At 72.6% G+C, this 57,350-nt stretch carries 51 protein-coding genes, 1 tRNA gene and 1 pseudogene (1 of these 53 running past the window's edge); 21 read left to right on the top strand and 32 right to left on the bottom strand.

Translation table 11 applies throughout. The features are described 5' to 3' along the window. The 5 genes from ftsH to dacB all read right to left on the bottom strand — a co-directional run. On the bottom strand, positions 1 to 1,512 hold the 5' portion of the coding sequence (gene ftsH, locus ABD823_RS05815; RefSeq protein WP_344856672.1) for an ATP-dependent zinc metalloprotease FtsH. The gene continues 483 nt to the left of window position 1, outside the view; only the first 1,512 of its 1,995 coding nucleotides appear in the window; the start codon lies at positions 1,510 to 1,512; its stop codon lies off the left edge, out of view. A gap of 291 nt (positions 1,513 to 1,803) precedes the next feature. Next, complete coding sequence (gene hpt, locus ABD823_RS05810) at positions 1,804 to 2,361, bottom strand: hypoxanthine phosphoribosyltransferase (RefSeq protein WP_344856670.1); 558 nt, start codon at positions 2,359 to 2,361, stop codon at positions 1,804 to 1,806. Between the two features lie 11 nt (positions 2,362 to 2,372). Beyond that, complete coding sequence (gene tilS, locus ABD823_RS05805) at positions 2,373 to 3,485, bottom strand: tRNA lysidine(34) synthetase TilS (protein WP_344856840.1); 1,113 nt, start codon at positions 3,483 to 3,485, stop codon at positions 2,373 to 2,375. Between the two features lie 105 nt (positions 3,486 to 3,590). Further along, a complete protein-coding gene (locus ABD823_RS05800; RefSeq protein ID WP_344856669.1) occupies positions 3,591 to 4,682 on the bottom strand; it encodes a zinc-dependent metalloprotease in 1,092 nt (363 codons plus the stop codon). Between the two features lie 127 nt (positions 4,683 to 4,809). Then, on the bottom strand, positions 4,810 to 6,165 hold the full coding sequence (dacB, locus tag ABD823_RS05795; RefSeq protein ID WP_344856667.1) for a D-alanyl-D-alanine carboxypeptidase/D-alanyl-D-alanine endopeptidase: 1,356 nt from the start codon (positions 6,163 to 6,165) through the stop codon (positions 4,810 to 4,812). Positions 6,166 to 6,280: 115 nt separating this feature from the next. Here dacB and ABD823_RS05790 point away from each other — a divergent pair, with 115 nt between their 5' ends. Then, positions 6,281 to 6,778, top strand: coding sequence for an inorganic diphosphatase (locus ABD823_RS05790; protein ID WP_344856665.1), 498 nt, complete (start codon positions 6,281 to 6,283; stop codon positions 6,776 to 6,778). Positions 6,779 to 7,002: 224 nt separating this feature from the next. Here ABD823_RS05790 and ABD823_RS05785 read toward each other — a convergent pair whose 3' ends face one another. From ABD823_RS05785 to ABD823_RS05765, 5 genes are all read right to left on the bottom strand, one after another. Beyond that, positions 7,003 to 8,223, bottom strand: coding sequence for a C40 family peptidase (locus tag ABD823_RS05785; protein WP_344856663.1), 1,221 nt, complete (start codon positions 8,221 to 8,223; stop codon positions 7,003 to 7,005). Between the two features lie 217 nt (positions 8,224 to 8,440). Next, complete coding sequence (locus ABD823_RS05780; RefSeq protein ID WP_344856662.1) at positions 8,441 to 9,940, bottom strand: RNA polymerase sigma factor; 1,500 nt, start codon at positions 9,938 to 9,940, stop codon at positions 8,441 to 8,443. A gap of 151 nt (positions 9,941 to 10,091) precedes the next feature. Continuing rightward, positions 10,092 to 10,916 carry a hypothetical protein gene (locus ABD823_RS05775; RefSeq protein ID WP_344856660.1) on the bottom strand — a complete coding sequence of 275 codons (825 nt, stop codon included), beginning with the start codon at positions 10,914 to 10,916 and terminating at the stop codon, positions 10,092 to 10,094. Positions 10,917 to 11,028: 112 nt separating this feature from the next. Next, a complete protein-coding gene (locus ABD823_RS05770; RefSeq protein ID WP_344856838.1) occupies positions 11,029 to 12,639 on the bottom strand; it encodes an ABC-F family ATP-binding cassette domain-containing protein in 1,611 nt (536 codons plus the stop codon). Positions 12,640 to 12,794: 155 nt separating this feature from the next. Next, a complete protein-coding gene (locus ABD823_RS05765; protein WP_344856658.1) occupies positions 12,795 to 13,346 on the bottom strand; it encodes a CGNR zinc finger domain-containing protein in 552 nt (183 codons plus the stop codon). Between the two features lie 95 nt (positions 13,347 to 13,441). On the opposite strand from ABD823_RS05765, the gene ABD823_RS05760 reads away from it, so the two are divergent. Next, a complete protein-coding gene (locus ABD823_RS05760; RefSeq protein WP_344856657.1) occupies positions 13,442 to 14,689 on the top strand; it encodes an MFS transporter in 1,248 nt (415 codons plus the stop codon). 384 nt (positions 14,690 to 15,073) lie between these two features. Next, the gene (locus ABD823_RS05755; protein ID WP_344856655.1) at positions 15,074 to 15,568 is read left to right on the top strand and encodes an SRPBCC family protein; all 495 of its coding nucleotides are present in this window, start codon (positions 15,074 to 15,076) and stop codon (positions 15,566 to 15,568) included. Between the two features lie 80 nt (positions 15,569 to 15,648). On the opposite strand, the gene ABD823_RS05750 is transcribed toward ABD823_RS05755, so the two are convergent. From ABD823_RS05750 to ABD823_RS05715, 8 genes are all read right to left on the bottom strand, one after another. After that, entirely contained in the window at positions 15,649 to 17,265 is a 1,617-nt protein-coding gene (locus ABD823_RS05750) for a methyl-accepting chemotaxis protein (protein WP_344856653.1), read from the bottom strand. A 110-nt stretch (positions 17,266 to 17,375) separates the two neighbouring features. Next, a complete protein-coding gene (locus tag ABD823_RS05745) occupies positions 17,376 to 18,872 on the bottom strand; it encodes a SulP family inorganic anion transporter (RefSeq protein ID WP_425566570.1) in 1,497 nt (498 codons plus the stop codon). Positions 18,873 to 19,393: 521 nt separating this feature from the next. After that, positions 19,394 to 19,798, bottom strand: coding sequence for a hypothetical protein (locus tag ABD823_RS05740; protein WP_344856651.1), 405 nt, complete (start codon positions 19,796 to 19,798; stop codon positions 19,394 to 19,396). Between the two features lie 80 nt (positions 19,799 to 19,878). Continuing rightward, positions 19,879 to 20,391, bottom strand: a complete 513-nt coding sequence (locus tag ABD823_RS05735) for a DUF6461 domain-containing protein (RefSeq protein ID WP_344856650.1) — start codon at positions 20,389 to 20,391, stop codon at positions 19,879 to 19,881. Between the two features lie 308 nt (positions 20,392 to 20,699). Next, positions 20,700 to 20,966, bottom strand: a complete 267-nt coding sequence (locus ABD823_RS34575; protein ID WP_425566572.1) for a CPCC family cysteine-rich protein — start codon at positions 20,964 to 20,966, stop codon at positions 20,700 to 20,702. Between the two features lie 378 nt (positions 20,967 to 21,344). Beyond that, on the bottom strand, positions 21,345 to 21,725 hold the full coding sequence (locus ABD823_RS05725; protein WP_344856646.1) for a transposase: 381 nt from the start codon (positions 21,723 to 21,725) through the stop codon (positions 21,345 to 21,347). Further along, positions 21,673 to 21,957: a hypothetical protein gene (locus tag ABD823_RS05720; RefSeq protein ID WP_344856645.1), complete on the bottom strand. Its 285-nt coding sequence runs from the start codon at positions 21,955 to 21,957 to the stop codon at positions 21,673 to 21,675. Before ABD823_RS05720 ends, ABD823_RS05725 begins: the two co-directional genes overlap by 53 nt. Before the next feature lie 44 nt (positions 21,958 to 22,001). Then, entirely contained in the window at positions 22,002 to 22,844 is an 843-nt protein-coding gene (locus ABD823_RS05715; RefSeq protein WP_344856643.1) for a hypothetical protein, read from the bottom strand. A gap of 255 nt (positions 22,845 to 23,099) precedes the next feature. Here ABD823_RS05715 and ABD823_RS05710 point away from each other — a divergent pair, with 255 nt between their 5' ends. The 8 genes from ABD823_RS05710 (at position 23,100) to ABD823_RS05675 (ending at position 30,499) form a co-directional block, all read left to right on the top strand. Next, entirely contained in the window at positions 23,100 to 24,539 is a 1,440-nt protein-coding gene (locus tag ABD823_RS05710; RefSeq protein WP_344856641.1) for an ABC transporter permease family protein, read from the top strand. 231 nt (positions 24,540 to 24,770) lie between these two features. Beyond that, a complete protein-coding gene (locus ABD823_RS05705; RefSeq protein WP_344856640.1) occupies positions 24,771 to 25,760 on the top strand; it encodes an LLM class flavin-dependent oxidoreductase in 990 nt (329 codons plus the stop codon). 52 nt (positions 25,761 to 25,812) lie between these two features. Then, a complete protein-coding gene (locus ABD823_RS05700; RefSeq protein ID WP_344856638.1) occupies positions 25,813 to 26,676 on the top strand; it encodes an NUDIX hydrolase in 864 nt (287 codons plus the stop codon). Between the two features lie 164 nt (positions 26,677 to 26,840). After that, complete coding sequence (locus ABD823_RS05695; protein WP_425566569.1) at positions 26,841 to 27,878, top strand: permease; 1,038 nt, start codon at positions 26,841 to 26,843, stop codon at positions 27,876 to 27,878. Then, the gene (locus tag ABD823_RS05690; protein WP_344856634.1) at positions 27,875 to 28,681 is read left to right on the top strand and encodes a TIGR03943 family putative permease subunit; all 807 of its coding nucleotides are present in this window, start codon (positions 27,875 to 27,877) and stop codon (positions 28,679 to 28,681) included. The genes ABD823_RS05695 and ABD823_RS05690 overlap by 4 nt, the downstream gene beginning before the upstream one ends. A gap of 204 nt (positions 28,682 to 28,885) precedes the next feature. Continuing rightward, positions 28,886 to 29,494: a hypothetical protein gene (locus ABD823_RS05685; RefSeq protein WP_344856632.1), complete on the top strand. Its 609-nt coding sequence runs from the start codon at positions 28,886 to 28,888 to the stop codon at positions 29,492 to 29,494. 204 nt (positions 29,495 to 29,698) lie between these two features. Next, a complete protein-coding gene (locus ABD823_RS05680) occupies positions 29,699 to 30,109 on the top strand; it encodes a hypothetical protein (RefSeq protein ID WP_344856630.1) in 411 nt (136 codons plus the stop codon). Between the two features lie 3 nt (positions 30,110 to 30,112). Further along, entirely contained in the window at positions 30,113 to 30,499 is a 387-nt protein-coding gene (locus ABD823_RS05675) for a hypothetical protein (RefSeq protein ID WP_344856628.1), read from the top strand. A 99-nt stretch (positions 30,500 to 30,598) separates the two neighbouring features. Here the strand turns inward: ABD823_RS05675 and ABD823_RS05670 are convergent, their stop codons facing one another. Next, positions 30,599 to 31,213: a cadmium resistance transporter gene (locus tag ABD823_RS05670; protein WP_344856627.1), complete on the bottom strand. Its 615-nt coding sequence runs from the start codon at positions 31,211 to 31,213 to the stop codon at positions 30,599 to 30,601. Positions 31,214 to 31,288: 75 nt separating this feature from the next. Continuing rightward, positions 31,289 to 32,419 carry a GlxA family transcriptional regulator gene (locus tag ABD823_RS05665; protein ID WP_344856625.1) on the bottom strand — a complete coding sequence of 377 codons (1,131 nt, stop codon included), beginning with the start codon at positions 32,417 to 32,419 and terminating at the stop codon, positions 31,289 to 31,291. A gap of 70 nt (positions 32,420 to 32,489) precedes the next feature. On the opposite strand from ABD823_RS05665, the gene ABD823_RS05660 reads away from it, so the two are divergent. The 3 genes from ABD823_RS05660 to ABD823_RS05650 all read left to right on the top strand — a co-directional run bounded on the left by ABD823_RS05660 (position 32,490) and on the right by ABD823_RS05650 (position 36,473). Then, a complete protein-coding gene (locus ABD823_RS05660) occupies positions 32,490 to 33,929 on the top strand; it encodes an MFS transporter (protein WP_344856623.1) in 1,440 nt (479 codons plus the stop codon). 93 nt (positions 33,930 to 34,022) lie between these two features. Further along, positions 34,023 to 35,132 (top strand): winged helix DNA-binding domain-containing protein, encoded by a 1,110-nt coding sequence (locus ABD823_RS05655; protein ID WP_344856621.1) that lies wholly within the window; start codon positions 34,023 to 34,025, stop codon positions 35,130 to 35,132. A 300-nt stretch (positions 35,133 to 35,432) separates the two neighbouring features. Further along, positions 35,433 to 36,473, top strand: a complete 1,041-nt coding sequence (locus ABD823_RS05650) for an NBR1-Ig-like domain-containing protein (protein ID WP_344856619.1) — start codon at positions 35,433 to 35,435, stop codon at positions 36,471 to 36,473. 55 nt (positions 36,474 to 36,528) lie between these two features. Here ABD823_RS05650 and ABD823_RS05645 read toward each other — a convergent pair whose 3' ends face one another. The 3 genes from ABD823_RS05645 to ABD823_RS05635 all read right to left on the bottom strand — a co-directional run bounded on the left by ABD823_RS05645 (position 36,529) and on the right by ABD823_RS05635 (position 39,242). Beyond that, positions 36,529 to 37,485, bottom strand: a complete 957-nt coding sequence (locus tag ABD823_RS05645) for a SpoIID/LytB domain-containing protein (protein ID WP_344856617.1) — start codon at positions 37,483 to 37,485, stop codon at positions 36,529 to 36,531. Between the two features lie 34 nt (positions 37,486 to 37,519). Continuing rightward, entirely contained in the window at positions 37,520 to 38,428 is a 909-nt protein-coding gene (locus ABD823_RS05640; RefSeq protein ID WP_344856616.1) for a peptidase inhibitor family I36 protein, read from the bottom strand. A gap of 88 nt (positions 38,429 to 38,516) precedes the next feature. Continuing rightward, on the bottom strand, positions 38,517 to 39,242 hold the full coding sequence (locus ABD823_RS05635) for a peptidoglycan-binding domain-containing protein (RefSeq protein WP_344856834.1): 726 nt from the start codon (positions 39,240 to 39,242) through the stop codon (positions 38,517 to 38,519). 728 nt (positions 39,243 to 39,970) lie between these two features. Between ABD823_RS05635 and ABD823_RS05630 the strand changes: the two genes are divergently transcribed. Then, positions 39,971 to 40,561, top strand: a complete 591-nt coding sequence (locus ABD823_RS05630) for a dihydrofolate reductase family protein (protein WP_344856615.1) — start codon at positions 39,971 to 39,973, stop codon at positions 40,559 to 40,561. A gap of 540 nt (positions 40,562 to 41,101) precedes the next feature. Here ABD823_RS05630 and ABD823_RS05625 read toward each other — a convergent pair. Both ABD823_RS05625 and ABD823_RS34570 read right to left on the bottom strand, forming a co-directional pair. Further along, complete coding sequence (locus ABD823_RS05625; RefSeq protein WP_344856613.1) at positions 41,102 to 41,578, bottom strand: hypothetical protein; 477 nt, start codon at positions 41,576 to 41,578, stop codon at positions 41,102 to 41,104. Positions 41,579 to 42,089: 511 nt separating this feature from the next. Next, positions 42,090 to 42,248, bottom strand: coding sequence for a transposase (locus ABD823_RS34570; RefSeq protein ID WP_425566568.1), 159 nt, complete (start codon positions 42,246 to 42,248; stop codon positions 42,090 to 42,092). A 1,203-nt stretch (positions 42,249 to 43,451) separates the two neighbouring features. On the opposite strand from ABD823_RS34570, the gene ABD823_RS05620 reads away from it, so the two are divergent. After that, positions 43,452 to 44,300: a Scr1 family TA system antitoxin-like transcriptional regulator gene (locus ABD823_RS05620; protein ID WP_344856612.1), complete on the top strand. Its 849-nt coding sequence runs from the start codon at positions 43,452 to 43,454 to the stop codon at positions 44,298 to 44,300. A gap of 294 nt (positions 44,301 to 44,594) precedes the next feature. Here the strand turns inward: ABD823_RS05620 and ABD823_RS05615 are convergent. Then, positions 44,595 to 44,683, bottom strand: a tRNA-Ser gene (locus ABD823_RS05615). A 122-nt stretch (positions 44,684 to 44,805) separates the two neighbouring features. After that, complete coding sequence (locus tag ABD823_RS05610) at positions 44,806 to 47,205, bottom strand: MinD/ParA family ATP-binding protein (protein WP_344856610.1); 2,400 nt, start codon at positions 47,203 to 47,205, stop codon at positions 44,806 to 44,808. Positions 47,206 to 47,319: 114 nt separating this feature from the next. Here ABD823_RS05610 and ABD823_RS05605 point away from each other — a divergent pair, with 114 nt between their 5' ends. Continuing rightward, positions 47,320 to 48,276, top strand: a complete 957-nt coding sequence (locus ABD823_RS05605) for an NAD(P)H-quinone oxidoreductase (protein WP_344856608.1) — start codon at positions 47,320 to 47,322, stop codon at positions 48,274 to 48,276. Between the two features lie 5 nt (positions 48,277 to 48,281). After that, the gene (locus tag ABD823_RS05600) at positions 48,282 to 48,803 is read left to right on the top strand and encodes a bacterial proteasome activator family protein (protein WP_344856606.1); all 522 of its coding nucleotides are present in this window, start codon (positions 48,282 to 48,284) and stop codon (positions 48,801 to 48,803) included. A gap of 169 nt (positions 48,804 to 48,972) precedes the next feature. On the opposite strand, the gene ABD823_RS05595 is transcribed toward ABD823_RS05600, so the two are convergent. Then, positions 48,973 to 49,767, bottom strand: a complete 795-nt coding sequence (locus ABD823_RS05595; protein WP_344856605.1) for an HAD family hydrolase — start codon at positions 49,765 to 49,767, stop codon at positions 48,973 to 48,975. A 415-nt stretch (positions 49,768 to 50,182) separates the two neighbouring features. Between ABD823_RS05595 and ABD823_RS05590 the strand changes: the two genes are divergently transcribed. Further along, positions 50,183 to 50,386 carry a cold-shock protein gene (locus ABD823_RS05590; protein WP_184937277.1) on the top strand — a complete coding sequence of 68 codons (204 nt, stop codon included), beginning with the start codon at positions 50,183 to 50,185 and terminating at the stop codon, positions 50,384 to 50,386. A gap of 313 nt (positions 50,387 to 50,699) precedes the next feature. Then, complete coding sequence (locus ABD823_RS05585; protein WP_344856600.1) at positions 50,700 to 50,978, top strand: hypothetical protein; 279 nt, start codon at positions 50,700 to 50,702, stop codon at positions 50,976 to 50,978. Here ABD823_RS05585 and serS read toward each other — a convergent pair. The 3 genes from serS to ABD823_RS05570 all read right to left on the bottom strand — a co-directional run bounded on the left by serS (position 50,942) and on the right by ABD823_RS05570 (position 54,615). Continuing rightward, entirely contained in the window at positions 50,942 to 52,204 is a 1,263-nt protein-coding gene (serS, locus tag ABD823_RS05580) for a serine--tRNA ligase (RefSeq protein ID WP_344856598.1), read from the bottom strand. The two genes, ABD823_RS05585 and serS, sit on opposite strands and share 37 nt — an antisense overlap. Positions 52,205 to 52,323: 119 nt before the next feature. Then, positions 52,324 to 53,244: a prephenate dehydratase gene (gene pheA, locus ABD823_RS05575; RefSeq protein ID WP_344856597.1), complete on the bottom strand. Its 921-nt coding sequence runs from the start codon at positions 53,242 to 53,244 to the stop codon at positions 52,324 to 52,326. A 9-nt stretch (positions 53,245 to 53,253) separates the two neighbouring features. Further along, the gene (locus ABD823_RS05570) at positions 53,254 to 54,615 is read right to left on the bottom strand and encodes a glycosyltransferase 87 family protein (RefSeq protein WP_344856595.1); all 1,362 of its coding nucleotides are present in this window, start codon (positions 54,613 to 54,615) and stop codon (positions 53,254 to 53,256) included. Between the two features lie 153 nt (positions 54,616 to 54,768). Between ABD823_RS05570 and ABD823_RS05565 the strand changes: the two genes are divergently transcribed. Continuing rightward, positions 54,769 to 57,063, top strand: coding sequence for a hypothetical protein (locus tag ABD823_RS05565; protein ID WP_344856593.1), 2,295 nt, complete (start codon positions 54,769 to 54,771; stop codon positions 57,061 to 57,063). Here ABD823_RS05565 and ABD823_RS05560 read toward each other — a convergent pair. After that, a pseudogene (locus tag ABD823_RS05560) lies at positions 56,945 to 57,350 on the bottom strand (hypothetical protein); the annotation flags it as partial. The gene ABD823_RS05565 and the pseudogene ABD823_RS05560 overlap by 119 nt on opposite strands.

The following is a 57,350-nucleotide window of genomic DNA, read 5'->3' as shown; positions in this document are numbered from 1 at the left end:
GGTGGGCTCGTGGAAGACGAGCTCCTCCGCGGTCCGGCCGCCCAGCAGCATCGCGAGCTGGTCCATCATCTGCGAGCGGGTGGCGAGGAACTTGTCCTCCATCGGCAGCGTCATCGTGTAACCGAGGGCGCGGCCGCGGGACAGGATCGTGATCTTGTGGACCGGGTCGGAGTTGGGCAGCGCGTGCGCGACCAGGGCGTGGCCGCCCTCGTGGTACGCGATGATCTTCTTCTCCTGGTCCGACATGACGCGGGTCTTGCGCTCGGGGCCGGCCATCACGCGGTCGATGGCCTCCTCCAGGACGTCCATCGTGATCAGCTTCTGGTCCGCGCGCGCGGTGAGCAGCGCGGCCTCGTTGATCACGTTGGCCAGGTCGGCGCCGGTGAAGCCGGGCGTCCGGCGGGCGATGACGTCCAGGTCGACGCCCTCGGCGAACGGCTTGCCGCGGCCGTGGACCTGCAGGATGCCCTTGCGGCCCTCCAGGTCGGGCCGGTCGACGGTGACCTGGCGGTCGAAGCGGCCGGGGCGCAGCAGCGCCGGGTCGAGGATGTCGGGCCGGTTGGTCGCGGCGATGAGGATCACGCCGCCCTTGACGTCGAAGCCGTCCATCTCGACGAGCAGCTGGTTCAGCGTCTGCTCGCGCTCGTCGTGACCGCCGCCGAGGCCGGCGCCGCGGTGGCGGCCCACCGCGTCGATCTCGTCGATGAAGATGATCGCCGGGGCGTTCGCCTTCGCCTGCTCGAACAGGTCGCGGACACGCGAGGCGCCGACGCCGACGAACATCTCGACGAAGTCGGAACCGGAGATCGAGTAGAACGGCACGCCCGCCTCGCCGGCGACGGCCCGGGCGAGCAGCGTCTTGCCGGTTCCGGGCGGGCCGTACAGCAGGACGCCCTTGGGGATCTTCGCGCCGATCGCCTGGAACTTGGCCGGGGCCTGGAGGAACTCCTTGATCTCCTGGAGCTCCTCGATGGCCTCGTCGGCGCCCGCGACGTCGGCGAAGGTGGTCTTGGGGGTGTCCTTCGTGATGAGCTTGGCCTTCGACTTGCCGAAGTTCATCACCCGCGAGCCGCCGCCCTGCATCTGGTTCATGATGAACAGGAAGACCAGCACGATGAAGACGATCGGCAGGAAGCTCACCAGGAGGCTGAGCAGGAAGTTCTCCGACGGAACCTCCGCGGTGTAGCCCTCCTTGACGCTCCCGGCCTTCTTCTGGGCGGCCAGCTCGTTCATGATCTGGGTGCCCTGGCCGTCGACCCAGGGCGACTGGATCCGGTTCGTCTGCTTGCCCGCGACGGTCACCGGCTTGACGAGCGTCAGCTCCGCCCGCTGCTCCTTGTCGATGACCTTGGCGCTCTTGACGTTCCCCGACTGGATCTGCTCGATCAGCAGGGACGTGTCGGCCTTCGTGTAGTTGCCTTCACCGCTCCACATCGTGCTGACGAGCACGAGCAGCACGACGATGCCCAGGATCCACAGCAGTGGCCCACGTGTAAATCGCTTGAGATCCATCCGATGCGGAACCCCGGCGGGCCCGTCCCTTCCTGACCAAGGCCTGGCAACCCCGGGCGGCGCCCGGGGCTCGCGGTCTCCCTAACCGCTCCCCCTGACTACCCGGAGGCGGTGAGAAACCACCTCCCGGTCGTCCGAAGGTACACCGGCGCGCCGCGCAGGGTAACCGCCCGGCGACTCCGGCTCTGCCTTACCAACGTACGTCAGGTGGCTCCATGTTCCCCGACGCAATGGGTAATGTCGCTTTCGTGACGATTGCCTGACAGCCTTCTTCGCCCAGGGCGTACTTTTTCAGCTCGCCCCGTAGACGTGCGGGGCGAGGGTCCCGATGAAGGGGAGGTTGCGGTACTTCTCCGCGTAGTCGAGGCCGTAGCCGATCACGAACTCGTTGGGGATGTCGAAGCCGACGTACTTCACGTCGATCGGGACCTTGATGGCGTCCGGCTTGCGCAGCACGGTGCAGATCTCGACCGAGGCGGGGTTGCGCGACCTGAGGTTCTGCATCAGCCACGACAGGGTCAGCCCGGAGTCGATGATGTCCTCGACGACCAGCACGTGGCGGCCGGCGATGTCGGTGTCCAGGTCCTTCAGGACCCGCACCACGCCCGAGGACTTCGTGCCCGCGCCGTACGACGAGACCGCCATCCAGTCCATCTGGACCGGCAGGTGCAGCGCCCTGGCCAGGTCGGCCATGGCCATGACCGCGCCCTTGAGCACCCCCACGATCAGCAGGTCCCTGCCGGCGTAGTCCTCGTCGATCCGGCTCGCGAGCTCTCTGATCTTCGCCTGGAGCTCGTCCTCCGGGATGAGGACCTTCGCCAGGTCCTTGCCCATGTCGGCTGCGTCCACCTGGATCTTCCTTACGGGAGGGGGCTGCTTTCCGGGACGCCGCCACCCCCTCGTGAGGGGCCGGCGACGAATATCAGGGTGCCACACCGCCGGACCGCTCCAACCCCCCCGGGTACCTCCACCGCCCGCTGCCCCCGCCAGTGCGTGACCAGACGGTCCACCTGCAGGATGTGCCCGGCCGAGAGCGTGCCGGGCGGCGCCCCGGCGGCGATCGCGGCCCGCCGCAGCACCCGTCGCCGCACCGCCGCGGGCAGGCCCTCCAGCTCCGGTACGGCCAGCGCCACGCGCTCCGCCCCGCGGGGTCCGCCGCCGGCCGCGCGTTCCGCCGTACCCGCCGCCTCGCGCTCGGCCCCGACCGCGGCGGCCGTGCCGCGGTCGCCGGGCTCGCGCACCACCGCCCGCGCGCAGGCCCGGCCCGCCCACTCGTCCAGGGCGTCGGCGTCGTCCCGGCAGAGCAGCGCGGTGAGGGCGAGCGCCTCGGCGACCCCCGGCCCCAGCTCCTCCTCCAGCGCCGGGAGCAGCCGCCTGCGGACCCGGACGCGGGTGTAGCGGTCGTCGCGGTTGTGCGGGTCCTCCCACGGCACCAGGCCCAGCGCCGCGCAGGCCGCCACGGTCGTGGCGCGCCCCAGCCCCAGCAGCGGCCTGCGGTAGACCCCCGACCGCGCGGGCATCCCCGCCAGCGAGCGCGTCCCGCTGCCCCGCGCGAGCCGCAGCAGCACGGTCTCCGCCTGGTCGTCCCTGGTGTGCCCGAGCAGCACGGCCGCCGCCCCGAGCCGCGCGGCCGCCTCCGACAGCGCCGCGTACCGCGCGTCCCGCGCCGCGTTCTCCGGTCCTCCTGCGGTGCCCACCCGCACGGTCAGGACCTCCGCCGGATCGAGGCCGAGCGGGAGCCGCGCCACCTCGGCCGCCCGCCGGTCCGAGCCGCTCTGCAGCCCGTGGTCGACGGTCAGCAAGCCGCCCCGCAGGCCCGCCCGGGGCGCGACGAACGCCAGGGCGGCGGCCAGCGCCAGGGAGTCGGCGCCGCCGCTGCACGCGGCCAGCACGAGGTCGCCCGGCTCCAGGTCGTCCAGCGCGAGCCGTACGGCGCGGCGGACGTCGGCGACCGCGGGGTGCGGGCCCATCAGGCGCCGGGCCGGTGCCGCGCGCCGCGGTCCGGGGGCCGGTGACCGGAGCCCGCCCCCGCGCGGGCGCCCCCCGGGGAGCGGGGGAACGGGTCCCTCATCGCGGGATCAGTCGGTGATCTCGGCAGCGGGCAGGGCCGGGGCCTCCAGGACGCGGGCGATCCAGCGCTCGGGGTGGGCGATCTCGTCCTGGGTCGGGAGGGTCTCCGGGGAGGTCCAGACCTTGTTGAACCCGTCCATGCCGGCGCGGTCGACGACGGTGCGGACGAACGCGGAGCCCTCGGCGTACTGCTTCATCTTCAGCTCGATGCCGAGCAGCTTGCGGACCGTGCGGTCGAGGCGGGAGCCGCCCTCTCGGCGGTGGTGGAACTTCGCGCGGATCTCGGCGACCGAGGGGACCACGGCGGGGCCGACGGCGTCCATCACGTAGTCGCCGTGCCCCTCGACCAGGGTCATCACCGCGGTGATGCGGTCGAGGACCTCCTTCTGCCCGGGCGTCTGGATCGCGTCGATCAGGTTGCCCTCGCCGCCCCGGACGGCGTCGGCGACCGCGTCGGCGGCCGAGCGGAGCCGGTCCAGGAGGGCGGGCAGGTCGAGGTCCGAGGCGAGCAGGAACTCCGTCATCTGGTCGCGGACGTACGACCGCAGCCAGGGCACCCCGGTGAACTGGACCCGGTGGGTCTCCTCGTGGAGGCAGACCCAGAGCCGGAAGTCCTGCGGGTCGACGCCGAGCTCGCGCTCGGCGTGCACGATGTTGGGCGCCACCAGGGTGAGGCGGCCCACCGGCGCCCTGCCGGAGGGGTCGGGCGGGAGGAACAGCTCGTACTGGCCCAGGACCCGGGAGGCGAGGAAGGCCAGCACCGCGCCGACCTCCACGCCGGTGATGCGGGAGCCCACCGCGGTCACGACCGCGGGGGTCTGCCCCTTGCGGTCGGCCATCCGCTCGGTCAGCGGCTCCAGCACCACGCGGAAGCCCTCGACGTTGGCCCTGATCCAGCCCGGCCGGTCGACGATCGTGGCGGGCTGGGGGGCGGTCTCGGTGGCGATCCGGGTGAACTCGCGCACGTGCCCCTCGGCCACACGGGAGAGTCTGCGCAGCTCGGTGACCGCGTGCCGAGCCTCCTCTCGGCTCACCTGCGGCCCGGGGCGCACCAGGCGCGTTCCGGTCGCTACGGCCAGGTCCCAGTCGATCACCTGCATACCGTCCACCGTACGTGCTCCGTCCGCCCGCCGCGCGCCTTACCCCCGCCGCCGCCCCGCACCGCCCTGCGTCACCCCGCACCGCGCCCTACGCCGCCCCCGTGCCGCGGCGCGCGGCGCGGGCCGCTCACCCGGTGACGATGGCGGCCAGCCGGTCCAGGGCCGCCTCGGCCCCCCATCCCGGCACGTCGTCGGCCATGAAGGCGAAGGCCACCAGCCGCCCGTCCTTCGTGGTGGTCAGCCCGGCCAGCGTGCTGACCCCGTTGAGGGTGCCCGTCTTCGCGCGGACCAGCCCGTGGGCGGAGTCGCTGGCGCCGAAGCGGTGGCCCAGGGTGCCGGTGAACCCGGCGACGGGCATGCCGCTGAGGGCCGAGTGCAGGTGGGGGCCGGCCGGGGAGGCCGCGACCGAGACCAGGCGGGCCAGGGCCGCGGGCGTGATGCGGTTCTTCGGCGACAGGCCGCTGCCGTCGAAGACCTGGACGCCGTCGGCCGCGTTCAGGCGGGTCAGCACCTTCCGCACGGCCGCCGCGCCGCCGTCGAACGAGGCGGGCTCGCCCTCCTTGAGCGCCACGTGCCGGGCCAGCGCCTCCGACAGGTCGTTGTCGCTGAGCGTCAGCGCCCGCTCGACCAGGGCGTAGACGGGCGCGGACTCGACCCGGGCGATCTCCTCGGCGCCCGCGGGGGCCCCGGCCCGCCGGGCCGTCTTGTTCGCGGCCTTGACGCCGTACTTGGCCAGCAGCGCGACGAACTTCGCGTACGCGGCCTTCGAGGGGTCGGAGACCCGCTGCCTGCTGCCGGAGGAGACCTTGCCCTCGTCGACCATGAGCGCCGTCACCGGGGCGACGCTGCCCTCGGGCACGTAGCCGGGCTTCCAGCTGGCCGCGGTGCGGGGCCCGGTGTAGAGGCCGTCGTCGTAGGCCACGGTCACCTTGGTGGTCCCGGCGGCCTTGAGCGTCTTGGCCGTCTGCGAGGCGAGCGAGGCCAGCGACGCCGGCCGGGGGTAGACCGAGCCGTCCGCCCTGCCCGCGGTCAGCGTCGGGTCGCCCCCGCCGACCAGGATGATCGAGTCCGGGGAGGGGCCGCGGACCACGCGGGTGCTCAGCCGGGTGTCCGGGCCCAGCGAGGCGAGCGCGGCGACGGCGGTCACGACCTTGGTCGTGGAGGCGGGGGTGATGCCCCGGTCGGCGTTGCTGCCGAACAGCCTCTCGCCGCTGCTCGCGTCGACGACCACGGCGCCCACCCGCCGGCCCAGCGCGGGGTCGCCCAGTGCCTTGGTGAGGCGTTCTGTCAAAGTAGTCTTGGCCGGGAGAGGTCCGCCTCCGCCCGCGGCCAGCACCGGACCCGCGGTGACGACGGGGACGGGGACCGGCTCGGGCGAAGCGACCGGGCGCGCCTCCTTCTCGACCAGCGCGTCGCTGGCGAGCAGGTGTGCGCCGGCCGCGACGACGAACAGCTGCAGCATGACGAGAGTGGCCAAGGCCACCCACCGATCACGCCGCATCATGTCGACGACCTCTCATCGATCCTGTACCAACTACGCCTACGAGACATTAACGCCCGACCGGGACTGCCCGGAGGGCTTGAGCGGAGGAACCGCGGTGGAGTTCGACGTTCTCGTTGAGATTCCCAAGGGACAACGGAACAAGTACGAGGTGGACCACGAGACCGGCCGGATCAGGCTCGACCGGATGCTGTTCACCTCCACGCAGTACCCCGCTGACTACGGCTTCATCGAAGACACCCTCGGTGAGGACGGCGACCCCCTCGACGCCCTGGTGCTCCTGCAGGAGCCGACCTTCCCCGGCTGCCTGATCCGCTGCCGCGCGGTCGGCATGTTCCGCATGACCGACGAGAAGGGCGGCGACGACAAGGTCCTGTGCGTCCCGGCCAGCGACCCCCGCATGAGGCACATCCGCGACATCCACCACGTGGCCGAGTTCGACCGGCTGGAGATCCAGCACTTCTTCGAGGTCTACAAGGACCTGGAGCCCGGCAAGTCCGTCGAGGGCGCCAACTGGGTCGGCCGCGCGGAGGCCGAGGAGGAGATCCGCCGCTCCCTGGAGCGCGCCAAGGACCAGGCGCACGGCGCGCACTGAGCGCACCGAGCGGGGCCGCGGACACGGCCCGCGGACACCGGCCCGCCACCGGGCGGGCCGGTCCCCGCGGGCCGTGCCGGCCGCCCGGACCCGGCCGGGCGCGTGAGCCGGGCCGGTCCCCCCTCCCCGGACGCCCACGCGGGCCCGGACGCTCGCACGGCCCGGGACGCCCACGCGGGCCGGGTCGCTCGCACGGCCCGGGTCGCTCGCACGGCCCGGAACGCTCATGTGGGCCGGGTCGCGCCGACGAGGTCCCTGCGCCAGATCGGGGCGATCCGCACCACGTCGCCCGTCCGCGGGGCGTGGACCATCATGCCGTCGCCGATGTAGATGCCGACGTGGTGGATGTCGCCGGGATTGCGGGTGATCCGGCCGAAGAAGACCAGATCGCCGCGGCGGAGGGCGTTGAGCGGCACGTGCGGGCCGGAGGTCCACTGCGTGCCCGTCCAGTGGTCCAGCCTGACCCCGACCCGCTCCCACGCCCGCATGGTCAGCCCTGAGCAGTCGTAGCTGTCGGGTCCGTCCGCCGCCCAGACGTACGGCTTGCCGAGCTGGGTGAGCGCCCAGTCGGCGGCGACGTCGCCTCGGGCGGAGGAGCCGGTGGGCCAGCCGGAGCCGCCGGAGCCGCGGCCCCCGTTCCGCGCCCGGTCACGCCGGGCCGCCGCCCGCCGCGCCCGTTCCCGCGCCGCCCGCTCCAGGGCCTCCTGCCGCTGCCGGACCAGCCGGTCGGCGGCGCTGCGGGCCGCGTCCGCCCGCCGCTCTGCCACCGCCCGCTCCGCCGCCAGCCTGCGGGTCTCGGCGACCTGCTCGGCCACCGCCCGCTCGGCCGCCGCCTTCGCCTCGGCCGCGCTCTCCGCCGCCGCCCGCCGCTCCGCGTAGGCGTCCTCCGCCTGCCCCTGGAAGACGACGAGCACCTCGCGGGCGTCGCGCAGCTGCCTGAGCAGCTCGGCCTGGCTGCTGCCCATGTGGGTCAGCAGGCTCATCCGCCGCAGGTAGCCGCCGTCCGGAGCGCCGCCACCGCCCACCTGGGCCATCATCGCCATCGCCGGGTCCATGCCGCCGTAGCTCTGCGCGGCGAGTGCGGCCACCGCCCGGCGGGCGTCCTCGACCTGCACCTCGGCCGCGCGCACCTGCTCGACGGATCTGCGGTGGCGCTCCTCCGCCCGGGCCAGCCGGACCATCTCGCCGTTGTAGGCCTCGATCAGCTTCTCCGCCCGGGCGGTGAGATCCTCCAGTTCGGCCTCGGCCTCGGCGAGCCGGGAGGTGGCCGCCCCGAGCCGCCTGCTCTGCTCCCGGGCCTCGGCCCCCGCCCGGGCGACCTCGTCGGCGGACGGCCCGGGACTGCCCGGTGCGGCGCCGGCCGGTACGGCGGCCGCCACGAGCAGGCCGCAGACCAGTCCCGCCAGCATCGCGGCGCGGCGGCGTCGGTTCTCGACGGACTGCATGCGTCACCTTCCTGGAACGCCGCATGCCCCCCGCGACATACGGCGCCAGCAAGGATTACGCCGCGTCACCGTGCGAACAAGCGTGACGGGCGCACTGTAATCAACGCAGGCAATCAGTAAACGCAGAAGAGACGTTGCATTCCCGCACCGGAGGCCGGGTTTCCCTTCTCTCCGCCGGATCAGGCGTTCCGGTACGGGCCACGCGGTGGACCCGCAGTCAGTTCCCCGCGTCCGGGTCCGTGCCGGAGGCGGCGGTGGCGGAATGCGTCGCCGTCGCCGTGCTCGACGCGCTCGGGCTCGCCGGCGGTGCGGACGTGGCCGGTGCCGAGGTGGCGGGCGCGGAGGTGGCGGGCGCGGAGGTCGCGGGCGCGGAGGTCGCGGGAGTGCTCGGCTTCGGGGTGGCGGGGGCGGAGGTCGCGGGCGCGGGCCGGGACGGGCTCGGGCAGGGCTTGGGGCCCGGCCGGCCGCCCTGGTGGTCGCGGGGCGGCCGCTTGGGGCCCGGCCGGCCGACCGGGCCGTCACCCGGAGCGGGCCCGGTGGTCGGGGCGGGCCGCGGGTCCGCTCCGGGGTCGAGCCGGTCGGGCCGCCTGGTGGGGAACGTCCCGTCCGGCACCGTCTCCTGCCCGGTCATGCCGGGTCCGCCCCGCGTCACCGTGGGGCCGAGGCCGTGGGCGACCAGCTCCGGCGGGGCCGAGCCCAGGGCCATCGGGCGCTCACCGGTCTCGGCGCGCCAGGGCAGGCGCACGCCCGGGGCCTCCTCCACCGGGGGGAGGGCCTCGGCGGTGGCGCCGGAGACCCGCCCGGCGGGCTCGTCTCCGAACCGCACGAAGATCACTCCGACGGTGGCCGCCGCCGCGACCGCAGCCACCGCACCGGCCACCGCACGAGCCCCCCGAAGGTTCCGGCGAGCCCGGTCGGCGGGAAACCCCGCGGCGTCGAGCACGCCGATCCGGTCGGCGGCGTAGCGCCGGTAGAGGACGAGCTCGGGGTCGGTGAAGCAGCTCATCACCCGCACGCGCAGCGCCTGCGAGATCTCGGGCCGGGGCATCAGGTCGAAGACCTTGACCGGGGAGATCTGCCGGGAGCGGTGCGGCGCGCAGGTGTCGCACCGGTTGACGTGGCCGATCATCCGCTCGCGGGTGGCGGGGGTCAGCTCCCCGGAGAACCCGCCGAGGATCTCCGCCCGCTCCACGCAGTCGTAGGGGCCCTTGCGGGCGAGGAACTCGGCCGTCACCGCGGCGCGCAGCCGGTCCTTGGCCGCGTCGAGCAACCGGTCGGCGTCCCTGGCCGGGATGCGCATCACCGCGGCGGCGTCGGCGGCGGTCAGGCCGTGCCGGGTGACGAGATCGAGGACCTCCCGCTCGTCCGGGGGCAGGCTCCGCACGGCGTTCCAGGCCACCACCCGCAGGTCGGCGTCCTCGCCGGAGACGGCCGGGGGCTCGTCGGCCGTCTCCTCCTCCGGCGCCAAGCAGCGCCGTACGCACTCCTCCCGGGCGAGGGCGTACAGCCAGACCTTCAACCGGGTGGCGTCGGCGAGCGCGTGCACGCGGGCCTCGGCCGTGATCAGGGTGTCGCGGAGGGCCACATGGGCGCTGTCCGAATCGCCGAGCATGGACCAGCAGTAGAGGTAGACGTCTTCGGCGTAGGAGTCGTAGAGCGCGGTGAGGGCGCCGGGGTCACGGGCGCGCAGGGCTTCGACCAGGACGCTGTCGTTCATGTAGCAGACGGTAATAGTGCTGTAACTGCAAGTTCCACCGATTCCCGGAGGACACGGCAACCGTATTCAGAATGTTAACAACCGCTGCAAAAAATGCCGCATACCGCACATTCATAAATCTTAGTTAATAGTCATTTGCCGGAATTAACGGTCAGGGTCGACCTTCCGTCCCGGGCAGCGGCCGGCGCCCCCGGTCGTGGACGAACGGCGAGGTGGTCGGCTTGACCGTGTGCACCGGGACCGTGCCCCCCAGGGCCAGCTCCTCGTAGGGGCGGCTGCTCGACCCCCACGTCCGCGCGACCACCTCGGTCTTGGCCACCTTCGCGGCGGGCGCGACGCTCTCCACGTCGAGCAGGAACCTGCGCCTGCCGCTCTCCCGCACGTCGTCCACGAACGCCGTCCCCCCGCCGAGCAGCCTGCCGGCGGCGTCGCGCAGCAGCGCGGTGACGGCCAGGGTCCCGGCCGGGAGCCGGTACGGCGTGCCCACGTACCCGGTGACCAGGTAGTCGCCGTCCTGCTGCCGCGCGGTCGTCACCCCGGAGACGGGGAACGGCTTGAAGGCCGAGACGATCCGGCCCGCCTTGCGCCACTCGGCCGGGCGGTAGTCGATGGTGACCTTCGCGGGCTTCTTCACCGACAGCGCCTGCCCGGTGAAGGAGAGCGAACCCGCCGGCGGCACCGCGTCCAGCGGCTGCTCCATCCGGACGACCTCCTTGCCCCTGGCGTCCAGCCCCACCACGGTGACCACCACGTGCTCGCCGAAGTGCCACGGGTTGGGGTTGGCGAGCACTCCGGCCCAGTTCACCACGTATCCGTCGTGCCGCTCCTCGCTCCTGACGACCGAGGAGACCTCCTCCTTGACCGTGAGCGGCCGGAGCTCGGGCGCGTCGTCCCGCCGGTCCTCGCTCGCGCAGCCGGTCAGGAGGATCAGGGTGAGGGCGCCGAGGACGCCGGCGGTGCGGGTGCTGTACGTCACCCAGCCGTCATAGCCTCCGCGCCCAGGCCCTCTCCCCGGACACGCGGAGATCAAGCGAACTCTTTAGCCGCCGCTCCCGCAGACCTTGCCGCCGCCCGGCGCGGCGGGCGGGTCAGCGCTGCCGGACGACCCGGCTCTCGTCCCAGACCGGCTCCGGCGCCTCGTAGACCCGCCCGTCGGAGCCGAAGACCAGGTAGCGGTCGAAGTCGTCGGCGAACCAGCGGTCGTGGGTGACCGCGACCACGGTCCCGTCGAAGGCGTCCAGCCCCTCCTGCAGCGCCTCGGCGCTGGCCAGGTCGAGGTTGTCGGTCGGCTCGTCCAGCAGCAGCAGCGTGGTGCCCGACAGCTCCAGCAGCAGGATCTGCAGCCGCGCCTGCTGCCCGCCCGAGAGCGTCTCGAACCGCTGCTCGGCGATGGTCCCGGCCAGCTCGTAGCGGGCCAGCGCCTTCATCGCCTCGTTCTTCAGCTTCGCGTGCTCGGTCATGACGATCTCGCACGGCGTGCGGCCGAGCAGCTCCGGGCGGGCGTGGGTCTGCGCGAAGTGCCCGGGCACGACCCGCGCGCCGAGCCGGGCCACGCCGGTGTGCCGGACGTCCTCACCGGCGAGCAGCCGCAGGAAGTGCGACTTGCCGGAGCCGTTGGAGCCCAGCACCGCGACCCGCTCGCCGTACCAGATCTCCAGGTCGAACGGCTTCATCAGGCCGGTGAGCTCCAGCTGCTCGCAGACCACCGCCCGCTTGGCCGTCCGGCCGCCGCGCAGCCGCATGCTGATGAGCTGGTCCCTCGGCGCCTGCTCGGGCGGCCCGGCCTCCTCGAACTTGCGCAGCCGGGTCTGCGCCGCGTGGTAGGCGGCGGCCAGGCCGTCGTTGTAGGTGGCCTTCTGCTTGAGCATGGTGACCAGGCGCTTGAGCTTGGCGTGCTCCTCGTCCCAGCGTCTGCGCAGCTCCTCCAGGCGCTCGTTGCGCTCCTTGCGGGCCTGGGCGTAGGTGCGGAAGCCGCCGCCGTGCACCCAGACGTTGCCGGACTCGACGGTGACGATCCGGTCGGCCGCGTTGGCCAGCAGCTCCCGGTCGTGGCTGACCAGCAGCACCGTCTTGGGCGTCTCGCGCAGCGCCTGCTCCAGCCAGACCTTGCCCGGCACGTCCAGGTAGTTGTCCGGCTCGTCCAGCAGCAGCGTCTGGTCCGGCCCGCGCAGCAGCGCCTCCAGCACCAGCCGCTTCTGCTCGCCGCCGGAGAGCGTGTCGACCTCGCGGTACTTGCACCGGTCGTACGGCACGCCGAGCGCGGCCATGGTGCAGGCGTCCCAGAGCACCTCGATGTCGTAGCCGCCGGCGTCGGTGTAGTCGGTGATGGCCTGCGCGTAGCGCATCTGCGCCTTGGTGTCGTCGCGCTCCATCATCACCAGCTCGGCTGCCTCCAGCGCCTCGGCCGCCCGCCGTACGCGCTCGGGGGCGACGCCGAGCAGCAGGTCGTGCACGCTCCGGCCGTCGCGGATGCCGCCGATGAACTGCCGCATGACGCCCAGCCCGCCGGAGGAGGCGACGCTGCCCTCGACCGGCTGCAGGTCCCCGGCGATGAGCCTCATCAGCGTCGTCTTGCCCGCGCCGTTCGGCCCGACGAGCGCCGCCTTGACCCCCTCGCCGACCCGGAAGGACACGTCGTCCAGGAGCGGCCGGCCGTCCGGCAGAACGTATGTCAGATGCGCGACCTCGACGTGCCCCACGGTGAATCCCTCTCTCAAGTCCTCGCGCAGGGTACATGCCGGTTTCGAACATCGGCATCCGGTTTTCCGCTGGTACCGCCCCGCTCTGTGATCGGCACGACCGCACGGAGGCGATCCCGCCAGGCGGACGGGCGCATCCCAGCCGGCCGACGCCCTCAGGAGGAGCGCCCCGCGTAGTAGCGCCGCGACTTGTCGCGGCTGCCGCAGGTGGCCATGCTGCACCACCGGCGGCGACGGTTCTTGCTGACGTCCAGGAACAACCAGCAGCACGACGGGCACTCACCGAGCCGATCCAGTGGCCCGTGCGTGAGCAGTTCGACCGCCGAGGCCGCGACCTCCCAGAGCAGGATGCGCATCGTCCGCGGCGCCCCCCACGAGAACCGGAAGCTCCCGCCGGCCTCCTCCAGCCGGCCGTGAGCGATGCCCTCACCGTGCAGCGCGACGACGGCATCGAGATCCGGCCGCGGCGCCCGCGCTCCCTGCGCAAGCGGCTGGAACACCCGGAACACCGCCTCGCGCAGCTCACGGGCATCCGGCAGGGCCGCCGCGAGCCCGTCCGGTTCCTCGATCGCACGCCCCGTCGCCGCGGCCCAGGTCACAGCCTCCTCCGGGGTGGCGAGCCAGTCTCGCCGAGCCACCGGACGGTCGTTGACCGTGTTGGCGAAGTCCAGGCACAGCGCGTTCCCAACCAGCTCGATGGCAGTCACGGTACCGATTATCTCACTGATCAAACCTTGTTGACAGGTAAGACGGTGCGGGCCACGCTATGACCGATCAAATTCATTTGAGAGGTAAGAAACGGATGCGCCTCCTCCCCCTGTCGCTGGGCCGGTCGTTCAACGCGCTGTGGTTCGGCACCGGTGCCGCGAACCTCGGCGACGGCATGGCGCTGTTCGCCCTGCCGCTGCTCGCCATCACCGCCGACGCCTCGCCCGGCGGAGTGGCAGCCGTGACGGCGGCGCTCACCCTGGCATGGCCGGTCTTCGGCCTGCACGCCGGCTGGATCGTCGACCGGGTCGACCGCCGGACACTGCTGAGCGGCGTCAACCTGCTCCGCGCGCTGATCCTGGCCGGTCTCACCTTCGGTCACTGCACCGGCACCCTGTCGTTGCCGCTGCTCCTCGCCGGGGCGCTGCTGCTCGGTGTGGCCGAGACGCTGATCGACACCGCGCTGACCTCGACCATCCCCATGGTCGTCGAGCCCGCCGGTCGCAACAGGGCCAACGCACGCATCGAGGCGACCATCAACGTCGCCAACCAACTCGCCGGCCCACCGCTCGCGGGCCTGCTGGCGAGCCTCACCCTCGCCCTGGCCACCGGTGCGAGCGCGGCCCTCTACGTCCTGGCCGTCGCAGGTACCGCCATGACGGCCTTGCGCCGGGCACCCGCCGAGGCCCGCACCTCAGGGGGTGGCGGCGTGGTCGCCGGCTTCCGGTACATGTGGCGGCAACCGGTGGTCCGAACGCTCACCCTCTTCACCGCCGCGATGAACATCCCCTGGACGGTCGCGACGGCCCTGCTCGTCGTGTACGCCGTCAGCCCCGGCCCGCTCGGTCTCACCCCGGCCCAGTACGGCCTGGTGCTGACGGCGATGGCCGTGGGCGGGCTGCTCGCGGCGGCGGCGGTGGAGCCGTTACGGCGCCGGTTCGGAGCGACCAGGCTGCTGATCGCCGATGCCGCCGGGACCGTTCTGCTGGTGGCGCCTGTGGCGCTGGGCGGGCCGGCGTGGACCGTGGTCGCAGGGGCAGTGGTCGCCGGGGCCGGGTCGAGCATCTGGCGCATCCTGGTGGCCACGGTCCGGCAGAACCTGTCGCCGCCGGAGCTGCTGGGGCGCGTCTACGCAGCCTCCCGGGTGCTCAGCTGGGGCGTGATCCCCGCCGGTGCGGCACTGGCCGGGGCCGCGGCGGAGCTGTGGGGTGTACGGGCGGTGTTCGTCCTGGCCACGGGTCTCGCCATCGTCGTGCTGGGCGTCTTCGTGCCGTACGCGCTCCGTACGGATCTGTCCGCGGCCGTCGATCCGGAAGCGGAGCATCAGCCCGTCCGCGCATGATCCTCTGCGGGCGCGGTCGGCTCGCCGTGAGCACCCCTGCGCCGTCGGCCCACGGCTGACACGCACCTGACGGCCCGGCCCCGACCGGGGGCGGGTCCACCGTCCAGGGGGATGACTTATGGGTGAGCGTGCGACCTCGACATGCCCCACGGCGGTTTCCTCCCTCGGGCGTCGCCTCGCCAGGATCGGCGTGTCCAGTGAGGACTTCCGCACGACCGCCGGCATGCCACCCGGCGCCGCCCCGCCCCGCTCCCGGGGCCCGCCGGGATCCCGGCACCGTCTCTACGAGAACGGTGGACTCGGAAAAGAGCATCGCTCTTTACGGGGGCCGGCGTGTGCGAGAACATCGATCTCGGACGAGGACACCGATCCGAAGGAGCCCGCATGGCGCTGTTCTACTCGGGGCCGTCCCTCGCCGTCCTGCACGACGAGTACGCCGCACGGGGCCGAATCGACCCGCGCGCTCAGCTGGTCTCCTCCTCCAGCACCGTCGTCGACGCCCCACCCGAGCGGGTCTGGGAGGTGATGGCCGACCTCGCCTCCTGGCCCTCCTGGGCATCCGGCATCGAGATCCTTCGACTGGGCGAGGTCCGCCCGGGCGCTCCGTTCCGCTGGAAGCTCGGCGGGATCACGCTCCGCTCACGCTTCGCCGTGGTCGACGCCGGGCGCGAACTCACCTGGAGCGGGGTGTTCCTGCTGTTCAAGGCGGTGGACCGGCACCTGCTCGAACCCATGGCGGGCGGGCGGACGAAGGTCACGGTCGAGGAGTCGCTGGCCGGGCCGCTCCTGCCGCTCCTCTACAGCCGGGCCCGGCTCCACGCCGGCCACGAACGCTGGCTGTCCGACCTCGCCGCCGCCTGCGCGCGAAGCGGCGGCTGAGGGGAGGCCTCGGCAGGCGCGGAGGGCGACGCACCCGGCCGCCGGGTGACCCGGCCACGGAGCGGGCGGCCGCTTCACGGTCAGACCGTGAAGCGGCCGACCAGATCACGCAGCGCGCGGCTCATCTCCGCCAGCTCCGCCGCCGCCCGGTGCGACTGCGCCACCTCCTCGGTGGTGGCGGCGGCCGCCCGCGCGACCCCGGCGATGTTGGCCGCGATCTCGTCGCTGGAGGTGGCGGCCTCGGCGACGTTGCGGTTCATCTCGTTGGTGGTGGCGGTCTGCTGCTCCACCGCGGCCGCGATGGCCGTCTGGTGGCCGTCGATCCGGCCGGTGATCGCGCCGATCCGGCTGATCGACTCGGTCACCGCCGCCGTGTCGGACTGGATGGCCTCCACCCGCCGGCCGATGTCCTCGGTCGCCTTGGCCGTCTCCTGCGCCAGGTCCTTGACCTCGCCCGCCACGACCGCGAAGCCCTTGCCGGCGTCCCCGGCGCGCGCGGCCTCGATGGTGGCGTTGAGCGCCAGCAGATTCGTCTGCTCGGCGATCGAGGTGATCGTCTTGACCACGTCGCCGATCTCCGCCGACGACGCGCCCAGCTTGGCGACGGTCTCGTTGGTCGACTCCGCCACCGCCACCGCCTCGGCCGCGACCTCGGCCGCCTCGGACGTGCTGCGGGAGATCTCCGCGATCGCCGCGCCCATCTCCTCGCTGCCCGCGGCCACGACCTCCACGTTGCGGGAGACCTCCGCGGCCGCGGAGGCCACCACACCGGACTGGGCGCCGGTCTCCTCCGCGGAGGAGGCGATGCGCTCCGACACCTGCGACAGCCGCTCCGAGGACGTCGCCAGCGCGTCGCTGTGCTCCGTCAGCGCCGCCATCGTGGTCCGCAGGGACTCGGTGGTGGCGTCCAGGGCGTCACCGAGCCGGCCCAGCTCGTCACGGCGCGCCATGCCCACCCGCACGGTCAGGTCCCCCTGGGCCAGCCGGCCCAGCGCGGCCACCACGGTGTTCAGCGGGCGCACCACCGAGCGCGTCACCCCGACGCTGAGCACGACGGCCAGCAGCAGCGCCACGGCCAGCGTGCTCCACAGCACCCACCGGCCCGTGCTCTCGACCTGCTCGACGTCCTTCTCCAGGGCCGCGATGCGCTCGCCGATGGACTGCTGCAGGGCCTCGCTGGTCGTGACGCCCACGTCCCACGCCTCTCCGGCCGCGCCCTCGTTGATGCTGGTCATCGCCTCGGCCCGGGCCGCCCGCGTGTCCTGGCGGAGCAGTTCGACGATCTTGTCGTCCTCGGCGAAGAACCGCTCCCAGGCGGGTCGCAACTCGTCGAACCGCTCCCGCTCGGCAGCCGTCATGTACTCGACGTGGGTGTCGTCCAGGGTGGCGAAGAGCGCTTTCTTCGTCTCCAGCAGACCGGCGCGGTTGTAGGAGTCGGCCGAGGTGGCCTCCGCGCCGCCGAAGGCGCCGGCGTCGGCCACCACCAGTCCCTGCCAGCTCGTCGCGTCGGCGACGTGGTAGGCGAACGTCTGGATGTCGTCCTCGAGCAGCTCCAGGCCGTCCATCCGCGCGTTGATCTCCTCCTGGCGGTTCATCCCCCACTGCCCCGCGCCCACCGCCACCGCGATCAGCAGGGACACCAGCGTGAAGGCCAGTCCCAGTCGTCTGCCCACTCTGAGGTCACCGAAGCGGGGCATGCGCGTTCTCCTTGGATTCACGACAAACTGCATGTACTTACCTGCAATCGGCCGGAATCCTCTGGAACTGAGGGACGAGGACGTGCCCGCCGGACCCGGAGCCGCGGAGGTCAGTGGCCTCCGGCGAGCTCGCCGCTCAGCGCACCGTGGATCTTCGCGCTGGGCCGGTTCAGGCCCACGATCTCCACGGTCTTGCCGCGGGCGGCGTACTTGGTCTCCACCGCGTCCAGCGCGGCCACCGAGGAGGCGTCCCAGATGTGCGCCTCGGACAGGTCGATGACCACGTGGTCGGGGTCGCCCGCGTAGTCGAACCGGTAGACCAGGTCGTTGCTGGAGGCGAAGAACAGCTCACCGGTGACGGCGTAGATGACGTGGCCGCCCTCGGGATCGACGACCGAGGTGACCTCGGCCAGGTGCGCGACCCGCCGCGCGAAGACGACCATGGCGGCGAGGGAGCCCACCACGACCCCGATGGCCAGATTGTGGGTGGCCACCACGACCGCGACGGTCGTCGCCATCACGATGGTCTCGCCGTACGGCATGCGCCGGAGCGTCGCCGGGGCGATCGAGTGCCAGTCGAAGGTGCCGACGGAGACCATGACCATCACCGCGACCAGCGCGGCCATCGGGATCTGCGAGACCCAGGGGCCGAACACCACGCACAGGACCATCAGGAAGGCACCGGCCAGGAAGGTCGACAGGCGGGTCCGGGCGCCGTTCTTCACATTGATCATCGTCTGGCCGATCATCGCGCAGCCGCCCATGCCGCCGAAGAACCCGGTGACGATGTTGGCCACGCCCTGGCCGATGGACTCGCGGGTCTTGTCGGAGTGCGTGTCGGTGATGTCGTCGACGAGCTTGGCCGTCATCAGCGACTCCATCAGCCCGACGAGGGCGAACGCCAGCGCGTAGGGCGCGATGAGCGCCAGCGTGGCCGTGGTGAACGGCACGTCCGGCAGGCCGAGGGACGGCAGCGAGGACGGCAGGACGCCCCGGTCGCCCACGGTCGGCACGGCGAGCGCGGCGCCGACCGTGATCGCGGTCAGTGCCGCGATCGAGACCAGCGGCGCCGGGACGGCCCTCGTCAGGCGGGGGAAGAGCACCAGCAGCGCCAGGCCGCCCGCCACCAGCGGGTACACCGCCCAGGGCACGTCCCGCAGCTCGGGCACCTGAGCCATGAAGATCAGGATGGCGAGGGAGTTGACGAAGCCCACCATGACGCTGCGCGGCACGAACCGCATCAGCCGGGCCACGCCCAGGGCGCCGAGCACGATCTGGATGACACCGCCGAGGATGACGGTGGCGATCAGGTAGCCGAAGCCGTGCTCGCGGGCGAGCGGCGCCACCACGAGGGCGATCGCACCGGTGGCGGCGGAGATCATCGCGGGCCGGCCGCCGACGACGGAGATCACCACGGCCATGGTGAAGGAGGCGAAGAGCCCGACGCTCGGGTCCACCCCGGCGATGATCGAGAACGAGATCGCCTCGGGGATCAGCGCGAGCGCGACCACCAGGCCGGAGAGGATCTCCGTACGGGCGACCCGCGGCGAGAGCCAGGCGGGACGGGGGAGACGCGGCCGGACGGCCGGCGTCGATGGAGTCGGCAACGGTCAACCTCAGGGGTTCCGGGCGCCTTCCGGAGGCCGGAACGCGCGGTGAAGCAGACCGGCGGGGCCGGGTGGCCGCGCCGGAGCCGCCCGCGGACGCAGCGCGGGCGAAGGTCGGTGACGGGAGTCGGCCGGTGCCGGGCGGAGAGGCCCGGGCCACCGGCTCAGGGGATCACGGCGGACAGGAGGCGGCAGGCGTGGTGGGCATGCGCGCGTCCTTCTCCCTCGGATCGTGGTCGGTGCGGGCGCACCGTCGCGCCCCGCTCGAAAGGGTCCGGGCACCGCCCGTAGCTGCAACGGGGGAATCCGCGGGGATCTTCCCGGCCGCCGGCAACTTTACCCGGTCGTTCCCGGCGGCCCGCCGCGCCCCTGTCCGGAGCCGGTGACCGTGAGCGTCTGCACCCAGGTCCCTCACCCGAGACCCGCGAGGCGCCGGACCGGTCCGACCGGAGCTTCGAGGACGGCCGGCCTTCCCCGAACGGCTTCCGTGTCAGGCCCTCCCGGATCGACCGGGAGGGCCTTCAACGGTTGAACCAAGATCTCGTAGTGGGCAGAACCAGCAGGAGGAACGCAGCGGCCGGCATGAGGATGGAGAGCCCGTCCCCGATGCCGAGGCGGAACTCAGGGTCAGTGACGACCGTCGCGACGAAGCTGCTCAGCAGGAGTCCCTCAAGCAGGACCGCGACAGTCCACATCCGCGCTCTCCGAGAGCTCCACTTCACCGCCGCCCAGCAGATCAACAAGGCGAGGACGATGCTGACGAGCGGCAGTCCGATCCCCGCCAGCCCAGGATCACCCTGCGTACCGAGCACGAAGAAGAGCAGAGACACCCCTCCGAGGAGCGTCAGCATCCCTTGGACCATCATGACGGCCTGAGCACTCCTCGCCGTGAACGGCATGCGATCGGCTTCGGGTGTTTCGACCATGGGGACTTCTCCTGCCAGAAAGCGGTCACTCATCCTGGAGCCGCAGCGCATCGCTGGTCAAGGCAGGGAACAGAGCACTGTCAGTACTCGAGAACACCGTGGGCGACCACGATGCGGCTGGAAGCGTCCGGCCGTACCCCGGTGATGCGCTCGGCCAGCCGCCGCGCCGCGGCGAGCCCGCCCTCCGAGTTGCCGCGGACCAGGCCGAGCTCGATCCGGTCGGACAGGTAGTCCGGCTGGGCGTCGTCCGCGGGATCAGGGATCAACGGGTCGAACGACAGGACCTTACGGCCGTCCGCGTAGTGGACGAAGTCCGCGACCCTGTTGACGTTGACGAAGACGCTCGCCGTGACCGTTCCGACCGACAAGGGCCGCAGAACCTCGTCCAGCGTGCCGGCGAAGCCGTTGAGCTCGCTCAGAATGGTGCCGCCTTCGGCCGGGTGGGCGCAGATGAGGCCCTCATCGATCTCGCCTTCCTCGTCGTCGCCGTCGAACACCTCGATGCCGAGACGTGCCAACGCCTCGTGCGGGGTGAGGCCACGAATGTGCGTTGCGCAGAACGCATCGTCATCAAGCCAGCTGTAGACGCTCACGGGAATCCTGCTCTCTCCGGGGCTAGATCACGTGAATCCTTGCATTCGGGCACACGCACTCGCCGCGATCCCCGCGGACTACGGAGCGCTCATTTTCCACAGGTCCCAGGCATGGCTCTCTTCGACTCACGTGAAGATCCGTACTCCGTACAGACCTGGAGTCATGCAGAAGGCCCCCGCGATGTTCGCGGGGGCCTTCTGACCTGGAGCCGCCTAAGGGAATCGAACCCTTGACCCCTTCATTACGAGTTAGATCACGACCGTCCAGGACCGTCCACGGCTGTCATCCGGGCCTGGTCGGGCGGGCTTCACGGGGTCCCTCGATCCACGGTTGTCCAGATCCGTCCGGAGCTGTTGTTAGCATCCGCGTGAGCAAGATCATTGATTGGGTGCTCGTGCGGGAGAGGCTCACGCACCTTGCCGATATCCCGCCTGCGACTCGCACCGAACGCGGCGAAGTTGCGCCGTCCCTGGGTGAGGCTCGACCCACGGTTGGCACCGCCGCGGACCTCGTCGGCGTCGTGCTCGTCCTGTCCGTCGTCCTCCCAGAAGCACACCGGGCAGATTTCGTGCATGCCCCGCTCTTCCAGCGTGAGGAAGCCACAGCATGGACACGGGTACGGCTCATCGCCCTCCGGCCGGACAACGTTTACGAACGTCACCCGCACACGGTAACGCCCATCCGCTAACGCGTAGATCCGCGCTGAACGGCTCCCTTACCCAATGCCGTTTAGATAGATCATTCGGGTCTGGTGGTGCGGAGGTCGAGCAGGAACTGGACGGTGGGTGGCCCGGCGTGACGAGTGCCCCTGTCGCTGGGGCGTCGTTCGCGGTAGCTGCTGCGCCGGGTGCGCTTGACGGAGCGGGGGTAGGTCCGGTGGCGGCGTTCGGGATTGCGGTTGCGGGGTCGCCCGACCTGGTGGACGGTGCGGGCCCAGAGATCATGTGAGGGTTCAGGGGGAAAAGGCCGCTCGGTCGGTGACCGAGCGGCGCACGATCCGGATCGTGGCCAGGAACGTGATCCGGTCCGGATCGACCCCGGCCGCGGTGGCTGCGGTGCAGATCAGGGTGGCCAGCGCCCAGTGGGTGAGGAGGTAGGCCCAGATCTCCTGGCGGACCAGATCCGGGGTCCGCGACCGCAGGACCCTGCCGGGACCGCGCAGGTGGATCTTCAGTTGAGCGAATCCGGTTTCCGCCTCCCAGCGCTCCTGGTAGCAGGCGGCGAGCTGCTGCGCGCTCGCCTCCGCAGGATCGAGGATGGTGGTGATGAGCCGGATGTGCTCACCCTTGCGGTCGGGCACCGTGTAGTCGACCACCTCCCGCGATCGCCGCAAGGTCCGGATCCGGTTCACGGCCACGGCGGGCATCGTCTCGCAGCCGATCCTTCTGCGATCGGCGCAGCTTGGCAGGCTTGGTGATGACGGCGAGCCAGGACCCGTCGTCCAGGTCTTCCAGCCAGTGCGGGTGCAGGCCGGCCTGGACACGCCACAGGAGCTGCGCGCCGGTCGAAGCGGCGTATTGCCAGGCGCGGAAGCTGTAGAAGCCGCGGTCGGCGGTCAGCGGCATCTCGGGCGCGTATCCGCCCGTACAACGAGTAGGCGAGGGTCTGCTCACCGCCGGCAGCCCGAGGTGTCCGCCGCGACGATCGCGTGCGAGGCACACTCGCTGATCGTCACCACTCTGGCCTGCGGGTACACCGTCTCGTACCCGCCCGCGCTGTCGTTGGGGAACTCCGCCAGGTTCGCCGCCGTGTCCGGCAGATCGAGGATGAACCCGTCGATCGCCATCAACCGCCACCGCCCCAGCCACGCCCCTGAGGTCGCCTCCGTCGCGGCCGGACGGGCGAGGCGCTCGAACACCTCCCGAACGACCCCGGCCCCCAACCGCTGCCGGGCCTGGGTGACCGCGCCACGCGTCGGCGGCTCCCACCGCACTCCCGGCACCGCCGCGAACCGCCGGAACGCCTCCGGCGACGGATCGGTGAGCCGTCCGAACAGGTACGACGCTCCATCGGGGTCGCTTGCGCCGTCCGGGTAGTCGATCTCTCCCACCCGCCAGCGGTCGTCGCCGGTCTCGCGCCACAGGCAGGCGGTCACGACCGGCATGCCGTCCTCGTCGCAGAACGCGGGCTCGGTCACGCAGTGGCGGAAGACCTCGGGGACCGAGTCGAGCATCCCCGGCCACGGCCCGTCGTTGCCGTACGGGCTCATCACCGGCTCGTGGGCGAAGCCGCGGATGTAGGCACCCGCCGCCGAGAAGACGATGGAGTACTCGTCTCCGGAGCCGTTGCGCATGGAGGCCATCTCCTCCCCGGGACCCCAGGCCGCGTCGAAGGAGTGGTAGCGGCTCTCCCAGTCCGGGGTGAGGATGGCCTCCAGCACCGCCATGGACCGGCACAGGTCGCGGAGCACCGGGACATCGGGCAGCAGTCGGGCCACGTCGTGAGCGGTCATGCGCCTCATCCAACCGGATGCCGGTGACATCCTCCCGGCGCGTCCTCTTCTGGGCATAGGGGATTACCAGCACTTCAGCAAGGGCGGCGGCTGAGACCCGGGCCGGCGTCCGGCGGATCCGGTACCGGCCCGCCGCGTGGAAGGCGGCCGGAGACCGCGGCGGAGCCGTTCCCCGGGCGGCCCCTTCCCGCCGGCGGCGGCGTATCCCGGTGCTCCGCACCGTCCTGGCCGTGCACCCCTGCGTACCATCCCTCCATGATCGAGGCGATCGCGGTTCTTGCGGTGGTACTGAGCGTCCCCGTGGCACTCGCGTGCGGCGCGGTGCCCTTCGCGAGGCACTCGGCCCCCCGCAGCCGGTACGGCCTCGTGCGCGGACGCCACCTGGTCACAGGGGCGACCCTGGCCGTGACCGGCATCGCGGTGCTGGCGTTCATCGCGTGGTACACGCACGAAGACCAGCACTACGACGACTTCGGATCGGCGATGCTCGTCCTGCTGGGCATGCTCTGCGGAGCGCTGCTGGTCTTCGGGCTGGGGCCCTTCGTCCCCTGGACGCTGGGAGTCCTCGGCCGGAACGCCGCACGACTGCCGCCGGCGTTCCGGCCGGCGGCCCGCCACCTGGCCGGCGGATCCGCCTGGACCTCCCCCGCGGTGGCGCTGACGATGACCGCGACCGCCGCCGCGGTCGCGGTGACGACCGTCATGTTCGCCGAGACCGCGCAGGGCAGGGCGCACTATCAGCCTCGGGCCTGGCCCGGCGCGCTCATCGTCGAGGGATTCTCCGCGGAGCAGGCGGCCGCCGTGCGGGCGGCCCTCCGGCACGAACTGCCCGACGTGCCCGTCGCGCAGGACAGCGGCGGGGCCGGCTCCCCCAGCGTGGAGTCCTCCGAGGGCCTCGTCTGGACGAACCCCTGCATCGGCGACCGGGCACTGCTCCACTACCTCACCGGGGATCCGTCGGTCCCCTACGACGAGGGGACGGCCGTGGTGGTCAGCGCGGACGAAGAGGAGACCGGCTCGGTCCTGCTCCGGTACCACCTCCCCGGCGACTCGCCGCCCGTCGAGAAGACCATCCCGGCGATCACCGTCAGGCCCGCCGACCCTCGCATGGAGGCGGTCTTCGTCCCGGCGAAGGTCGTGCAGGACTCCGGCCGCCGCCTGGAACCGGAGCGGCTGATCACCGACCCCTCCCTCCACCGGACCACGGCGGACGAGCAGGAACGGCTCGACCGCCGGTTGGGGGAGACCGCCACCACCTACGTCGAGCGGGGATTCCAGGCTCCGACCGACTGGTGGTACGTCGTCGCGGGCCTGCTCCTCATCGCCCTCACCGGCGCGCTGGCCGCGACCCGCGCCGCCGGATCGGAGCGCGTCCTGCTGCGGGTCAGCGGCCGCTCGGCCGCGCCCTCGCGGACCCTGCGCTTCCTGGTCGCCTGCCGGGCGGCCGCCGGCACGGCCTGCGGAACGGTTCTGGGCGCGGTCGCCGGATGCGTCATCGGCCTGCTCCTGGCGTGGCCCCTGACCGCCCCGATCGACTGGGATCCGCCCCCTCGGGTGCCCTTCGACACCCCGTGGGAGCTGATCGCCGCCCTGGTCGTCGGGCTCCCCGTGCTCGCCGCGGCGATCGCGGCCCTCACCTCCCCCGGGCAGGTCGTCCGGAAAGCGCGGAAGACCGCGCGGATCACCCCTGGGTGATCCCGGCTCCGCCCGCCGGACCCGGCGATGACCGGTTGCCGCAGGACGGCGAGGTCTCCCCGGAGAGCCGGCCCGGGGCCGCGCCGCACAGGGGACACCGGGCCATTTCGATCACCTCCGAAATAACGCGGGCTCCGCCGTGGTTGTCGCACAGCGTGCACCGACGTACGGCGGGGCGAGCGGTCCCGCGGCCGGTGCGCGTCCCGTCCTCCCAGTGAAAGGCCGCCTCCCATGGCTCTTCCCCTCTCCATCCTCGACCTGGCGCACATCGGCGACGGAGAGACGGCGGGCGACAGCTTCCGTGCGAGCGTGGCCCTGGCCCGGCGCGCCGAAGAGCTCGGCTACCTGCGGGTCTGGTACGCCGAGCACCACAACATGAGCACCATCGCCTCCTCTGCGACCAGCGTGCTCATCGCGCACGTCGCCGCCCACACCCGCACGATCCGCCTGGGCGCCGGCGGCGTCATGCTCCCCAACCACTCCCCGCTGACCATCGCCGAGCAGTTCGGGACCCTCGAGACGCTGCACCCGGGCCGCATCGACCTGGGCCTCGGCCGGGCGCCGGGCAGCGACCAGCAGACCATGCGGGCCCTGCGGCGCACGCCCGCCTCCGCGGACTCCTTCCCCGAGGACGTGCTGGAGCTGCAGGGCTACCTGACCGGGCAGTCCCGCATCCCGGGCGTCGACGCGACGCCGGGCAAGGGCACGGACGTGCCGCTGTACATCCTCGGCTCCTCCCTGTTCGGCGCCAAGCTCGCCGCCGCGCTCGGGCTCCCGTACGCCTTCGCCTCCCACTTCGCGCCGGACGCGCTGGAGGAGGCCGTCTCCCTCTACCGCCGGGAGTTCAGGCCCTCCGCGCAGCTCGACCGGCCGTACGTCATCGCCGGCGTCAACGTCATCGCGGCGGACACCGTGGACGAGGCGCAGGAGCAGTTCCTGGACGCCAAGCGCAAGCGGGTGAGCCTGCTGCTCGGCAGGGGGCGGACGTTCACGCCGGAGGAGGCCGACATGATCCTCGAGTCCCCGGCCGGGCGGCAGCTGCTGAACATGGCCCGCTACTCCGCCGTCGGCACCCCGGCCGAGGTGGAGGACTACCTGAAGCGGTTCGCCGAGCACGCCCAGGCCGACGAGCTGATCGTCGTCTCCATGGCCCCCGGCCGACAGGCATGGATGCGCTCGATCGAACTGCTGGCGGACGCCCACGGGCTGGTCGCCGCCTGACACGCGAGGCCGTCCCCGGGGATGCGGCCGGAGGTGATGCATCATGGACGCTATGACGGTCGGTGACGGGGACGGCTGGGCCCGGTGCGACCGCGGGCACCGGCACTGGGGCGTCCACGGCGCGTCCGGCCTGCTCGCCGTGCACCACGACTCCGCGGGCACGCCCCACGTCCTGATGCAGAAGCGTTCCCTGTGGAGCCACCACGGCGGCACCTGGGGCCTGCCCGGCGGCGCCCGTGACAGCCACGAGGACGCCGTCGCCGGCGCGCTCCGCGAGGCCCGCGAGGAGGCCTCCCTGCACGGTGACGGCCTGCGCGTCCAGGGCGTCTACCTCGACGACCACGGCGGCTGGACCTTCGAGACGGTGATCGCCGAGGCCGAGGGGCTGCTGCCCGCGGTCCCCGGCAACAGCGAGAGCGCGGACCTGCGCTGGCTGCCCGCCGAGGAGGTCGCCTCCCGCGACCTGCATCCCGGCTTCGCCGAGACCTGGCCCGCGCTCCGGCCTGCGCTCGCCCCCCTGGTGCTCGTCCTCGACGCCGCCAACATCGTCGGGGCCCGGGCCGAGCACGGCTGGTGGAAGGACCGGGCCGGGGCCGCCGCCAAACTCCTGGCCGAGGTCTCCGCCCTCGCCGGGCACGGCCTGCGCACCGTTCCCGAGCAGCTGCCCGCCCTCGCCCGCTGGTTCCCCCGCGTCGTCGCGGTCGTCGAGGGCGCCGCCCGCGAGGCGGCCGCACCGCCCGGTGTCACCGTCCTGGCCGCCCCGGGCAGCGGGGACGACGCCATCGTGCGGGCCGTGCGGGAGACGGCGCCCTGGGAGCGCGTCCTCGTCGTCACCGCCGACCGCGCCCTGCGGGAGCGCGTCACCGCCCTCGGCGCCGCCGTCACCGGGCCGAGGTGGCTGCTCTCCCAGCTCTGACCGCCCTCCGGGCATCGGCCCCGGGGTCCTGAGCTTCCGGCCCCCGGGACCCCTGAGCTCCCAGGCTCCGGCAGACCCCGGCAGACCCCGGGGGTTCCCGGGGTTCGGAGCCCGGGAGTCCCGGCAGGAATGTTCCACGTGGAACATCGGCGGAATCTGGCACGATGGGGATCATGTCCCGTATCCACACCGGCCCGCGGCAGTGGACCGACGAGGACGACTCCCTCCCCCCGGACTCCTGGGGCCGCGCCCCCTCCGTCCGGCGCGCCCTCCCCTGGGGGTTCGTGCTCGTCGTCGCCCTGCTCGTCGTGGGGCGGTTCGCACTCGCGCCGCACCTGGCCTCTCCGGCGCTGCAGACCTGGGCCACGATCTTCGTGGCGATCTGCGTGCAGGCGCTGCCGTTCCTGGTCTTCGGGGTCGCCCTGTCCGCCGCGATCACCGCGTTCGTCCCGGCCTCGTTCTGGACCAGGGCGCTGCCCCGGCGCCCGGCGGCGGCCGTACCCGTCGCGGGCATGGCGGGCGCGGTGCTGCCCGGGTGCGAGTGCGCGTCCGTCCCGGTCGCCTCGGGGCTGATGGCCCGGGGCGTGACCCCGGCGGCGGCGCTGGCCTTCCTGCTCGCCTCGCCCGCGATCAACCCGATCGTGCTGGTCGCGACCGCCGTCGCCTTCCCCGGCCAGCCGCTGATGGTCGCGGCCAGGTTCGGCGCGTCGCTGGTGGTGGCGGTGCTGGTCGGCTGGCTGTGGCTCCGGTTCGGCCGGAGCGACTGGCTGCGGATCCCGTCCCGCCCGCACGGCGAGGGGTCGAAGCTCGCCGTCTTCGGCGACGCCATGCGGCACGACCTGCTGCACGCCGGCGGGTTCCTCATCGTCGGCGGCCTGGCCGCCGCCACGCTCAACGTGCTGGTCCCCCGCGAGTGGCTGACCGCGGTGGCGCAGGTCCCGTGGCTGGCCGTGCTGGTCATGGCCCTGCTGGCCGTGCTGCTGTCGATCTGCTCGGAGGCCGACGCGTTCGTGGCCGCCTCGATGACCGCGTTCTCGCCGACCGCGAAGCTCGCGTTCCTGGTGGTCGGGCCGATGGTCGACCTCAAGCTGATCGCGTTGCAGGTCGGCACGTTCGGCCGCGCGTTCGCGGCCAGGTTCGTCCCCCTGACCTTCGTGCTCGCCGTGGCGGTGAGCGCCCTGTCCGGATGGCTGCTGCTGTGAACCGTCTGAGCCAGAACCTGATCCTGGTCCTGCTGGGTGGCGCCGTGCTGCGGATCTCGGCGTTCTCCACGACCTACCTGAACTACGTCAAACCCGGTTTCCGGCCGTTCCTGATCGGTGCCGGGGCGGTGCTGCTGGTCCTCGGCCTCACCGGCCTGGTGCAGGCGTGGCGGGCGAAGGAGGGAGCCGGGGACGGGCACGCGCCCGCAGGCGGCCCTCCCGCGGGCGGGAACGGGCACGACGACCCCGCTGGGGACGGCGGCGGTCGCGGGCAGGGCCACGGGCACGGGCACGGGCACGGCGGCCCGCGGATCGCCTGGCTGATGTGCCTGCCGGTGTTCGCTATCTTCCTGATCGCGCCGCCCGCCCTGGGCTCGTTCGCCGCGGCCCGCTCCGACGACCCGCCCCCGCGCCGCTCCCAGGCGCTGACCGCCTTCACGCCGCTGGACGGCAAGGGCCCGGTGGACATGAAGATCAGTGAGTTCATCGCGCGGGCCTGGGACGACGAGAAGAAGTCGCTGACCGGCCGCACGGTGCGGCTGACCGGCTTCGCCGTCCCGTCCAGGAAGCCGGGCCGGTGGTACCTGACGCGCATGCAGCTGGCCTGCTGCGCCGCCGACGCCTTCCCGCTGAAGGTCCTGGTCAAGGGGGTCGAAGCGCCTCCCGCGGACACCTGGGTCGAGGTGACCGGCACCTGGATCCCGCCGACGTTCGAGAAGATGCCCAACGGTGCCGTCCACCCGGAGCTGTCCGCCACGGGGCTGGTGGAGATCGACGCGCCCGCCGAGCCGTACGAGGACTGAGGGCGCGCGTGGATCCCGGACCGGCACGGGCCGCCCGCCTCCCCCGGCGGCGCGGCGGTGGTCGCCCGGGACGGCCGCAGGAACCGGACCGCCGCGGCCCCCGGGACGAGGACCGGCCTCCGGCGCGCCCGTCCTCCGTGGCCGCGGGGAGGGGGCCGGCGTTACGATCACCTGAATCCGTTCCCACCGGCTCCGGAGACCGAAGTGGGCTACCCGCCGCAGTACGGCCCGCCGCCCAGGGGCGAGACGGGCCGCGGCCTGGCCGTGATCGCCCTCATGGTCGCCGGCCTGCTCATCGGGACGGTCGTCGCCGTGTCCATGGTCCTGGACCCGCCGGCGCAGAGCTCCCCGCCCTCCGCGACGGCCACCGCGGACGCCCCGGACCCCGCGGAGTCGGAGGAGGCGGTACGGCAGGCCGCCCAGGCCGCGTTCGACGCCTACGCGAACGGGAGGTCCGGCGAGTTCTGGGACCGGTGGAGCAGCGGGGCCCGGGCGGTGATCGACCGCGAGGAGTACGTGCGCCTGTTCCGGCTCTGCCCGCAACTCGTCCCCGGCGCGCTGTTCGACATCGGTGACATCGTGATCACCGGGGACACCGCCCTGGTGACCGCGGGCCGGACCACCGACCCGACCCCCTACGACTACGACTTCGTCCGGGAGGACGGTTCGTGGCGGTACGTCCCGCCCCCGGAGGAGCAGGAGGAGTACCGGTCCAAAGGCGTCGACCAGATCGCCGCGGAGCGCCAGGCCGCAGGCACCTGCGGCGCGGCCGCGCCCGTCCCCGCCCCGACCGGCCCACTCCCGCCCGGCTGACCCCGCCCCACCGGATCCCTGCCCGCCGGGCTCATCCCGCCGGATCCGCTTCCGCCCGGCCTGTCCGGCCCGCCTCTTCCCCGTGGGCCCCTCTCGCCCCACCCGGATCGCCCGCCCCGCCGCCGTGCTCCGATCCCCGCGCGGAGGCGGGGCCGCGCCGCAAAGGGCTGCCGCACCGGGGCGTTCACGGCTACTGTCGGGTGCATGGCCTTCCCCCTGCCGTCACGGCGTGATGACGACAAGCCGGGCACGGCGCGGCCCGGCGGGAGCAACGGCGCGGAGGAGCCCGGGGTCCCGGTCTGGCTGGCCCACCGCCAGCCCCGCAGGGACGACCCGGAGCACGACGGCTCGGCGACCTCCGTCACCATCGAGCTGGACCGGGCCGACTACGAGGCGCTGACCCGCAAGGCCCGGGCGGACGGCAAGCGCGTCGCCGACGTCGTCCGCGCGGCCGTGCAGCGGGAGATCGGCAACAAGCCGCACGTCATCGCCCTGATCCACCGCTGGGACCTGAACCGCGAGGACCTCGACTCCGCGGCCGACGCGCTCGGCGTCGCCCGCCTGTCCGACGAGGAGTGGGGCCAGATCAGTGCGCACCGCAACCGTAGGATCTGAGACATGCTTCCCGGCCGGGTCCTCGACGTCAGCGCGCTGATCGACATCGCCGTCGCCAAGACCAAGTACGCGCGGGCCGTCACGGCGACCTGCCTCAGCAGCGGCGGCGGCATCTGCGTCCCGGCCACCGCCCTGGCCGCCGTCTACTCCATCGCCCCGCTCTCCACCCAGGTGGAGCTGTTCGAGCTGATCTCGACCCCCGGGGTGACGGTCGACGACTTCACCGCCGGCAAGGTCGGCGACATCGCGGAGATCCTCGACGGCTCGCGGGACGTCACCGCGGGCCACGTCATCTGGTGCGCCCGGCACACCCGGTGGCCGGTCCTGACCGACCGGGGCGAGCAGCTCGCGGCCTACGACCCGCACATCACGATCGACGCCCTGCCGTAGAGCCGGGACCGTGCCCGGGCCGGGGCGGACGGGATCGGCGGCGGGTCGCCCCCTGCGCCCGGTACGCCCGGGGAGTCCGGCGGGCGGGCGGAAGGCCCGTCATCCCATCCCGGTCAGCCGGCCGAGTACGCCGGATTCGAGGACGATGAGCGCGCCGATCACGATGAAGACGGCGGGCACGAACCAGTGCCCGGACCGCTCGACGGCGGCGACGACCTTCCGGTGCGAGCCGAGCCACGATCCGGCGGCGCACCACAGTCCGGTCAGGACGGCGAAGACCGCGACGGTGACGAGGCCGGAGGCGAGGCCGATGGTCCGGAACACCGGCGTGTAGACGGAGATGTTGTCCGCGCCGTTGGCGACGGTGACCCCCGCCACCGAGAGCACGCCGGTGGCGACCACCGGGGAGGAGTCCTCCCCTGCCCGGGTGGCGCGGACGGCTCCGGCCAGGCTCCACAACCCGAGCCCGAGCGGGAGCAGGCCGAGCAGGCCGACCCACGCGTCGGGGACGATCGTGAGGCCGAGCGCCGCGACCGCAGAGACAGCGGCCAGTGCGGCGATGCCCGCGTACTGGCCGGCGACGATCTGCCAGGGCCGGGGCCGCCCGGCGGCGCGGGAGGTCAGGAACAGCACGGTCAGGACGACGATGTCGTCGACGTTGGTCCCGGCGAAGACGGCGGCGGCCGTACCGATCGTCCCGAGGATGCCGTCCATGGCCGACCAGCGTAGGCCACCGCTCCCCGGACCCGTCCGGTCCGGAGCCGGTGGCCTTCTACCGGGCGTCCGGCTTCACTCCGATGCGGCGCCTGCTCGACCAGCCGCTGTGAGCGCGCGCTCCCTCCCGTTCCGCCCGAAGGTGCGCCGGTAGGCGAGGGGGGCGAGGCCGACGGCGGCGTGCAGGTGCTGGCGGAGCGAGACGGCCGTGCCGAAGCTCGCCCGCCGGGCCACCTGGTCCACCGGCAGGTCGGTGGACTCCAGCAGGTGCCTGGCGTGCTCGACCCGCTGGCCGGTGAGCCAGCGGGCGGGGCTGAGGCCGGTCTCCTCGCGGAAGCGCCGGGTGAAGGTGCGCACGCTCATCCGCGCGTGCGCGGCCAGGTCGGCCAGGTCGAGCGGCTCGTCCAGATGCTCCAGCATCCACGCCCGCGTCCGCGCGGTGGTCGTGTCGGCGGGGTCGGGCAGCGGCCGCTCGACGAACTGCGCCTGCCCGCCGTCCCGCCAGGGGGCGACGACGCAGCGCCGGGCCGTCCGGTTGGCCGCCTCGCTGCCGTGGTCGCGGCGGACCACGTGCAGGCACAGGTCGATCCCGGCGGCGACCCCGGCCGAGGTGAGCAGGTCGCCGTCGTCGATGAACAGCACGTCGGGGTCGAGCCGCACCCGGGGGAAGAGCGTGCGGAAGAGCGCGGCCTGACGCCAGTGGGTGGTGGCGGGCCGGCCGTCGAGCAGCCCGGCGGCGGCCAGCACGAACGCGCCCGTGCAGATCGACATGACGCGGGCGTGCCGGGCCGCCGCGCGCAGCGCGTCGCGCAGCGGGCCGGGGACGGTCCCGTCGGTCAGCGCCGGGCCGCCGTGGATCCCGGGGACCAGGACGGTGTCGGCCGTCTCCAGCACGTCCAGGTCGTGGTCGGGCAGCACGGCGTATCCGGCCCGGGACCGTACGGCGGCGCCGCCCGGCGAGCAGGTGACCACCTCGTACAGGGGCCGGTCGGCGGGGTCCCGGGCGACCCAGAACACCTGCCCCGGCACACCGAGGTCCAGCGCGGCGAAGTCGTCGAGCACGACCACGGCCACCCGGTGGGGGCTCCCCGGCCCCTTCTCCGGTCCGGGTGCGGACGGGCGCCGCACGGACGGCTCGCCGGACGCGGCCGTGCCCGCGTGCCCGCGGCCGGACGGGTCCGGTGCGGACGGGACTCCACGCTCCATGGCCGGATTCTTTCAGATGTTGGCTTTCCGGCCAATCGTACGGCGGCGGCGCCGCCGCCATCATTGCCCCATGACCCTGACCTCCGAGCCGGTCCCCGAGCCGAGCCCCGCGCCGGCCTCCGGGACCGCCCCGGGACCCGTCCCCGCTTCAGGTCCCCCTCCCGGTTCGGGAGCCGTCGACGGGCCGCGGGCACCCCGGCTGCACCGGGCCTGGATCGTGGCGGCCGTCGCCTTCGTCGCCATCGTGGGAGCAGCCGGGTTCCGCGCCACACCGGGCGTGCTCATCACCCCGCTCCAGGAGGAGTTCGGCTGGCCCCGGGGGACGATCTCGTTCGCCGTCTCGGTCAACCTCATGCTGTACGGCCTGACCGCCCCGTTCGCCGCCGCCCTCATGGACCGGTTCGGCATGCGGCGCGTGGTGACCCTCGCGCTGCTGCTGGTCGCGGCGGGCAGCGGGGTCACCGTCCTGATGACCGCGAGCTGGCACCTGGTGCTCTGCTGGGGCGTGCTGGTCGGGCTCGGCACCGGTTCGATGGCGCTGGTGTTCGGCGCCACGGTCGCGGACCGGTGGTTCGTCCGGCACCGCGGGCTGGTCGTCGGCGTGCTGACCGCGGGCGGCGCCACCGGTCAGCTGGTCTTCCTGCCGGTGCTGGCGCACCTGGCCCAGGGGCCGGGCTGGCGGGTCGCCTCGCTGACCGTGGCCGGGGCCGCCCTCGCCGTGGCGCCCCTGGTCTGGTTCCTGCTCCGCGACCGCCCCGAGGAGGTCGGTCTCGCCCCGCTCGGCGCCCCCGTCCCCGCCGCGGGCCGTACGGTCACCCGCCCGGGCGGCGGGCCGGGACCGGACGCCACCGGATCGGCGAAGACCCCCGCACCCGGCCCGGACGGTGCGGGCCGGCCGGCGGGCGGCGCGGCGGCACGGGCGCTGCTGGTGCTGCGGGACGCCCTGCGGACCAGGCCGTTCTGGCTGCTCGCGGGCGGGTTCGCCATCTGCGGCATGAGCACCAACGGGCTGGTCGGCACCCACTTCGTGCCCGCCGCCCACGACCACGGCATGCCGCAGACGACCGCCGCCGGTCTGCTCGCCCTGGTCGGGATCTTCGACATCGCCGGGACCGTGGCCTCCGGCTGGCTCAGCGACCGGGCCGACTCGCGGATCCTGCTCTGCGTCTACTACGCGCTGCGCGGCCTGTCGCTGCTGGTGCTGCCGCACCTGTTCGCCGCGACCGCCGAGCCCAGCATGCTGGTCTTCATCATCTTCTACGGGCTGGACTGGGTGGCGACCGTACCGCCCACCGTGGCGCTCTGCCGCCAGATCTACGGCCCCGACGGAGGGGTGGTGTTCGGCTGGGTGTTCGCCTCCCACCAGGTCGGCGCGGCCGTCGCCGCCCTCGGCGCCGGTCTCGTCCGCGACCACGCCGGCGACTACGACCTCGCCTGGTACGGCGCCGGGGCGCTCTGCCTGATCGCGGCGGTGATGTCGATCGCCATCACCCGGCGCCCGCCCCGCTGACGACCGGCCCCGGAGGGGGCCGTACGGCCGGCGGGCGCGCAAGTGCCCGGGAGACCCCGCCGCACACGTGATCCACCGCCTAGACTGCCGATCATGATGTCGAATGCCGGGAGGGTCCTGAGCCGTCGCGAGCTCAACCGGGCGTTCCTGGAGCGGCAGCTCCTGAGCGAGCGGGTGGAGTCCGGCGTGGAGGACGTCCTGCGCCACCTGGTCGGCCTGCAGGCGCAGCAGCCGGCGCCGCCGTACTTCGGGCTCTGGTCGCGGGTGAAGGGCTTCGAGCCGGACGACCTGGCCCGGCTGGTCCTGGACCGCCGGGTGGTCCGGGCCAACCTCATGAGGTGCACCGTCCACCTCGTGACCGCCGACGACTGCCTGGCCCTGCGGCGGGTGACGGCGCCGGTGATCGAGCGCGGGCTCCGCGCGAACCCGGACCGCGTCGCGGAGCTGGAGAAGATCCCCGATCTGGCGGAGTTCGCGGAGGCGGCCCGGGAGCTGCTCGCCGAGCCGCGCGGCATCAAGGAGCTGGGCGAGCTGCTCGCTCCGCGGTGGCCGCGGTGCGAGCCCGCGGAGCTCGCCCGCATCGCCCAGTACGTCGTGCCCTCGCTGCAGACGCCGCCCCGGGGCCTGTGGGGCAGGAGCAGCCGGCCCGCCTGGGCCGCCATCGAGAGCTGGCTCGGCCGTCCGATCCCCGCCGAGGCGGACCCCGGCCCGCTGCTGCTCCGCTACCTGGCGGCCTTCGGGCCCGCGACCGTCGCCGACATGCAGCAGTGGTCGGGCCTGAACGGTCTGGCCGAGGTCTGCGCCCGGCTGGAGCTGCGCACGTTCCGCGACGAGCGGGGCCGTACGCTCCTCGACCTGCCGGACGCCCCGCTGCCCGGCCCGGACGCACCCGCCCCGGTCCGGTTCCTGGCGGAGTACGACAACGCGATCCTGTCGCACGCCGACCGCTCCCGGATCATCGACAGGAGCCTGCTGGGCGGGGTCGTCACGAAGAACGGCATCGTCCGGGGCACGGTCCTGGTCGACGGTTTCGTCCGGGCGACATGGAAGATCGAACGGCCGGGCACGGTGGCCGTCACCCCGTTCGCGAAGCTGTCCGGCGCCGATGCCGCGGCCGTGGAGGAGGAGGGCCTGCGCCTGCTCGCCTTCGCCGCGCCCGCGGCGCAGGCCCATGACGTCCGCATCGGCCCGGTGGCGGACTGAGCCGGGAGGCGGCCGGGGGCTGTTGGACATGATCCTGTTTCCGGCGGCCCAGGCCTCACCGGGGAGACCGCGCGGACGTCGTTCGGGATCAGGGCATCGCCCTCGCCGCTCAGCGGCCGTGCCGTCCGGGCCGTGCCGCTCCCGTGCGGGTGACGCCGTCTGCACACCGCGCGACGGCGCCGGGGCCACCCGGGCCGCTGGGCTCGCGCCCGCAGAACGGGTGCCGGCCGGGCCGTCCGCTGTCATGCGTGACATTGCTGTGAGTTGAGTGAAGAGTGTGAGTGCTGTTAGCTTCGTCCGGTGGACGACAGGCGTGCACGGGCGGAGGCGATCGAGGACTTCGCGGAGGTCCTGCGCGAACTGCGCCGGTCGGCCGGCAATCCACCTTTCCGGGAGATGTCCGGCCGCTCGGGGGCGATCTCCCACACGACGCTGCACGAAGCCACGAAAGGCAACCGGCTCCCGAGCTGGGAGACCACCGTCGAGTTCGCCAGGGCGTGCGGCGCGGACCCGGCCGCCTACCGCGAACGCTGGGAGAAGGCCAACCAGACGGTCAAGGGCGCCGGCATCGGAGATCCTCCGGCCCCCGCGGACGCCTCCGTGGATCATCCGCCCGGTGCGGTCGCGGCCTCCCCCGCAGGCGCCGCGGAACCCCGCGCCACGCACACCGCCGTGACGCCGCAGGCGTCCGGACCGGCTGCCGAGGCCCCGGCCCCCGTGGCCGTGCCGCGCACCGGCGGGAGCACGGGCGGCATCCGGCCGGTCCTGCCCGCGCCGGAAGGACGAGGGCGGTTCCGGCGGACTCTCCCGACCGTGCTCACCGCGGTCGCGGTCGGCGTGGGCGCGGCGGTCCTCATCGTGACCGTCGCCGACCGCGTATCCGGGCCCGCCGAACCCGGCCCGAGCCTGTCCGGCGGGTCACCGCCGCCCCCGGCCGACTGCCCGGTGCGGCAGGCCAACCCGGCGTGGGCCCCGCCCGCGCACGAGGGCGACGCGGCCGAGTTCGTCGCGGACGTCACGCTGCCCGACTGCACGCGCGTCGGCGCGGGCGGGACCGTGCCGAAGGTGTGGCGGCTCAAGAACGCCGGGACCGTGCCCTGGAAGGGATACTCACTGCGCCGCCTCGACCCCCCGCAGCAAACCGGCCGGTGCCGGACCGCCTCCGCCGTACCGATCGAGGAGACGCGCCCCGGCGAGACGGTCGACATCCGGGTCGACGTCACCACACCGCGGGAACCGGGCCTGTGCTACGTGCGGTTCAAGATGATGGACGCCGCGGGAAGGATCGCGTTCCCCGGAAACCGGCCGATCAACTTCCAGATCATCGTCGGCGAACCCTGATCCCCCGCCGTGCCGTGCACGGCGGGGGAACCAGGGCCGGGCGCTGCGCGGGGGCTCAGGACTTGATGGCGATCCCCCTGTAGTAGGCCCTGAGGATCCTGGAGTGGCTCCAGCCGGCCTTCGCCTTGTCGCGGGAGCCCGTCTGCGACATCCAGTCCCCGTTGACCCACATGCCGCACGCCGTCGTCGTCGCGCAGTACTGGGCCTGGAAGATCTTCCCGTTGCGGGTCAGCCGGGTGCGCCACGTCGCGTCCACCGCGGCGTTCGTCGCCGCCGTCGCGGAGCCGGGCTTGTACACCTGGCTGAACGTGTGGTCGTAGACGTCGAAGCACCGGCCGTCCGACGTCTTGCGCGTCGAGTGCAGCGCCCAGTACCAGCCGTAGTTCTTGACGGCGACCGCCCCCGCCCGGAGGGACTCCCTCGGCCAGTGCGACCGCCACTCGTTGGGCAGGACGTTCTTGACGTAGGTCTTGAAGTCCACCCGCTCCACCTGGTCGATGGACTTTCTGTACACGAGGATCGTCGTGGGCGGCCTGCTGTGCGTGCCGTCGGTCTTGCACGCGGTCGGCGACGGCGACGTCGAGCTCAGGAACCGGTGCGAGGCGTTCTGGTTCTTGAGGGCCGGCTTGAGGTTGCCCCTGGCGCCGGGCTTGAAGTCCTGGTAGACGCTGCCGCCGAAGTTGCTGTTGAAGTAGACCCGGACGGTCTTGCCGCTGCGGTTCCAGACGGAGGCGGCGGAGTTCTTGATGCACTTGCCCTTGCCGTTGCCGGGACCCTTGAAGTCGTAGCAGGTGGGCTGCTGGGTCGCGTAGTTGGCGACGGACCCGGTGAAGTCGGAGACCGACCCCTTGTTGTTGCTGTTGAAGTAGTAGCAGAACTCACCGCTCTGGCACACGCCGTCCCGGCCGGCCGCCGAGGCCGGCGGAGCGGTGGTGAGCACCGCTCCGCCGAGCGCCAGCGCGGCGGCCGCCGCGGCGAGTCGCGAGATCGGCCGTGTGATTCGGGGAGACACGATCACCTTCATCTTCGTCGGAGGCCGCGGTGCGCTATCGGAGGTTGTAGCCCTGGGAGGCCCAGAACGAGGCCGGGTTCGGGTTGCTCAGGACCGGGTCGCCGACGCTCTTGGAGGCGAACTTCTGCCGTCCGGGCCGCACCTCCACGTGGGTGTGCGCGGCCCCGCTGGACCCCACCCCGCGCCACGCCTCGTCGGCGATGACCTGGCCGCGCTTGACCATCTGCCCCACGCGCAGGGAGGACCGCGGAGCGGTGTGCAGGTAGATCACCGTCTTGTTCGACGCGGCGTTGTACACGGAGATCGTGGAGAGCCCTCCGCTGCCGTTGCGCCCGCGCGCGACGTGGATGACCTCACCGCTCACCAGGTTGTGGACGTCCGCGCCCACACCGCGGACGAAGTCGATGCCCTCGTGCCGGCCGGGGGTGTTGGTGTAGCCGTCGAAGCCGCAGCTGATCTGGCCGCTCGCCCTGTACAGCCCGTACGTGATGTTGACGCGCGACGGCGACGACGGCGGCGCCGACGACGGGCTGAACTGGTGCGAGGCGTTCTGGTTCTTGAGGGCCGGCTTGAGGTTGCCCCTGGCGCCGGGCTTGAAGTCCTGGTAGACGCTGCCGCCGAAGTTGCTGTTGAAGTAGACCCGGACGGTCTTGCCGCTGCGGTTCCAGACGGAGGCGGCGGAGTTCTTGATGCACTTGCCCTTGCCGTTGCCGGGACCCTTGAAGTCGTAGCAGGTGGGCTGCTGGGTCGCGTAGTTGGCGACGGACCCGGTGAAGTCGGAGACCGACCCCTTGTTGTTGCTGTTGAAGTAGTAGCAGAACTCACCGGCCTCGCACACGCCGTTGCGGCCGGCCGCCGAGGCGGGCGAGGCCGGGGCGAGCACCGCTCCGCCGAGCGCCAGCGCGGCGGCCGCCGCGGCGAAGATCCTGTCAAACGTTCCCATGGTGTTCTCCTTCTAATCGGTACGGCTTATCGGCACGGCCTGGGATCCGGATGGTCGGTATCACCTGGCATGGCCGGGTTTCGAATGGTCAGCGGCGCCGGTACTCCTCCCAGGTGCGGATGGGCACCTTCGGGCCGTCGTCCGGGCCGCGGCCGGCGAGCCCGTTCAGACCGAGGTAGTAGTCGCCGACCTGGTGCTGGGACTGGCTGGAGAGGTCGGTGTCGCTGATGGCGACGGCGTGGATGTGCCACGGCCAGTCGGCTTGCTCGGGGGTGCGCACCCATGCCGCGAAGCCGACACGTCGCAACGCGCGGACGGCCGCGCTGCGGGCGGCGGAACTCATCTTCTCGACCGAGATGTCGAGGGCGCCGCCGCCGTCGTGGGTGCCCGCGGACGTGGGGTCGCCCCCGGGGTTGTACGACCCCTGCAGCACCACGAGGTCGCGGCCGAGCAGCCGCTCCGCCTCGGCCAGCATGCTCCGCGTGCGGGTGTTGACGGTGACGCCGTCGATGGACACCCGGGCCCCCGGGGCGATGGCGCGGGTGACCCTGAAACGGCCGGCGCCGAGCTTGGTGAGCGATGTCTTGCCCGGCAGGCCGTTGGCGGCGAGCCTGGTGTAGCCGAGCGACTTCTGGAACTTCGCATAGGCGGTGACGGTCGTGCTGCCGAAGTAACCGTCGACCCATTTCGCGTCGAGAAGCCTCCGGTCACGCAGCGCCCGTTCGACGAGGAGCACGCTGGCCTTGGCACCAGGGGTCAGCGTCTTGTCAGACCTCCGCGGATCGATCTGGGCCGCCTTGACGACGGCTTCCATGTTCACAGCCGGAAGGGTCCCGGTGCCGGCCGCCCGCGCCACCGGCATCCCGGACGCTCCGGTCACACAAGCGACCAGGGCGGCCGTCAGAAGGCCTGTGGCGCATGAGGTCGGCTTCATCGTTTCTCCCGGTTTCGGACACTGTGGGGATGTCTGCGGTGCGGACTACGTTTCCGGGTCCGTCCATGAGTCCGCAAGGAGATCCTGTTGTCAGCCTGTCCAGCGGGCTCCCCGTACAGGTGCGCTACAGGTGGACGGGCCGCTTACAGGTGCGCTGCAGGCGGACGGGCCGCCTTACAGGTCTCCGACGGCGGACGGGACGCACGGTCCGCGGCCGCGCGGGCGGTGTCCGGTCATCCGGCCCTGGCCGCGCTCATCGGTCCGGACGCCGGCCAGGCCGTCCCGGTCCCGATCGCATCGATCGTCCGCGCCTGGCTGGTCGGTCCCCTGAGCGGGCACCCCCGGCCCGCGCCTGCGGGCTTCGTCCTGGCAGGAGTCGCCCTCGCTTCCGGAGCCTCGGTCCCGGCGCGGGGCCGGTCGTCATGCGACGGCCGTTCTCGTCCGGAGGAGACCGTCCGCTCAGATACGGGGTGTCCCGGTTGAGACATCCGCCAGACCGGAGATTGTCCGGAGGCGTCGTTAACATCCGCGGTGACCGGATCGCCTCAGCGGATCTCCGAGGCCGCCCCTCGGAGCCCGGGCACGATCGATCGAAGTGGAAGGGGGCCATGTCCAAGGTCATCTTCGACATCAGCATGTCTCTTGACGGGTTCGTGACCGCATCGGACATCCGTCCGGACGAACCGATGGGCGTCGGCGGCCAGCGACTCCACGCGTGGGCGATGGGCGGCGACGAGCGCGGCCGCGAGATCCTTGCCCGCGGCGCGGCGGGCATCGGCGCAGTGATCGCCGGCCGGCGGACCTACGACACCTCTCTGCCCTGGTGGGGAGCCGACGGCCCGACCGGACCGGCGCGCCTCCCGTTGCTCGTCGTCACCCACCGGGTGCCCGAGAAGGTGCCGGACGGCGGGGTCTACCGGTTCGTCACGGACGGGATCGACAGCGCGCTCCGGCAGGCCAGGCAGGCGGCCGGAGGCAAGGACGTCACAGTGATGGGCGGTGCCGACGTCGCGCGGCAGTTCATCCGGGCGGACCTGATCGACGAGATCCAGATCCACCTCGTGCCCGTCCTGTTCGGAGGCGGCACCCGCCTGTTCGAGCACCTGGGTGACGGGCACATCCGGCTCGAACCCGCCGAAGTGGTCGAGTCGTCGGAGGCGACGCACCTGCGGTACCGCGTCATCAAGCGGTCGCCGTGAGCCCCGGCGGAGCATAGGCGGCCGATCCGTGCCGAGGGGAGCCCGGACCACCGCCGGGTTCCCCTCGGCGTCCGGCATCCCACACACTCCTCCTGCCGGACGAACGACCTCGGTGCCCCGGTCCCGGCCTCTCGGCTTGCCCGGAGCCGCGGCGACGGGAGGATCCGGTCCTCAGCGCCCTGCGAAGCCGGCCCCTGCTCTTCGTGACCGTCCTGGAGCCGGAGTGCCCCGGTCGTATCGGGAGACGTGACGGGTCTCCACCCCGCCCCGGACAGCGGGCCTCTCCGCAGGCCGCCCGGCCGTACGGCCTGCGGCGCGAGGTCGTCTCATCCTGGCTCGGCTCGGGATGGCGGCCCCCGACGTGGCGGAGCGGGCGGGCCGTGGGACGGAGGTGCTGCTCACGGCCGACGCCACGTGCCTCGACGAGCGCGCGGGGATCGCCACGGCGGGGACTCTGACGGTCACACCCGGCAGTTCAGCCGACACGGGGCGGAGCCGTACCACCTGACCCGCTTCGATCCCTGCCCCGTCTCCCCTGTGTCAGCCGGCCGCCTGGCTCCAGCCTTCATCGAGCCTGGCCAGCAGCAGTTTCGCACCCGGACGATGCCCACCGCCTCCGGACGGGTCATCCGCGACACGACGGAGCATGTCCGCGGCGTCCCGGACACGGCCCATGAGCCCTTCCGCCAGGCCGACGGATCCGGTCAGCGGGTCCTCATAGGTCTCGGAACCCTCCTCGGGGGACCATCCCCACCAGTCCAGCAGCGCGTCCAGCGCCTCCTGCCGGGGCGGCCCCGGCCGCTCGCCGATCGCCTGCAGGAACACATCCGTCGCGGGAACGGCGGCCGGGTAGAGAGTCCCGGCGTGGTCGTTCGTGACGGCGCACCGGAGATCGGCCAACGCGCGAGCGGCCTGTTGATCGGCTACAGACCGCGCCAGCCGCTCCATCGCCGCTCGGGCGGCCTCCGGGAGGTACCAAGGCGGCCCGGTCATCCGTGCCCAGTCCACCTGCTCCACCGCTGTCCTCCCGCCACTTCCGGAGCGGACTTCTCATGCACGACCTGGGGAAACGCGGCCGACATCATTCCGCGCATACACGGCGAGTACGCCATGCCAGCACTCGCCGAACTCTCGGGAGTGGCGACCTGCTCGTCGGCATAGCGGTCGTCGGCGGCCAGTGAAGACGCGGCTCACGGCACTCATCACACTCCTGGCGAATCCATACCGCTCCCCCTTCTCCTCCGTCCCACCAGGCACGTGACGGGCAGGGTGCAAAGCCTCCGACGGCCTCACAGGGCGTGACCGTTCCCACTGGTTCATCGCTTCCGATCCGCAGCGATCCCTCCTTCCAGATCGACGGTGACCTTGATCATTATCCGCGTACTGCGCGGCCCCCTCGCCCGTCCCGATGACCTGATGCCCCGAACGGAGCTGGGAGGTCATCGGGTCCGCCGGACCGCTGATCATCGCGAAGAGGTACGGTGCCGCCTCTTCAAGTGAGGAGAAACAGACGTCTGCCTTACTCAGATCATCGGACGTGTGGGTGGTGGTGACAGCGACCACAGTGCATCCTGCCAATCCCCAGATCCCGGGTGACGTGCGCGACGGGTTTGCCGGTCTCCTTGACGATCCGCACCGCTCCGGCTCGGAACTCCGGATCAAAGCGGCGCCGCGTGGTACCTGCCACGACCAAACCTCTCTCGGTTCGATCTCCACGCTACGAGGGGAAGCTCAGCCTCCACAAGACCAGGGGCACACCAGGGCCTCCACGAAACTCGGCGCGATTCAAAATGGGTAAAGCAAGCCCTCCTCTCAGAAGGCGGGCCGACCACTCCCTGCCCGGCTATGCGGTCCTGGCGAGGATGCGGACGCCTAGTTCAAGAGCTGACGCACCCTCTGCCGGCTCCACTGCAGCCACAGCAAGACCGGACATCCATGAAGGCCATCACCCGTCCCGTAGAACTACGAGATTGCACGAGGATGGAGAATTTTCAGCGCGGCCCCGGCTGTTCACATCGATATCAGGCCCCTACATCTTCGGCAACCCCTAACCCCCTCTAGCAGCGCGGAATCTCCCATGCCCTGGCCAGCGGCCGAGCGAGGGCCTTCTTGCGGCTGTAGCAATAGAAGCCCCCCTCGGACTGAGTTATCCGCCAGATCCCTCGCTTTCCGACCTTCTTGAATATCGTTCCACAATCGGTTGACCCGACCGGGCTATCTCTATAGTAGATACAGAGAATAGCATAATATCTATTTTCCACCCGCCCATAGAGAAGATCTGATTTGCGCACCGCTCGATCCCTGTACCGCGGGCCGCTATAGCTAGCTTCCCAAAGCTTTGCAAGATATTTGCGGAGCTTCACGGACATGTTCAAGTCCGCGTTGACCCGGGGCTTCGCATCGGCCGGAACGGCTGGCAATGCAGATCCACCGATCACAAGAACAGCAGTGACAGCCAGACTGAGCGCACGATGCATCGCTTCGTTTCTCCTTTCCATAGCCGCCCGTATCTAGCTTTTCCGTATACCTTCATCGGCAAACAATCGCACTCTCGGCATCGGATCACCGCTGCGGAAGACCCTGACGTCGGCGTCATCCAGAGGCGGGCACCCGATGAGGTCGCCTGGCTATATAGACAAGGCAGGTCGGCGGGGATGATCCGGCCAGCGATGACCGAGGCTGTGCGGAGGCCGTCATCGCTGTAGCGGATGAGTCGGATGCCCTCCGTGTTGTACTTTTCGGATCGCGAACAGGTCTCGCACCCGACGGAGCGGGTCGAAGTGGCGCAGACCCATGGCTCTTGCCTCACATGGCTCTACAGAGGGTGGTTCGGCAGTGATGTCGGGAGAGCCCGCGTCGATGCATCGGAGCCGGCGGTAGAACGCTCGGTGTGGAGGATCGACAGGATCGGTTGCGAGAGCTGGGTGAGCTGCTTCGGCGGCTGCGCAAGGGTGCAGGGCTGACGGGTAAAGACCTGGCGCAGCGGGCCGGGGTGGCACAGCCGACGATCTCGCGGATGGAGACCGGGCGACTCCTGCCAACTCCCGAGACCGTCGATCGGGTCGCGGCCGCTCTGGAACTGGACGAAGCGGGCCGGGGGGAGCTGGATGCGCTGCTTGCCCGCCTTCGAGATGAGGTCTCCCGGCTGAAGGACGGGTTGGCCGGCAGGGAGGCGGCGAACGCCGCGCGGGTGCGCTCGTCCGGGTGGATGGCGGTGTTCTCTTCGGCGATGGTGCCGCCGCTGTTGCAGACGGCCGAGTATGCCCGGCTGGCGCTGGCGCTGGCGGTCGGCCGGGACGTGGACGAGGAGGATGCGGCTCGGGCGGCGGCCGTACGGGTCGAGGCGCAAGCCGTGTTGTTCGAGGCGGGGCGCAAGTTCGCCTTCGTGCTGACCGAGGGAGCGGTGCGCACCTGGCCGGGGTCGCCATCGTTGATGCCCGCCCAGCTCGACCGGCTCGCCCAGGTGGCAACACTGCCGCATGTCAGGTTGGGCATCGTGCCGTGGCGGGCGGAGACGCCGGCCTTCCCGCTGCACGGGTTCACCATCTACGACGGTGCGGTGAGCGTGGTGGAGAGCCTGACCGGTGATCTGACGTTGACCGAGCCTGGTGACCTGGACGCGCATGAGGAGGCGTTCGAGGCGTTCGCCGGGGCTGCGGTGTACGGCGATGAGCTGCGTGTGCTGCTGGAGCAGATCGGGACGGACTACCGGGAGTTGGCGGGCCGTCTGGAGAAGTGACGCATTTATGCGTCGAATACCTTGAGCCGTTTCCAGTCTTGGTCATGCGCTGCCGACGTGGACGTATAGCCCTCTATACAACGGGTACGCCCATGTCGCCTTGGCGCCTGCCCCGTCACTTCCTCGGCTCCACCGCCTCCGTCCGCGAAGCCCGCCGCTCCGTCACCACGTTGGATATCCCACGAGCAGCGACATGCGGCGGCTCGGAGCGGCACACGGCCGCACACCCCGGAAACGGTCAACGGCGCCCGATCCAGATAGAATCCCTGGTCAGACGCCGTTTCTCAAGGTCAGCGGAGAGCGTGGGATTCGAACCCACGAGGACCGTCACCGGCCCTAGCGGTTTTCAAGACCGCCGCCATCGTCCACTAGGCGAGCTCTCCCGGTCGGCACGCCGCAGCGGACGTACCAGATTGCACCTTAGTCTCTCATGACCCGATCCGCTGGTGTCCCGCGTGATCATCCCGTGAGACACCGGCGCGGACGGGCTTTCAGAACGTCGGTTTCAGGACTTCGGTGCGGCGAAACCGTCCCCCACCGAGGCCGCCAGGCGGAGATAGGCGTCACGGGTGGCGGGCTGGAGCCTGTCGAGGTCGATCTCCGCGCCCTCCTCCAGATGAGGGTCGTAGGGGACGCGGACGACCGCCCGGCAGCGCGCGGCGAAGTGCGCCTCCAGGCGGTCGAGGTCGACGGTGGACTTCGACCGGGGGCGGACGTTGCACAGCACCACCGTGGCGGCGCGGACCAGGCCCTCGTAGTGGTGGGCCTCCAGCCAGTCGAGGGTGGCCGAGGCCGCCCGGGCACCGTCCACGGAGGGGGAGCTGACCAGGACCAGCTGGTCCGCCAGGCCGAGCACGCCGGACATCGCCGAGTGGAGCAGGCCGGTGCCGCAGTCGGTGATGCAGATCGAGTAGAAGTTCTCCAGGACCTGGGCCACCGCCTGGTAGTCGGCCGCGCTGAAGGCCTCCGACACCGACGGGTCGCGGTCGGAGGCGAGGATCTCCAGCCGGGACGGCGCCTGCGAGGTGAAGGCCCGGATGTCGACGTAGCGCCTGATCTGGGCGCGTTCGTTCAGCAGGTCACGGACGGTGGCGGCCGTCTCCAGCTCCAGCTTGTCCGACAGGGTGCCGCGGTCCGGGTTGGCGTCCACCGCGATCACCCGGTCACCGCGGGCCTGCGCGAGGGTGGCACCGAGCCCGACCGTGGTGGTGGTCTTGCCGACACCGCCCTTCAGGCTGAGTACGGCGACGCGGTGGTGGCCGGTGGCGACGGGGGTCCGGGCTCGGGCGAGCAGTTCGCGACGCCGCCGGACCTCGGGGGACTCGCCCGGCTTGATGAGGCCCGCCGACGCCTTGAAGACCAGCTTGCGCCAGCCGCCGGAGGGCCCCTTGCGGCGGCCCCGGAGCAGGGAGTCGGGGTCGAGGCTGTCAGCCGACGGCCGGGTGGTGCCCGAGGTCTGCTGCCGGGCCGGGGAGCCGAAGGCGGGCGGCGGCGGTGACTGCCGGCGGCGCGGCTGGTACGGCTCGCGCACCGGCTCGTCCCACTCCCGCTCCGGGGCGTTTCCCCGGTCGGCGGCGAAGGGCGCCGACTCCCGGTCCGCGGTGAATCCTCTGTCCGCGCCCGCGTGGACCGGTGTGTCCTGGGTGGACTCGGATGTCCTGTCCCGTTCGGGGGTGAAGGCCGGTCCCCGGTCGGCGGCGGGCACCGCACCGGAGGCGGACGCCTGGTCACTCCCGGCCCCGAAGGCCGGTTCGCGGTCCCGGATGAAGAGCGTGGGCCCTCCGGAGGCGTCCTGTCCGGGAGGGGCGGGGGGGAACGCGCCCGGGGCGCGCTCCGCGGGCGCGGCGGGGTCCGGGCGGTCGGCGCCGAAGGACTCGGGCGCCTGGAACGCACCCGGGGCCTCGGGCCGGAACGGCTCCATCGGGGTGAGCCGCTGCTCGGCCGGTACGGCGAAGCGGCCGTGACCGGGGTCGGTGTCCCCCCCGGAGAACCGGTCGGCGTCCGGATCGGTGCCGCCGAAGGAGAATCGGCCGGAGTCGGACTCGGAGGTGCCGAAGCCGAACCGGCCGGAGCCGGAGGAGCCCCCGAAGGAGAAGCGATCGGAGTCGGACTCGGAGGTGCCCGGGCCGAAGCCGCGGGTGCCGGACTCGGACTCGGAACCGCCGGGGGCGGGCCTCTTGGCCTCCTGGTCCGTGCCGCCGACGCCGAAGCGGCCGGAGTCGGACTCCGGACCGCCCGGACCGAACCCTCCGGAGTCGGAGGAGCCCCCGAAGGAGAATCGGCCGGAGTCGGAGGAGTCGCCGAAGCCGAACCGGCCGGTGTCCGGGGTGGGTGCCTCGGCGGGCGCCTCCGCGGAGGGACCGACCGGCTCCTCCGGACGCGCGGGCTCCTCGAACAGCCCCCGGGACGGCTCCCTCTCCTGCCCTCCGAAGCCGCCCAGGGCGTATGTGGGGGTGCCCGGGGCGAGGTCCCCGGAGTCGGACTCCTGGCGGGGGAGCGGCTTGAGCGGGGTCAGGAAGCCGTCGTTGTCCTTGGGGGCGCGTGCGGAGGGGAGCGTGAAGGAGTTCACCGCCTCGACGGCCTCGGCCCAGTCGGCGGCGTCCGCCTCCTCGACCGGCCTGTCCGCCGTCTCGCCCTCCACCGGCCCGTCGGTGGACGACGGGGGCGCGGCCGGCGAGCCGTGGTCGGGGTCGGCGGCGGCGCGGAACAGCGGCGAGGAGGCCGCGTCGGGCTCCGAGGGGACCAGGCTCCACGGGTCCTGCGGGTACGGTGAGACGACGGCGTCGTCCACCGCGGCCGGGACCGGGGCGGACACCACCGCGGGCGGTGCCTCCTCCTGCTCCTTGATGGCGTCGAGCCAGGCAAGCTGTTCCTCGAGAGATTCCTCACGATCGTGTCTTGCCACCGTGTTTCCCCCTCGGGATAGCTAAAAGGGCAGCAAACACATTGAAGGTTAACGCCCTGTGTTCTCTCCAATGCAGGCAACCACGGAGTTGGCTACCCCGGTAGCGTTGGTTGCATGCACGCGATCGTGATCGACGAACCCGGCGGGCCGGAGTCCCTCACCTGGCGGGAGGTCCCCGATCCCCGGCCGGAACCCGGCGAGGTCATCATCGACGTGGCCGCCTCGGCGGTCAACCGGGCCGATCTGCTGCAGCGGCAGGGCTTCTACCCTCCGCCGCCCGGCGCTCCGCCGTACCCGGGGCTGGAGTGCTCCGGGGTGGTCAGCGAGGTCGGCGCGGACGTGGAGGGGTTCAGGCCGGGCGACCGGGTCTGCGCGCTGCTGGCCGGCGGCGGGTACGCCCAGCGGGTGGCCGTCCCCTGGCAGCAGGTCATGCGCGTCCCGGACCGGGTGGACCTCGTCGAGGCCGCCGCGCTGCCCGAGGTGGCGTGCACGGTCTGGTCCAACGTGTTCATGACCGCGCGGCTGCGCAAGGGCGAGACGCTGCTCGTCCACGGCGGCGCCAGCGGGATCGGCACGTTCGCCGTGCAGCTGGCGAAGGCGTTCGGCTCGCGCGTCGTCGTCACCGCGGGATCGGCGGAGAAGATCGCCCGCTGCCTGGAGCTCGGCGCGGACGAGGGGATCAACTACCGCGAGGAGGACTTCGCGGAGAAGGTCCGGGCCGACGTGATCCTCGACATCATCGGCGGCGGATACCTCGCGCGGAACGTGAAGGCCCTCAAGACCGGCGGCCGACTGGTGGTGATCGGGATGCAGGGCGGCACGCGGGGCGAGCTCGACCTGGGGGCGCTGCTCGCCAAGCGGGCCTCGGTGCACGGCACCACGCTGCGGTCCCGGCCGGTCGACGAGAAGGGCGCCATCGTCCGCGGTGTCGTGGACGACGTGTGGCCCCTGTTCGACGCGGGCGCGCTCCGGCCGGTGGTGCACGCGCGGGTGCCGCTGAGCGAGGCCGCAGAGGCTCACCGGATCGTCGAGTCCGGAGAGCACGTCGGGAAAGTCCTGCTAGTAGGTTGAAAGATATGAACGCTGAGGAAAGCACTCCCCACATCGTGGTCGTGGGTTCCCAGGGTGGCATCCATCCCAAGGACGACGGCAACGAGGAGCGGTCGGTCACCGACCTGGTCGAGCAGCCCGCCAAGGTCATGCGCATCGGCAGCATGATCCGGCAGCTCCTCGAGGAGGTCCGCGCGGCGCCTCTGGACGAGGCGAGCCGCAAGCGGCTCAAGGACATCCACCGCAGTTCCATCAAGGAGCTCGAGGACGGTCTCGCGCCCGAGCTGGTCGAGGAACTGGAGCGCCTGTCGCTCCCGTTCACCGACGACGAGCACGGCACCCCGCCGAGCGACGCGGAGCTGCGGGTGGCCCACGCCCAGCTGGTCGGGTGGCTGGAAGGGCTGTTCCACGGGATCCAGACCACCCTGTTCGCGCAGCAGATGGCCGCCCGCGCCCAGCTGGAGAACATGCGCAGGGCGCTGCCCGGCGGCATGGCCGTGCACCAGGAGGGGCAGCAGCACCCCTCCAGCTCCGGTCCCTACCTCTGACCACCGCATCGGCACGCCCGGCGGCCGGAGCGTCGCGGACGCGCCGCCGGGCGGTGGGGAAGTGCACCTGCCGGAGGTCCCGCCTCCGGCAGGGGCGGGGCCCGGCGGAGCGGGCCGATCCGGCGGTGCCGGATCAGGCCGGGCCGCAAGGATCAAGACAGGCCACAGGTCAGAACAGCTCCTCGATGATCCGCGCCACCCCGTCCTCGTCGTTGGCGGCGGTGACGTGGTCCACCGCGGCCAGCACCTGCGGGTGCGCGTTGGCCACGGCGTAGGACGTGCCGGCCCAGCGCAGCATCGGCAGGTCGTTCGGCATGTCGCCGAAGGCGACCACCTCGTCCGGCTCGATCCCCCGCTCCGCGGCGAGTTCGGCGAGCGCCGAGGCCTTGGTCACGCCGTACGCGCTCATCTCGATCAGCGCCCGGCCGCTGGAGTGCGTGGGGGTGACGCGGTCCCCCACCAGCTCGCAGACCGCCTCGTGGAGGATGTCGGGCTCCATCCCGGGGTGCAGGGCCAGGAGTTTGGCGCACGGCCGCGAGGTGAGGCCGGCCGTGCCGACGCGGAGCCCGCCGACCGCCTTGCTGTCCCAGCCACCGAGACGGAAGTCCGACTCGTGGGCGAACCCGCCCTCGTATTCCACGGAGAACGACAGGTCAGGCACCTTTTCCCGGAGACGGGCGACGACCTCTTCGAGCACGTCCGGCTGGATCAGGTGAGATTTTACGATTTCCTCGGTGTGAAGGTCGTACACGAGGGCACCGTTGGCGCATATGGCGAGACCTCGATGGCGTACGGCGCCCGCCACGGTGTGCATCCACCGTGGCGGGCGGCCGGTCACGAAGACCAGTGCTGCTCCGGCCTCCTCCACACGGGCGAATGCCGCGGCCGTGCGGGGCGACACGGTGCCGTCCGAGCGCAGGGCGGTGCCGTCGAGGTCGGTGGCGACGAGGCGAAGGCTTCCCATCATTCTCCTAGCGAGGGACTGCCGGGTTCCCCCAGCAGGGGAAACGTTCCCCTGTTATGGTTCCTGTGTTCCACACGGCCGGGGCTCGGCCGCCGCCCGCCCCGGTGGGGGGAGGCGAGGAGCCGCTCTCCTCGGAGAGCGGAGGAGCCACGACAGATCCCAGTCTGCCCAGTGGGTCCCGTTTCCGCACGACGGCCCCGGGGGCACCGGCCCCGGGACCTGCCCGAGGAGGAATCTTCTCGATCGCGGGAACACCCGGCGGCAGGATGGTGTTAGATATGATGGCGTTGTATTAGCTGATCCCGTAGTGCATAACCAGAACTGGCAAGTCTGAGCCACCGGGGCCCCGCTGTACGACACACCGGGGTTCACGAGGTGTGAATCCCAAAGCTTCAAATCCTGAGGGAGAGCTTTAATGGCTCAGGGAACCGTCAAGTGGTTCAACGCTGAAAAGGGCTTCGGCTTCATCGCACCGGACGGCGGTGCTCCGGACGTGTTCGTTCACTTCTCCGAGATCGTCGGCAACGGGTACCGGAGCCTCGAGGACGGCCAGCGGGTCGAGTTCGAGATCACGCAGGGCCAGAAGGGCCCGCAGGCCTCGCAGGTCCGCGGCATCTGACCACTGGACGTCTGCACCACAGACACCAAAGACCTAGACAGCACTAGATCCGGTTCCGGAGGTCCCGCCACCCGGCGGGCCCGGGGCCGGATATGAGGGCGAGGCCTGCTTCTGCGGGCCTCGCCTTTGTGCTTCTCCAGGCTCTCCGCCCCGGCCTGGCGCGGTCACCCCGCCACCGTCACGGCCGCCGCCCTGCCGCTCGTCAACGACCACCTGCTCAAGACCCTCTGGCCCGGAGTGGTAACCGGCAGACTCAGCGACCTCGCCAGACTGATGGTGCCCCGCCCCTGCTCGCCCCGGTCCGCGTCCCCCCGTGGCCGCCGTCGCCTCCACCGGCATCGGCTTCACCCTCGTAGAGACCACCCACACCGGCGCCGACCTCGCCTCCCACGCCCGGACCCTCCTCGCCGTCCCCGCGGCCGTCATGCCCACGGTGCGGGGCGGCTTCTCCGGCTGGGCGCGGGGGCGCGTCCCCGACGACCACGCGGCCGCGGCGGCGGCCTCCTCCTCGGCGCGGGGAGGCCCGGCCGGAGCCCGGTCCTCCCCGCTGCGGGCTTACTTGACCGGCTCCAGGACGTCGAGGCCGACGTAGGGGCGCAGCGCCTTGGGCAGCACGACCGAGCCGTCGGCCTGCTGGTGGTTCTCCAGGATGGCGACGATCCAGCGGGTGGTGGCGAGCGTGCCGTTCAGCGTGGCGGTGTACTGCGGTTTGCCGCCGGAGTCGCGGAAGCGCACGCCCAGGCGGCGGGCCTGGAACTCGGTGCAGTTGGAGGTCGAGGTCAGCTCGCGGTAGCGGCCCTGGGTGGGGATCCAGGCCTCGCAGTCGAACTTGCGGGCGGCCGAGGTGCCGAGGTCGCCGGCGGCCGTGTCGATGATGCGGTAGGGCACCTCGATCTTGGCCAGCATCTCCTTCTCCCAGTTCAGCAGGCGCAGGTGCTCCTGGCTCGCCTCCTCGGGCCGGCAGTAGGAGAACATCTCCACCTTGTCGAACTGGTGGACGCGGATGATGCCGCGGGTGTCCTTGCCGTAGGAGCCCGCCTCGCGGCGGAAGCACGACGACCAGCCCGCGTAGCGCAGCGGCAGCGCGGCTCCGTCGAGGATCTCGTCGGCGTGGTAGGCCGCGAGCGGCACCTCCGAGGTGCCGACGAGGTAGAGGTCGTCCTCGGGCAGGCGGTAGATCTCCTTGTCGTGGGCCACGTGGAAGCCGGTGCCCTGCATCGCCTCGGGCTTCACCAGGACAGGAGTGATCATCGGGACGAACCCGGCCTCGACCGCCTGCTGCATGGCCATGTTGAGCAGGCCGAGCTGGAGACGGGCGCCGACGCCCTTGAGGAAGAAGAACCGCGAGCCGGAGACCTTCGCGCCGCGCTCCATGTCGATGGCGCCGAGCAGCTCGCCGAGCTCCAGGTGGTCCTTCGGCTCGAAGTCGAAGACCCTCGGCTCGCCGATCTCCTCCAGCACGACGTAGTCGTCCTCGCCGCCAGGCGGGGCCTGCTCGTCGACGATGTTCGGCACCGTCTGCAGGACCGCGTCGAGCTCGGCCGCGAGCTTCTCGGCCTCCGCCTCCAGGGATTTGACCTGCGCGGCGAGCTCCTTCGCCCGGTCCAGCAGCGCCGTCTTCTCCTCACCGGACGCCTTGGAGACCAACTTGCCCATGCTCTTCTGCTCGGCGCGCAGCGACTCGAACGAGGTCAGCGCGGAGCGGCGGCGCTCGTCGAGGTCGAGCAGCGTGTCGACGACGGCGTCGTCCTCACCGCGGGCACGCTGCGACGCCCGTAGCCGGTCGGGATCCTCACGAAGGGTACGCAGGTCAATCACAGACCCAGGCTACAGATCCGCACTCGGCGCCCGCACACGGATGAGGGTGTCCGCCGGGTCTTCTCGGCCGCGCCGTACGGCCCGCCGCCGGGCGCCCCCCGCGCTGGGGCCCGGCGGCCCTAGACCAGGCCGCTCCTGATCCTGGACAGCCAGGACTCGGCCTCGGAGAAGTCGGCGTCGGCCGTACCGCGCCTGATCTGCGGCGCGAGGCCGTCGGCACGCGGGTAGCTGCCGAGGAAGCGCACGTCGGCGCAGATCCGGTGGAGCCCGGAGATCGCCTCGCCGACACGGGCGTCGGCGACGTGGCCCTCCAGGTCGAAGTGGAAGAAGTAGTTGCCCAGGCCGTCGCCGGTGGGTCGCGACTCGATGCGGGTCAGGTTGACCCCGCGCACGGAGAACTCCGTCAGCATCTCCAGCAGCGCGCCCGGGTGGTCCTCGGAGAGGAAGGCCACCAGCGAGGTGCGGTCGGCGCCGGTGGGCTCGGGCAGCGTCCCGGGCCGGGCCACCCGGACGAACCGGGTCACCGTGTCGGAGCGGTCGCCGATCCGGCCCGCCAGCTCGACCAGGCCGTAGTGCTCCCCGGCGATGCGCGCGGCGATGGCCGCGTCGTACGGCGAGCCGGGCAGGGCGACCTCCTGGGCCGCCCCCGCGGTCGACGGCGCGGCGACGACCACCGCGTCGGGCAGCTCGCGGGCGACGAACCCGCGGCACTGCGTGAGGGCCGCCGGATGGCTGTAGACCCGCTTGATGTCGCCGATCTCCTTGCCGGGCCGGGCCAGCAGGGAGAACTCGACGGGGAGCAGCACCTCGGCGGTGATCAGCAGGGGATCACCCCAGGCCAGCTCGTCCAGGGTCGAGGCGATGCCGCCTTCGAGCGAGTTCTCCAGCGGGACGACGGCGCCGTCGGCCTCGCCGCGCCGGGCGGCGTCGAGCGCCGCGCTGACGTTCGCGCTCGGCAGGCGCTCGGCGTCCGGCGCCAGGATCCGCAGGGCCTCCTCGGCGAAGGTGCCCTCGGGGCCCAGGTAGGCGAGTTTCAGCATGCTGACAGGCTATCCGGCGGCCGCCCGAAAGGGTGCGGAGACGCCCGCATCCGGCGGGTGGAATGTCCCGGGAGCGGGGAACGCGGCACGCCGCCGCGGCAGCCAGGACCCGAGCAGCCAGACCAGGGCCAGCGCGCCGAGCCCGAAGGCGTTCTGCACGAGCTTGCCCAGGACCGGGCTGAGCACCGGGATCTCCGCGGCCTTGAGCGCCACCCCCCACCAGGGGATGGGCACCACGTAGTAGAGCCAGACGCCTGCGGCCACCCGCACCCGCACCGGGTCGCGGCCGTCGCCGGCGATCGCGCCGAGCACCACGACCACCCAGGCCAGGTGGTGGATCCAGGCGACCGGGGAGAGCAGCACGGCCATCAGCCCGGTCAGCGCGACGGCGGCCGCGGCGTCGCCGCCCAGCAGCGCCCGGCGGCCCGCCCGGAAGCCGTACCAGCCGACCAGCGCCACCAGGACCAGCCAGATCAGGGTGGTCGGGGTGTCGGGCAGGTAGAGGCGGATGAGCATGCCGCGCATCGACTGGTTGGTGGTCGCGGCGTTCGCGCCGAGCCGTTCGGGGTCGAGCAGCGCGCGGAACCAGAAGTCGGCGGCGTCGGCCGGGATCACCGCGAACGGCAGCAGGGTCAGCAGCGCGGCCGTGAACGCGGCCATGAAGAGGGCGCGGCGCTGCTCGGGACGGGCGCCGGGGCCGAATCCGGTGACGAGCAGGTAGACCAGGAAGACACCGGGGGTGAGCTTGACGGCCGTGGCCAGGCCGACGAGCATGCCGCGCGGCCAGGCCGGCCGCCGGGCCAGGCAGTCGGCGACGCACAGCGCCACCAGCAGGATGTCCACCTGGCCGAAGCGGACCTGGTCGCGGATCGGCATCAGGTAGGTGCAGGCGACCGTCAGGAACGCCAGCACCAGCGGGGTCCAGAGCGCGTGCGGCGGCGTCCGGGCCGCCCTCCCGGCGGCGGCCCCCGCGGTGGCTCCTGCGGGCCGGGCGCGGTCCAGGCGCTCCCACACGGCGCGGAAGCCGTACCCGACGGCGACCAGCAGCGTCAGGAAGATCCCCGCCGTCCACACCCACTGCGCCGCCGTCCAGGACATCGCCGCCAGCGGCGTGGCCAGCAGCGCCGCGATCGGCGGGTAGGTGAACGGCAGCAGCTGCGGCGCCGGTGTCCAGAAGTCGTAGACCGGCCGCCCGCTCAGGACCATCTCGCCGCCGGTACGGTAAACGTCCAGGTCCACCAGGCGCTGGTCGTCGGGGTTGCCCAGCCAGTGGAGCACCAGGGGGGCCGCCGCCAGCGCGACGAGCACCGGCACCGGCAGCCACGCCCACACCGGCCGCCGCCCGGTCCCGGTCGTCTCGTCGGTCCTCACGACCAGGCAGGCTACCGTGGCGCGGGAACCGGCCGCCGACGGACGACAGCGAGGAGACACCGGATGGGCGCAGCAGGCGGGCACCGCACACGGCCGGCGACGGCGCGCTCCCGGGCCCCGCTCCCGGCGCTCCCGGCACTTTCGGCGCTTTCGGTGCTTTCCGTCCTCGTCCTCCTGGTCGCCGTCCTGGCGTCGCCGCCCTGGGCCGGTACGGCGGGCGCCGCCGCCCGGACGACCGCGGAAGACGCCGCGGCGGCCGTAGAAGACGCCGCAGCGGCCGTGGAGGCCGTGGCGACGGCGGAGGCCGGGCGGGCCGTGGGGCACGCGGCGGGACGGCCGGCCAGGGTGGTGGTGGTCGGGGTGCCGGGACTGCTCTGGAGCGACCTGGACCCGCGGCGCACGCCGAACCTGTGGAAGACGGCCGGCTCCGGCGGGGCGGCATCGCTGTCCACCCGGGCGAACCCGCCCAGGGGCCGGGGCTTCATCTGCCCGGTGGAGGGGTGGCTGACGTTCTCGGCGGGGCAGCGGGCGGGCACGCCGGCCATGGACTGCGCCCTGCCCGCGCAGCCGCGGGCCTCCGGGGCGCAGGTGCCCGGCTGGGCTGATCTGGTCTCCTTCAACGCGGGCACCTCCTACGAGCCGGTGCTCGGGCAGCTCGGGCAGCTCGTAGCCGACTCCGGCGGGAAGACGGCGGCGGCCGGGCCCGGAGCCGCCCTCGGCGCCGCCGACAGGTCGGGGAGGGTCGCGGCGTACGCGGAGACCGTGGAGGGGCTCGGCGACCTGGCCCCGTACCGGCTGGTCGTCGTCGAGGCCGGGGACCTCGCCCGCGCCTGGCTCCGGCCCGCGCCGGGCACCGGCGGCCCGCCCGGCGCCCCGGGCGGGCAGGAGGAGGACCCGGACGGCCCCGGCGAGCGGGCCAGGGACGCGGCCGTGGCCGGGATCGACCGGCAGGTGGGCGCGGTCCTCGACCGGCTCCCACCGGACAGCGCCCTCCTGATCGCCGGCCTGTCCGACGCCTCCGGCGTCGCCCATCTGCACGTGGCGATGGCCTCGGGCCCGTCCCCGGACGGCACGCCGTACCCCCGGGGCCTGCTCACCGCCGCCTCCACCCGCCAGGACGGCCTGGTGACCACCACCGACCTGACCGCCACCGCGATCGCCCTGCTGGGCCTCCACGCGCCCAAGGGCGTCGTCGGCCGCGCCTGGACCGGCGTCCCGTCCGACGAGCCCACCGCCGCCGTCGTGGCGGGCCTGGCCAGGGAGAACACGGCCAGCCGGGTGGTGAACCGGGTCCGCGGGCCGTTCTTCGGCGGGTTCGTGGCCGTGCAGATCCTGTTCTACCTGCTGGCCGCCGCCGCGTTCCGGCGGGGCTGGGGCGGCGTGCGCGCGCTGGCCTCGGTCCGGGCCGTCGCGGTGGTCGGCGGGTCGATCGCGGTCGCCACCTTCCTCGCCCAGCTCGTGCCGTGGTGGGCGTTCCCGGTGCCGATGGCCGGGGTCGTGCTGACCATCCTCGGCATCGCCTGCGCCGTCACCGCGGTCGCGTTCGCCGGGCCGTGGCGGGCCCACGTGCTCGGCCCGCCGACCGCGGTCGCCGCCGTCACCTCGCTGACCCTGCTGGCCGACGTGGTGACCGGCTCGACGCTCCAGGTCAACGCCGTCACCGGCTACGAGCCGGTGGCCGGCGGGCGGTTCTACGGGTTCGGCAACATCGCCTTCGCCGTCTACTCCGCCGGGACGATCATCGCGCTGGCCGGGATCGCCCAGTGGCTGACGGCACGCGGCCGGCCCCGGCTCGCGTGGGCGGTCTGCGCGCTCTACGGCGCCCTGGCGGTCTTCGCGGACGGGTGGCCGGGCTGGGGGGCGGACTTCGGCGGGGTGCCGGCGTTCCTGACCGGGCTGGCCGTCTTCCTGATCCTGCTGGCCGGCCGCCGGGTGTCGGTGGCCAAGCTCGCCCTGGCCGGCCTGGCCGGGGTCGCGCTGATCGGCGCGATCGCGGTCGCCGACTGGTCGCGCCCCGCCGAGCGGCGCACGCACCTGGGCGCCTTCGTCCAGCAGGTGCTCGACGGCGAGGCCGCGACCGTGGTGGCTCGCAAGTTCACCGCGATGGTCGGCATCACGGTCGGCAACTGGCCGCTGACCCTGCTCACGCTGGTGGCGCTGGCGTTCCTGTTCCTGGTGCTGGCCCGGCCCTCCCGCTGGGGCGCCCCGGCGCTGGGCCGGGCCTACGCCGCCGCCCCGGCGCTGCGGGCCGGGCTGATCGGCGCGCTGACGTGCGCGCTCATCGGGTTCCTGATGAACGACTCGGGCATCGCGATCCCCGCCATGGCCCTCACGGTCGCGGTGCCGCTGACGCTGGCCGCCTGCGTGCACGCGCTCCGGCCCGCGCCGCCCACCACACCAGAGCGGCCGTCAGCGCCAGCAGGGACCACGGCACCACCTGCTGCCTGACGACGGTCTTCAGCCAGAGCAGGTCGTCGGGGCGCAGCGCCTCCCTGGCCGGGAGGTAGCCCAGCGACAGGATCGTCGTCCGGGCCACCACGAAGGCCTCCAGCGCGGGCCAGGAGGCCGTCATCGCCAGCAGCGCGAAGGCCAGGCCGTCGTACCAGGGCAGCGCGTACGGCGCGGCGAACAGCCAGGCCATGACGGCCGCCGCGGCCACCGCGGGGGCGGCCACGTCCCCCGGGCCTGCGGGCGCGCCGCCGCCGGGGACCGGCCGGGGGCCGCGGCGGGGCCGG

Origin of the sequence: Planomonospora alba, assembly GCF_039534085.1 — a bacterium.
Classification (GTDB): domain Bacteria; phylum Actinomycetota; class Actinomycetes; order Streptosporangiales; family Streptosporangiaceae; genus Planomonospora_B; species Planomonospora_B alba.
This window is presented reverse-complemented; position numbering and strand designations above follow the sequence as displayed.

Coding starts and splice junctions, on each gene's coding strand:
- ABD823_RS05800 (WP_344856669.1), bottom strand. CDS start 4,682: ATGCAGGTGATCGACTGGGACCTGGCCGTAGCGACCGGAACGCGCCTG.
- ABD823_RS05785 (WP_344856663.1), bottom strand. CDS start 8,223: ATGCAGTCCGTCGAGAACCGACGCCGCCGCGCCGCGATGCTGGCGGGA.
- ABD823_RS05780 (WP_344856662.1), bottom strand. CDS start 9,940: ATGAACGACAGCGTCCTGGTCGAAGCCCTGCGCGCCCGTGACCCCGGC.
- ABD823_RS05760 (WP_344856657.1), top strand. CDS start 13,442: ATGCGCCTCCTCCCCCTGTCGCTGGGCCGGTCGTTCAACGCGCTGTGG.
- ABD823_RS05755 (WP_344856655.1), top strand. CDS start 15,074: ATGGCGCTGTTCTACTCGGGGCCGTCCCTCGCCGTCCTGCACGACGAG.
- ABD823_RS05750 (WP_344856653.1), bottom strand. CDS start 17,265: ATGCCCCGCTTCGGTGACCTCAGAGTGGGCAGACGACTGGGACTGGCC.
- ABD823_RS05740 (WP_344856651.1), bottom strand. CDS start 19,798: ATGGTCGAAACACCCGAAGCCGATCGCATGCCGTTCACGGCGAGGAGT.
- ABD823_RS34575 (WP_425566572.1), bottom strand. CDS start 20,966: ATGCACGAAATCTGCCCGGTGTGCTTCTGGGAGGACGACGGACAGGAC.
- ABD823_RS05720 (WP_344856645.1), bottom strand. CDS start 21,957: ATGCCGCTGACCGCCGACCGCGGCTTCTACAGCTTCCGCGCCTGGCAA.
- ABD823_RS05715 (WP_344856643.1), bottom strand. CDS start 22,844: ATGACCGCTCACGACGTGGCCCGACTGCTGCCCGATGTCCCGGTGCTC.
- ABD823_RS05710 (WP_344856641.1), top strand. CDS start 23,100: ATGATCGAGGCGATCGCGGTTCTTGCGGTGGTACTGAGCGTCCCCGTG.
- ABD823_RS05705 (WP_344856640.1), top strand. CDS start 24,771: ATGGCTCTTCCCCTCTCCATCCTCGACCTGGCGCACATCGGCGACGGA.
- ABD823_RS05700 (WP_344856638.1), top strand. CDS start 25,813: ATGACGGTCGGTGACGGGGACGGCTGGGCCCGGTGCGACCGCGGGCAC.
- ABD823_RS05695 (WP_425566569.1), top strand. CDS start 26,841: ATGGGGATCATGTCCCGTATCCACACCGGCCCGCGGCAGTGGACCGAC.
- ABD823_RS05680 (WP_344856630.1), top strand. CDS start 29,699: ATGGCCTTCCCCCTGCCGTCACGGCGTGATGACGACAAGCCGGGCACG.
- ABD823_RS05675 (WP_344856628.1), top strand. CDS start 30,113: ATGCTTCCCGGCCGGGTCCTCGACGTCAGCGCGCTGATCGACATCGCC.
- ABD823_RS05670 (WP_344856627.1), bottom strand. CDS start 31,213: ATGGACGGCATCCTCGGGACGATCGGTACGGCCGCCGCCGTCTTCGCC.
- ABD823_RS05665 (WP_344856625.1), bottom strand. CDS start 32,419: ATGGAGCGTGGAGTCCCGTCCGCACCGGACCCGTCCGGCCGCGGGCAC.
- ABD823_RS05660 (WP_344856623.1), top strand. CDS start 32,490: ATGACCCTGACCTCCGAGCCGGTCCCCGAGCCGAGCCCCGCGCCGGCC.
- ABD823_RS05655 (WP_344856621.1), top strand. CDS start 34,023: ATGATGTCGAATGCCGGGAGGGTCCTGAGCCGTCGCGAGCTCAACCGG.
- ABD823_RS05640 (WP_344856616.1), bottom strand. CDS start 38,428: ATGGGAACGTTTGACAGGATCTTCGCCGCGGCGGCCGCCGCGCTGGCG.
- ABD823_RS05635 (WP_344856834.1), bottom strand. CDS start 39,242: ATGGAAGCCGTCGTCAAGGCGGCCCAGATCGATCCGCGGAGGTCTGAC.
- ABD823_RS05630 (WP_344856615.1), top strand. CDS start 39,971: ATGTCCAAGGTCATCTTCGACATCAGCATGTCTCTTGACGGGTTCGTG.
- ABD823_RS05605 (WP_344856608.1), top strand. CDS start 47,320: ATGCACGCGATCGTGATCGACGAACCCGGCGGGCCGGAGTCCCTCACC.
- ABD823_RS05600 (WP_344856606.1), top strand. CDS start 48,282: ATGAACGCTGAGGAAAGCACTCCCCACATCGTGGTCGTGGGTTCCCAG.
- ABD823_RS05595 (WP_344856605.1), bottom strand. CDS start 49,767: ATGGGAAGCCTTCGCCTCGTCGCCACCGACCTCGACGGCACCGCCCTG.
- ABD823_RS05590 (WP_184937277.1), top strand. CDS start 50,183: ATGGCTCAGGGAACCGTCAAGTGGTTCAACGCTGAAAAGGGCTTCGGC.
- pheA (WP_344856597.1), bottom strand. CDS start 53,244: ATGCTGAAACTCGCCTACCTGGGCCCCGAGGGCACCTTCGCCGAGGAG.